Origin of the sequence: Nocardioides pelophilus (assembly GCF_014180685.1) — a bacterium.
In the GTDB taxonomy this organism is placed as follows: domain Bacteria; phylum Actinomycetota; class Actinomycetes; order Propionibacteriales; family Nocardioidaceae; genus Nocardioides; species Nocardioides pelophilus.
This window is the reverse complement of record NZ_JACEHF010000014.1, coordinates 1-46,528: the sequence shown is the minus strand read 5'-3', so window position 1 is coordinate 46,528 and position 46,528 is coordinate 1. Positions and strand designations below refer to the sequence as shown.

51 protein-coding genes are annotated in these 46,528 nt (G+C 71.1%); 28 read left to right on the top strand and 23 right to left on the bottom strand.

What is annotated here, in order from left to right; all coding sequences use genetic code 11:
• Both H0488_RS05095 and H0488_RS05090 read right to left on the bottom strand, forming a co-directional pair.
• The coding region (locus H0488_RS05095) for a serine/threonine-protein kinase (RefSeq protein ID WP_183098203.1) at positions 1-949 on the bottom strand (949 nt) is incomplete at its 3' end.
• Between the two features lie 145 nt (positions 950-1,094).
• The gene (locus H0488_RS05090; RefSeq protein WP_183098202.1) at positions 1,095-2,048 is read right to left on the bottom strand and encodes a Gmad2 immunoglobulin-like domain-containing protein; all 954 of its coding nucleotides are present in this window, start codon (positions 2,046-2,048) and stop codon (positions 1,095-1,097) included.
• A gap of 215 nt (positions 2,049-2,263) precedes the next feature.
• Between H0488_RS05090 and H0488_RS05085 the strand changes: the two genes are divergently transcribed.
• The 3 genes from H0488_RS05085 (at position 2,264) to H0488_RS05075 (ending at position 3,152) form a co-directional block, all read left to right on the top strand.
• Complete coding sequence (locus tag H0488_RS05085) at positions 2,264-2,455, top strand: hypothetical protein (protein WP_183098201.1); 192 nt, start codon at positions 2,264-2,266, stop codon at positions 2,453-2,455.
• A gap of 78 nt (positions 2,456-2,533) precedes the next feature.
• On the top strand, positions 2,534-2,944 hold the full coding sequence (locus H0488_RS05080; protein WP_183098200.1) for a phage holin family protein: 411 nt from the start codon (positions 2,534-2,536) through the stop codon (positions 2,942-2,944).
• Positions 2,934-3,152 carry a DUF3618 domain-containing protein gene (locus H0488_RS05075; protein WP_183098199.1) on the top strand — a complete coding sequence of 73 codons (219 nt, stop codon included), beginning with the start codon at positions 2,934-2,936 and terminating at the stop codon, positions 3,150-3,152. The genes H0488_RS05080 and H0488_RS05075 overlap by 11 nt, the downstream gene beginning before the upstream one ends.
• 24 nt (positions 3,153-3,176) lie before the next feature.
• On the opposite strand, the gene H0488_RS05070 is transcribed toward H0488_RS05075, so the two are convergent.
• Positions 3,177-3,533, bottom strand: a complete 357-nt coding sequence (locus H0488_RS05070; protein ID WP_183098198.1) for a hypothetical protein — start codon at positions 3,531-3,533, stop codon at positions 3,177-3,179.
• 106 nt (positions 3,534-3,639) lie between these two features.
• On the opposite strand from H0488_RS05070, the gene H0488_RS05065 reads away from it, so the two are divergent.
• The gene (locus tag H0488_RS05065; RefSeq protein WP_183098197.1) at positions 3,640-4,791 is read left to right on the top strand and encodes a PP2C family protein-serine/threonine phosphatase; all 1,152 of its coding nucleotides are present in this window, start codon (positions 3,640-3,642) and stop codon (positions 4,789-4,791) included.
• Between the two features lie 23 nt (positions 4,792-4,814).
• Here the strand turns inward: H0488_RS05065 and H0488_RS05060 are convergent, their stop codons facing one another.
• Together H0488_RS05060 and H0488_RS05055 are read right to left on the bottom strand one after the other, a co-directional pair.
• The gene (locus H0488_RS05060) at positions 4,815-5,315 is read right to left on the bottom strand and encodes a hemerythrin domain-containing protein (RefSeq protein WP_183098196.1); all 501 of its coding nucleotides are present in this window, start codon (positions 5,313-5,315) and stop codon (positions 4,815-4,817) included.
• A gap of 107 nt (positions 5,316-5,422) precedes the next feature.
• Entirely contained in the window at positions 5,423-5,914 is a 492-nt protein-coding gene (locus H0488_RS05055) for a cupin domain-containing protein (RefSeq protein ID WP_183098195.1), read from the bottom strand.
• A gap of 63 nt (positions 5,915-5,977) precedes the next feature.
• Between H0488_RS05055 and H0488_RS05050 the strand changes: the two genes are divergently transcribed.
• From H0488_RS05050 to H0488_RS05040, 3 genes are read left to right on the top strand one after another with little or no spacing between them, the layout of a single operon-like run.
• On the top strand, positions 5,978-7,072 hold the full coding sequence (locus H0488_RS05050; protein ID WP_183098194.1) for a TIGR03857 family LLM class F420-dependent oxidoreductase: 1,095 nt from the start codon (positions 5,978-5,980) through the stop codon (positions 7,070-7,072).
• On the top strand, positions 7,069-8,127 hold the full coding sequence (locus H0488_RS05045) for a phosphotransferase family protein (protein WP_220794209.1): 1,059 nt from the start codon (positions 7,069-7,071) through the stop codon (positions 8,125-8,127). The genes H0488_RS05050 and H0488_RS05045 overlap by 4 nt, the downstream gene beginning before the upstream one ends.
• Positions 8,128-8,164: 37 nt before the next feature.
• Positions 8,165-8,626 (top strand): MOSC domain-containing protein, encoded by a 462-nt coding sequence (locus H0488_RS05040; protein WP_220794208.1) that lies wholly within the window; start codon positions 8,165-8,167, stop codon positions 8,624-8,626.
• Here H0488_RS05040 and H0488_RS05035 read toward each other — a convergent pair.
• A complete protein-coding gene (locus H0488_RS05035) occupies positions 8,607-9,353 on the bottom strand; it encodes a dienelactone hydrolase family protein (RefSeq protein ID WP_183098193.1) in 747 nt (248 codons plus the stop codon). The genes H0488_RS05040 and H0488_RS05035 overlap by 20 nt on opposite strands.
• A gap of 38 nt (positions 9,354-9,391) precedes the next feature.
• On the bottom strand, positions 9,392-10,060 hold the full coding sequence (locus tag H0488_RS05030; protein WP_183098192.1) for a hypothetical protein: 669 nt from the start codon (positions 10,058-10,060) through the stop codon (positions 9,392-9,394).
• A 157-nt stretch (positions 10,061-10,217) separates the two neighbouring features.
• Between H0488_RS05030 and H0488_RS05025 the strand changes: the two genes are divergently transcribed.
• The gene (locus H0488_RS05025; protein WP_183098191.1) at positions 10,218-11,318 is read left to right on the top strand and encodes a sensor histidine kinase; all 1,101 of its coding nucleotides are present in this window, start codon (positions 10,218-10,220) and stop codon (positions 11,316-11,318) included.
• Complete coding sequence (locus tag H0488_RS24940; protein ID WP_183098190.1) at positions 11,315-11,968, top strand: response regulator transcription factor; 654 nt, start codon at positions 11,315-11,317, stop codon at positions 11,966-11,968. The genes H0488_RS05025 and H0488_RS24940 overlap by 4 nt, the downstream gene beginning before the upstream one ends.
• Positions 11,969-11,986: 18 nt before the next feature.
• Here H0488_RS24940 and chsH3 read toward each other — a convergent pair whose 3' ends face one another.
• Positions 11,987-12,865 (bottom strand): enoyl-CoA hydratase ChsH3, encoded by an 879-nt coding sequence (chsH3, locus tag H0488_RS05015; RefSeq protein ID WP_183098189.1) that lies wholly within the window; start codon positions 12,863-12,865, stop codon positions 11,987-11,989.
• The gene (gene kstD / locus H0488_RS05010; RefSeq protein WP_183098188.1) at positions 12,865-14,547 is read right to left on the bottom strand and encodes a 3-oxosteroid 1-dehydrogenase; all 1,683 of its coding nucleotides are present in this window, start codon (positions 14,545-14,547) and stop codon (positions 12,865-12,867) included. Before kstD ends, chsH3 begins: the two co-directional genes overlap by 1 nt.
• A 35-nt stretch (positions 14,548-14,582) precedes the next feature.
• Here kstD and H0488_RS05005 point away from each other — a divergent pair, with 35 nt between their 5' ends.
• The 11 genes from H0488_RS05005 (at position 14,583) to H0488_RS04955 (ending at position 24,762) form a co-directional block, all read left to right on the top strand.
• Entirely contained in the window at positions 14,583-15,386 is an 804-nt protein-coding gene (locus tag H0488_RS05005; protein ID WP_312856222.1) for a 2-keto-4-pentenoate hydratase, read from the top strand.
• 2 nt (positions 15,387-15,388) lie between these two features.
• On the top strand, positions 15,389-16,309 hold the full coding sequence (locus tag H0488_RS05000; protein ID WP_183098187.1) for an acetaldehyde dehydrogenase (acetylating): 921 nt from the start codon (positions 15,389-15,391) through the stop codon (positions 16,307-16,309).
• A 1-nt stretch (position 16,310) separates the two neighbouring features.
• Entirely contained in the window at positions 16,311-17,447 is a 1,137-nt protein-coding gene (gene dmpG / locus H0488_RS04995) for a 4-hydroxy-2-oxovalerate aldolase (protein ID WP_183098186.1), read from the top strand.
• A 72-nt stretch (positions 17,448-17,519) separates the two neighbouring features.
• Positions 17,520-18,701 (top strand): 3-hydroxy-9,10-secoandrosta-1,3,5(10)-triene-9,17-dione monooxygenase oxygenase subunit, encoded by a 1,182-nt coding sequence (gene hsaA, locus H0488_RS04990; protein WP_183098185.1) that lies wholly within the window; start codon positions 17,520-17,522, stop codon positions 18,699-18,701.
• The gene (gene hsaD, locus H0488_RS04985; RefSeq protein WP_183098184.1) at positions 18,701-19,636 is read left to right on the top strand and encodes a 4,5:9,10-diseco-3-hydroxy-5,9,17-trioxoandrosta-1(10),2-diene-4-oate hydrolase; all 936 of its coding nucleotides are present in this window, start codon (positions 18,701-18,703) and stop codon (positions 19,634-19,636) included. The genes hsaA and hsaD overlap by 1 nt, the downstream gene beginning before the upstream one ends.
• On the top strand, positions 19,633-20,529 hold the full coding sequence (hsaC, locus tag H0488_RS04980; RefSeq protein WP_183098183.1) for an iron-dependent extradiol dioxygenase HsaC: 897 nt from the start codon (positions 19,633-19,635) through the stop codon (positions 20,527-20,529). The genes hsaD and hsaC overlap by 4 nt, the downstream gene beginning before the upstream one ends.
• Before the next feature lie 19 nt (positions 20,530-20,548).
• A complete protein-coding gene (locus H0488_RS04975; RefSeq protein ID WP_246371467.1) occupies positions 20,549-21,220 on the top strand; it encodes a flavin reductase family protein in 672 nt (223 codons plus the stop codon).
• A 28-nt stretch (positions 21,221-21,248) separates the two neighbouring features.
• Positions 21,249-22,229: a trypsin-like serine peptidase gene (locus H0488_RS04970; RefSeq protein ID WP_183098182.1), complete on the top strand. Its 981-nt coding sequence runs from the start codon at positions 21,249-21,251 to the stop codon at positions 22,227-22,229.
• A gap of 43 nt (positions 22,230-22,272) precedes the next feature.
• Positions 22,273-22,713 carry a TetR/AcrR family transcriptional regulator gene (locus tag H0488_RS04965; RefSeq protein WP_183098181.1) on the top strand — a complete coding sequence of 147 codons (441 nt, stop codon included), beginning with the start codon at positions 22,273-22,275 and terminating at the stop codon, positions 22,711-22,713.
• Positions 22,714-22,959: 246 nt separating this feature from the next.
• Entirely contained in the window at positions 22,960-24,384 is a 1,425-nt protein-coding gene (locus H0488_RS04960) for a hypothetical protein (protein WP_183098180.1), read from the top strand.
• 33 nt (positions 24,385-24,417) lie between these two features.
• Positions 24,418-24,762 (top strand): hypothetical protein, encoded by a 345-nt coding sequence (locus tag H0488_RS04955; RefSeq protein WP_183098179.1) that lies wholly within the window; start codon positions 24,418-24,420, stop codon positions 24,760-24,762.
• A 10-nt stretch (positions 24,763-24,772) separates the two neighbouring features.
• Here the strand turns inward: H0488_RS04955 and H0488_RS24935 are convergent, their stop codons facing one another.
• From H0488_RS24935 to H0488_RS04935, 4 genes are read right to left on the bottom strand one after another with little or no spacing between them, the layout of a single operon-like run.
• Positions 24,773-25,756 carry an acyl-CoA dehydrogenase family protein gene (locus tag H0488_RS24935; RefSeq protein ID WP_183098178.1) on the bottom strand — a complete coding sequence of 328 codons (984 nt, stop codon included), beginning with the start codon at positions 25,754-25,756 and terminating at the stop codon, positions 24,773-24,775.
• A gap of 1 nt (position 25,757) precedes the next feature.
• A complete protein-coding gene (locus H0488_RS04945) occupies positions 25,758-26,699 on the bottom strand; it encodes an acyl-CoA dehydrogenase family protein (protein ID WP_183098177.1) in 942 nt (313 codons plus the stop codon).
• Positions 26,696-27,871 carry an acyl-CoA dehydrogenase family protein gene (locus H0488_RS04940; protein ID WP_183098176.1) on the bottom strand — a complete coding sequence of 392 codons (1,176 nt, stop codon included), beginning with the start codon at positions 27,869-27,871 and terminating at the stop codon, positions 26,696-26,698. The genes H0488_RS04945 and H0488_RS04940 overlap by 4 nt, the downstream gene beginning before the upstream one ends.
• Positions 27,871-29,382 (bottom strand): FadD3 family acyl-CoA ligase, encoded by a 1,512-nt coding sequence (locus H0488_RS04935; RefSeq protein ID WP_312856221.1) that lies wholly within the window; start codon positions 29,380-29,382, stop codon positions 27,871-27,873. Before H0488_RS04935 ends, H0488_RS04940 begins: the two co-directional genes overlap by 1 nt.
• A gap of 40 nt (positions 29,383-29,422) precedes the next feature.
• On the opposite strand from H0488_RS04935, the gene H0488_RS04930 reads away from it, so the two are divergent.
• Genes H0488_RS04930 through H0488_RS04915 form a run of 4 tightly spaced genes read left to right on the top strand, consistent with a single transcriptional unit; the run spans position 29,423 to position 33,307 of the window.
• Entirely contained in the window at positions 29,423-30,673 is a 1,251-nt protein-coding gene (locus H0488_RS04930) for an acyl-CoA dehydrogenase family protein (protein WP_183098175.1), read from the top strand.
• A gap of 9 nt (positions 30,674-30,682) precedes the next feature.
• On the top strand, positions 30,683-31,486 hold the full coding sequence (locus H0488_RS04925; RefSeq protein ID WP_183098174.1) for an SDR family oxidoreductase: 804 nt from the start codon (positions 30,683-30,685) through the stop codon (positions 31,484-31,486).
• Positions 31,464-32,147: a TetR/AcrR family transcriptional regulator gene (locus H0488_RS04920; RefSeq protein ID WP_183098173.1), complete on the top strand. Its 684-nt coding sequence runs from the start codon at positions 31,464-31,466 to the stop codon at positions 32,145-32,147. Before H0488_RS04925 ends, H0488_RS04920 begins: the two co-directional genes overlap by 23 nt.
• Positions 32,144-33,307: an acetyl-CoA C-acetyltransferase gene (locus H0488_RS04915; protein ID WP_183098172.1), complete on the top strand. Its 1,164-nt coding sequence runs from the start codon at positions 32,144-32,146 to the stop codon at positions 33,305-33,307. The genes H0488_RS04920 and H0488_RS04915 overlap by 4 nt, the downstream gene beginning before the upstream one ends.
• A gap of 47 nt (positions 33,308-33,354) precedes the next feature.
• On the opposite strand, the gene H0488_RS04910 is transcribed toward H0488_RS04915, so the two are convergent.
• On the bottom strand, positions 33,355-34,071 hold the full coding sequence (locus H0488_RS04910) for a hypothetical protein (protein WP_183098171.1): 717 nt from the start codon (positions 34,069-34,071) through the stop codon (positions 33,355-33,357).
• A gap of 2 nt (positions 34,072-34,073) precedes the next feature.
• Positions 34,074-34,760 carry a hypothetical protein gene (locus H0488_RS04905; protein WP_183098170.1) on the bottom strand — a complete coding sequence of 229 codons (687 nt, stop codon included), beginning with the start codon at positions 34,758-34,760 and terminating at the stop codon, positions 34,074-34,076.
• A gap of 122 nt (positions 34,761-34,882) precedes the next feature.
• On the opposite strand from H0488_RS04905, the gene H0488_RS04900 reads away from it, so the two are divergent.
• Complete coding sequence (locus H0488_RS04900; protein WP_183098169.1) at positions 34,883-35,695, top strand: hypothetical protein; 813 nt, start codon at positions 34,883-34,885, stop codon at positions 35,693-35,695.
• A 12-nt stretch (positions 35,696-35,707) separates the two neighbouring features.
• Here H0488_RS04900 and H0488_RS04895 read toward each other — a convergent pair whose 3' ends face one another.
• Complete coding sequence (locus H0488_RS04895) at positions 35,708-36,061, bottom strand: hypothetical protein (protein ID WP_183098168.1); 354 nt, start codon at positions 36,059-36,061, stop codon at positions 35,708-35,710.
• A 66-nt stretch (positions 36,062-36,127) separates the two neighbouring features.
• Here H0488_RS04895 and H0488_RS04890 point away from each other — a divergent pair, with 66 nt between their 5' ends.
• A complete protein-coding gene (locus H0488_RS04890; protein WP_183098167.1) occupies positions 36,128-37,114 on the top strand; it encodes a GNAT family N-acetyltransferase in 987 nt (328 codons plus the stop codon).
• A gap of 4 nt (positions 37,115-37,118) precedes the next feature.
• On the opposite strand, the gene H0488_RS04885 is transcribed toward H0488_RS04890, so the two are convergent.
• The 7 genes from H0488_RS04885 to H0488_RS04855 are packed head-to-tail and all read right to left on the bottom strand — an operon-like array spanning position 37,119 to position 44,911.
• Positions 37,119-38,603 (bottom strand): right-handed parallel beta-helix repeat-containing protein, encoded by a 1,485-nt coding sequence (locus H0488_RS04885; protein ID WP_183098166.1) that lies wholly within the window; start codon positions 38,601-38,603, stop codon positions 37,119-37,121.
• A 4-nt stretch (positions 38,604-38,607) separates the two neighbouring features.
• On the bottom strand, positions 38,608-40,014 hold the full coding sequence (locus H0488_RS04880) for a right-handed parallel beta-helix repeat-containing protein (RefSeq protein WP_183098165.1): 1,407 nt from the start codon (positions 40,012-40,014) through the stop codon (positions 38,608-38,610).
• Positions 40,011-41,306, bottom strand: a complete 1,296-nt coding sequence (locus H0488_RS04875) for a right-handed parallel beta-helix repeat-containing protein (RefSeq protein WP_183098164.1) — start codon at positions 41,304-41,306, stop codon at positions 40,011-40,013. The genes H0488_RS04880 and H0488_RS04875 overlap by 4 nt, the downstream gene beginning before the upstream one ends.
• 53 nt (positions 41,307-41,359) lie before the next feature.
• Complete coding sequence (locus H0488_RS04870) at positions 41,360-42,427, bottom strand: NAD(P)H-dependent flavin oxidoreductase (RefSeq protein ID WP_183098163.1); 1,068 nt, start codon at positions 42,425-42,427, stop codon at positions 41,360-41,362.
• Positions 42,424-43,218 (bottom strand): CoA-transferase subunit beta, encoded by a 795-nt coding sequence (locus H0488_RS24930; RefSeq protein WP_183098162.1) that lies wholly within the window; start codon positions 43,216-43,218, stop codon positions 42,424-42,426. The genes H0488_RS04870 and H0488_RS24930 overlap by 4 nt, the downstream gene beginning before the upstream one ends.
• A complete protein-coding gene (locus H0488_RS04860) occupies positions 43,215-44,105 on the bottom strand; it encodes a CoA transferase subunit A (RefSeq protein WP_312856220.1) in 891 nt (296 codons plus the stop codon). Before H0488_RS04860 ends, H0488_RS24930 begins: the two co-directional genes overlap by 4 nt.
• Complete coding sequence (locus tag H0488_RS04855; protein ID WP_183098161.1) at positions 44,102-44,911, bottom strand: enoyl-CoA hydratase family protein; 810 nt, start codon at positions 44,909-44,911, stop codon at positions 44,102-44,104. Before H0488_RS04855 ends, H0488_RS04860 begins: the two co-directional genes overlap by 4 nt.
• A gap of 40 nt (positions 44,912-44,951) precedes the next feature.
• Between H0488_RS04855 and H0488_RS04850 the strand changes: the two genes are divergently transcribed.
• Both H0488_RS04850 and H0488_RS04845 read left to right on the top strand, forming a co-directional pair.
• Entirely contained in the window at positions 44,952-45,737 is a 786-nt protein-coding gene (locus tag H0488_RS04850) for an SDR family oxidoreductase (protein ID WP_183098160.1), read from the top strand.
• Positions 45,734-46,528: SDR family oxidoreductase (locus H0488_RS04845; RefSeq protein ID WP_183098159.1), on the top strand; the 795-nt coding region annotated here is incomplete at its 3' end. The genes H0488_RS04850 and H0488_RS04845, both read left to right, overlap by 4 nt.

The window sequence follows — 46,528 nt, the reverse complement described above, 5'->3', positions numbered from 1 at the left end:
CCGCGGCGCCGACCAGGAGAACCCCTCGGGTCCTCGCCGAGGGTCCCCCGGCCGCGACGGCGGCGACGGCCGGGACCGCCATCGTCCCGGTGGGGTCGAGGTCGACGGGCGCGGCGACGGGCGCGCCGGCGGGCACGCCGACCACAGCCGCCAGCTGGGCAGCGACCTGGTCGGCGCCCGGACGCCCTGCCGGGTCGCTGGCCGTCATCGCGTCGAGCAGCTGGACCCAGCCCGCGCCGAGTGAGACCGGGATGAGCGGTCCGCGATGGATCCGGGCGATCGCCGCCTCGGTCGGGGTGCCGACGAAGGTCCGCTGGCCGGTGAGCGCCTCCAGCAGGACCAGACCGAGGGCGTACACGTCGCTGGCGCCGCTGACCGGCCGGCCGGTGACCTGCTCGGGCGCTAGGTAGGCAGCGGTGCCGATGGTGTGGCCGGTCAGGGTGAGGTCGGACTGCTCGTCCATCAGCCGGGCGACGCCGAAGTCGGCCAGCTTCGCCCCGCCGGTCGGGGTCAGCAACACGTTGGCCGGCTTCACGTCGCGATGCACGATGCCGCTGGCGTGCACGTGTGCCAGTGCGGACGCCAGGTCCGCTCCGACGGCGGCCACCTGGTCGGCCGGCAACGGCCCCTCCGCGAGCCGGCTGGCCAGCGTCGGGCCGGCGACCAGCTCCATCACCAGCCACGGGCGGGGCGACCCGCCGGCCTCGTCGACGCCGGCGTCGAGCAGCGTCACCAGGTGGGGGTCGTTCAGGCTCGCCAACAGCTGCGTCTCCGACTCGAACCGTCGTCGGTCCACGTCGCTCTGGAGCGCCGTCAGCATCACCTTCACCGCGACCTCGCGGCTCAGCAGCCGGTCGAAGCCTCGGTAGACCTCCGCCATCCCACCCCGGCCGATGAGGCCGTGGAGCTCGTAGCGGTCGTTCAGCACGCTGGGTGCTGGATCAGTCATGGCAGGCTCCGCGGGGACGTTCAGGTCGAGCTCGGACCTGCCCCGAGGCCTGCCGTACCCGCTCGACGGACGGGTGAGACGGGGAATTACCCCATCCGACGAGATGCAGACGGTTCTTCTCTCGCGTACGGCGCCGTCGTCGAGGTCACTCGATGGTGATCAGCTTGGTGTCGGTGTCGGCGCCGAAGCCCTCGGCACCACCCGAGGGGTCGTCGGTGCTGGCGCTGAGGAGGTACTGCCCGGGCTCGACGTCGGAGATGTCGAACGACCCGGTGAACGGGAACAGCTTCTCCTCCATCCAACCCTCGGCGGTCACGCCTTCCTGGAAGACGATGGCGTTCCCCTCGTAGCGCTGCAGCTTGACGATCACGTTCGCCTCGAACGAGTTGGCGACGCCGCTCACCTCGAGGGTGTCGCCGGTGACGACGTCACCTTCGGCGGGGGAGTCGAGGTTGACCAACGAGAGCGTGTCGAAGAGGGGTCCGTTCGCCAGCGGCTCGGAGGTGGGTTGTCCGAGCACCTGGTCGCTGTGCGATCCGTCCAGGAGGAACTGCACCGGCTTCCGGCCCTCGCCGACCACGGCCTGGGCAGTGAAGATCAGCTGCTCGAGCGCGACCTGCGCCTGCTCCTCGGACATGTCGGCCGGCAGGTCGTGGATGTCACCGGTGAGGTCGATGGTGATCACCTCGGTCCCGTCGTACGACGCGGCCGCCAGGCCCGCGGCGTCGGGCCAGCCGCTCCGGTAGTCGGGGTCCAGCGGCACCTCGTCGAGGGCCTGGGTGAGCGCGCCGACCAGCGGGTCGGCGGAGGCCACGCGGGTCCACTCGCGGTAGAGCCCGAGGCCACGGGCGGTCTCGCCGACCCAGTAGACAGGCAGCGTGTCCTCGGTGACCGGCGGGGTCGACGTCCCCGAGGTCTCCGACGGGTCGGTCGAGGACGGGTCGTCCGTCGCAGTCGCGCTCGGAGCGGCCGGGTCCCGGTCCGCGTCGGACGACGAGTCGCTGTTGTTGTTGCTGACCACGACCACCCCCGTGATCACGGCGGCAGTGGCGGCGGCGGCACCGATCGTGCCGAGGATCCAGGTTCGGGTGATGGCCATCGGAGACTCCTTAGGGGTGATGCGGGAACGGATCGCCTCGATGCGCGAGCGCGGCTCGATGTCGCTGACGGTATCGAGCAGGAGACGGTTCAGGTCTGCTGGCTCGTTGCTTCTCATCGAAGGTCCTCCACCTGTGACACGCGTGACCGCCGCGATCGGTTTACCGGCCCGTCTCGGTGAGGGATGCCGGGACGACCAACGGGTACGACGCCTCCATGAGTCACACACCGGAGGACGACGACCGGATCGCGAGCCGGGCCGAGCTGCTGCCCGAGGAGACCGAGGCGGGGAGCGACGACCCGACGGCGCAGGCCGAGGCCATCCTCGCGGAGTCGGACGAGCGGGTCGACGACCCCGAGGGCACCCGGCGCGAGAGCACCCAGACGCCCGACCGCTCCGACCCGTGAGTGGAAGCCGGTCAGCGGTTCCGGTTTCACCGTGCGCGAGTGGGTACAGGCCGTCGAACAGATAGCTGGAGGTGGACCATGGCCCGATCGACGAGCAGCACCGATGCCACGGCCGGGGAGCTGCTGGCGCGACTCAGCAACGACGGCTCCCAGCTGATCCGCGACGAGATCGCGCTCGCGAAGGTCGAGCTCGGCGAGCACGCCAAGCGCGTCGGCGTCGGGGCCGGGCTGTTCGGAGCCGCCGGCGTCCTGGCGTGGTTCGGGTTCGGCACGCTGGTGGCGGCGGCAGTGCTCGCACTCGCGCTGGTCCTGCCGGCGTGGGCGGCGGCGCTCATCGTCGCCGCGGTCCTGTTCGCGTCCGCCGGCGTCGCCGCGCTGCATGGCCGCAACCAGGTCGCAGACGGCACGCCGCCGGTGCCGGAGGCCGCCATCCGGAACGTGAAGGCCGACATCGCCGAGGTCCAGGAGGCCCGCCACCGTGAGCATTGAGCACAGCCCGTCGAAGTCCGAGCTCGAGGCAGAGATCCACGAGCTGCGCCGTTCCGTGGGGGACACGGTCGAAGCGCTCAGCTACAAGTTCGACGTCAAGGCACGCGCCAAGGACCGCGCCCGCGCGCTGCCGGCGAGCGTGCCGGTCCTCGCTGCCTCCGTAGTGCTGGTGGGGGTCGGTGTCTGGCTCTGGAGACGGCGCAGCTGACCCGGGGAGCTGCGCGACACCGCGTCACTCGATGCCGGCGGTCCGGTCCAGCAGCTGCAGCAGCTCGTGGGCTGCGAGCTCGACCTTCTTGTGCCGCCACTCGGCCGCACGGTAGACGCACGCGATGAGGCCGGAGCGATGGACCCGCCGGAAGTCGCCGTACACGAACGCGTGCCGAGCCTTGGTCTCGTCGTTGGCGCCGACGGTCAGGCCGAGGTGCCAGGCGGCGTACTCCTCCCACGAGTTGCGCTCGAGGAAGGCGTTGCCGGCCTCCGCGTCCGGCTGCACCTCGCCCCAGTCGCTGTCGAAGACGTACTGCCGGCCCTCGATGAGTGACCGTGCCTTCGCCACTGCCGCGTCGTTCACCTCGTAGCGCGCCATCTCGCCACGGTAGCCCGAGCACGGCGGGGCTGTGAAAGGATGGCGTACCAGGGCCCAAGAAGCCGGCCTCGGGTTCGATCGACCGTGAGGCGGCACTGTAGTGAGCGTGGACCTGGGCCCGGTCCAGCAGATGATCGAGAAGGTCCGTCATGTGATGGGCTCCGACACTGCGACCCTCCTGCTCCTCGACGAGACGGGCAGCGTGCTGGAGCCTGCGGCCTCGGCGGGGCTGGGGCGCCGGTGGCGTGGCGCGCCGCACCTGCGGATCGGCGACGGCTTCGCCGGTCAGGTCGCCGAGCGGCGCGAAGCGGTCTTCGTGGACGAGGTCAACGAGCTCTCGGTGCTCAACCCGATCCTGCGCGACTTCGGCGTGCAGCGGTTGCTCGGCGTCCCGGTCTTCGGCAAGGACGACCTGGTGGGAGTCCTCCACGTCGGCAGCATCGCGAACCGCTCGTTCACTGCCCGAGACGCCGAGCAGCTGGCGCGCTCCGCGGCAGAGATCGGCCTGCGTCTGTCCGAGCGCACCGAGGACGACGCCCACCTCGCGGCACTGGTCCTCCAGCGCAGCCTGCTCCCGGCCTCCCCACCCGCTGTCGCCGGCCTCGACATCGCCGTGCGCTACCTGCCGGCCGAAGGCGACCTCGGCGGCGACTGGTACGACATCTTCACGCTGCCCAACGGCAAGACCGGGTTCGTCCTCGGCGACGTTGAGGGTCACGGACTGCGGTCGGCCGTCGTCATGGGACGGCTGCGCAGCGCGCTGCGCGCCTACGCCCTCGACCACGACGACCCGGCGGAGGTGCTCACCCGGCTCGATCGCAAGCTCTGCCACTTCGAGAACGAGATCTCGGCAACCCTGGTCTACGCCGTCACCGAGCCGCCCTTCGACCACCTGATGTTCTGCAACGCCGGCCACCCGGCACCACTGATCGCCTACGCCGGCCAACCCGTCGCCGAGCCCGTGGCCGTGTCGCAGGGCCTGCTGCTCGGCGTGGACCCGGACCGGCCGCGAAGGAGCGAGAAGGTACTGCTCCCGCCCGGCAGCGCCCTCGCGTTCTTCACCGACGGCCTAGTCGAGCGGCGCGACGTGCTCGGCCCCGTCTCCGACCCGTACGACGACCGGCTCGACCTGGTCCGCCGGGCGTTCTCAGCCGGGGACCACCCCGAGGCGGCCTGCAGCCACATCGTCGCTGCAGGCCTCGGGGACGAGAACGTCGAGGATGACGTCGCCCTGGTCGTCGTACGCCGACCGCTCTGACCGGCGCTCTGGTCAGGTAGCGGTCAGGCCAGGACCGCGTCGACGGTCTTCTTCAGCGCGCTCGGCTGGGAGGGGCGCTTCGGTGCCTTCTTCCGGGCCTCGATCATGTCGGCGCCGATCTCCTGGAGCGCCTTGCGGCCCAGCCCGTCGCGGACCTTGGGGAACCACTCCTGCTCCTCCTCCTCGATGTGGTGGGTCACGTTCTCGATGAGGACCGTGGTCTTGGCGTCGAAGCGTTCGGCCGACGGCTTCATGCCGGCGAGCTCGACGACGAGGAGGTCGGCGACGTGGTGCTCCTCGTAGGACTCGAGCACGTCGTCCTCGAGGTCGGGCAGCAGCTCCCGCACGCGCGGGTACATCACCTCGTTCTCGATGTAGGTGTGCACGGTGAGCAGCTCGATGATCTGGTCGACCAGGTGGCCCTTGCGGGCTGTCGCGTCCTCCCCGGCCTGCTGGAACTCACGGAACAGCCGGCGGATCTCCTTGTGGTCCTGCTTGAGAAGGACGATGGCGTCGCTGGACATGGTGCCTCCTGGCATCGGTACGGGCGCGGTGACCATGCGGTACCCACCAGGCGGGGACACATCCTGTGGCCCTGCTCGGACAGGCGGCGGTGTCGGCGGAGACCGGCTCAGTCGGTCCAGACGTTGTCGTGCTCGGCCATGAACCGGTCGTACTCGTCCGGTGTCCACTCCTCGCCCCTGGCGAGCCGGTCGAGACCTTCGAAGTAGGCCTCGCGCGGCGCGCCCGGCGCGAAGTGCAGCAGCATCGACGCCTCCGCCCCGGACTCGTTGCGGAAGCCGTGCAGGCCGCCCGGCGGCACGTGCAGGAAGTCGCCGGAGGAAGCGGTCACCCAGTCGCGGCCGTCGTAGATCTTCACCTCGCCGGTCAGGATGTAGAACGACTCGGCGATGGTGCGGTGGAAGTGCGCGCCGGGCCCGCTCACCGCCTCGGAGAACTCCCACTTGTAGAGCCCGAACAGGCCACCCGTCGAGGCGCCGGCGGCGAGATAGGTGACCCGGTTGCCGTTGGGGTAGACCAGGTCCGGCTCGGCGTCACCGGGCCGGACGGAGGCGGAGATCTCACCGGTGTCGCCGTCGTAGAGCGGAGGTGGGTAGGACATGTCTTTACCCTAGGTCGCCGGCTCCGCGGGGTGCGACGCCATTTCCCGCGATACCTTCCGTCCGTGACTGCAGCTGTCAGCTATCCCGAGCTCGGTTTCTACGGTCTGGCCGGCCACGCCGCCGATCCCCGGGTGCTGCTCGACGAGGTGCAGCGAGCCGAGCGGATCGGCCTCGGCTCGGTCTTCCTGTCCGAGCGGTTCAACTTCAAGGACGCAGCGGTGCTGTCCGGAGCCGCTGCGGCGGCCACCACGACGCTGGGCATCGCCACCGCGGCGACCAACCACAACACCCGGCACGCCCTGGTCACCGCCACGATGGCGACGACCCTGCACCGGATGTCGCGTGGTCGGTTCGCGCTCGGCCTGGGCCGTGGGTTCGACGCGCTCTTCGACCTGATCGGGCTGCCCCGGATCACCAATGCCCAGCTCCGCGACGCGGTCGCCGTCCAGCGGCGGCTGTGGGCAGGGGAGCGGTTCGACCACGACGGGCCGTCCGGTACCTATCCCTACCTGTTCCTCATGGACGAGGACATCGACGAGGACATCCCGGTCCTGATGGTGGCCCTCGGCCCGAAGGCGCTCGCACTGGCCGGTGGCATCGCCGACGCCGTCGTGCTGCACACGTTCATGACCGACGAAGCCGTGGCGGGCTGCGTGGCCACCGCGCGGGCCGGCGCCGAGGCGGCCGGCCGGGATCCGGCGGCGCTGCGGATCTGGGCCTGCACGGCCGTCGTGGAGGACTCACTCCCCGCCGACCAGGTCCTCAAGAAGACCGTGGGCCGGCTCGCGACGTACCTCCAGGGGTACGGCGACCTCCTCGTCCGCATCAACCACTGGGACCCGGCCGCCCTCCAGCGCTTCCGCGAGGATCCGCTCGTCGCCTCGTTCTCCGGCGCGTTCGACGCGGTCGCGACGACCGACCAGCTCGAGTACCTCGCCGACAAGGTGATCCCCCAGGCCTGGCTCGACTGTGCGATCACCGGGGCCGCGGCGTCGTGCGCCCGGCAGGTCGCGGACTCGTTCGCCGCGACCGGCGTCGACAGCGTGATCCTGCACGGCTCCACTCCGAGCCAGCTCGCCCCCGTGCTGGACGCGTACGCCGCCGCACGCCGGTCCGGGCAGCCGACGCTCCCCGCCAACCCGGGCCGGATGTCGTGACCGCTCCCGCGCCGGTGGCGCTGCCGTCCGGGCTGACGACCTCCTGGCTCAGCGCGGCACTCGGCCGCGAGGTCTCCGACGTCACGGCGACCGCCGTCGGCACCGGTCAGATGGGCGCGTGCTACCGCCTCGAGCTCAGCGGCGACCCCGGTCTGCCGCCCACGGTGCTGGCGAAGCTGCCGACCGCCGATGCCGCGACCCGCAGCTTCCTGCACGGGTCCTACGGGATCGAGGTCGCCTTCTACCGGCTCCTCCTGCCCGGGCTCGAGGTGCGGGCGCCGGCGGCGTACTACGCAGCGATCTCCGAGGACCCCGAGCAGCGCGGCACGTTCACCCTGCTCCTCGAGGACCTGGCGCCGGCCGAGCAGGGTGACCAGATCGCCGGATGCACGCCGGCACAGGCGGCCGCCGCGGTCGAGAACATCGCCGGTCTGCACGCGCCGCGGTGGTCGGACCCCACCCTCCTCGACGTCGACGGACTGACCCTCCCGAGCGAGGAGGACTCGGCCACCCTGGACGCGATCCTCCCGGGCGCCGTCGACGCGGTCGTCGCGCGGCTCGGTGACCTCCTGGACGACGGCGACGTCGAGGTGCTGCGCACGGTGACGCCGTACGCCGGAGCGTGGTCGCTCGCCCGCCTCGACCGGTTCGGGCTCGTGCACGGCGACTACCGGCTCGACAACCTGATGTTCCACCCCGACGGCCGGGTCTGGGCTGTCGACTGGCAGACCCTCTCGTTGGGGCTGCCGATCCGCGACGTGGCGTTCAACCTCTCGACCGGGTTGACCCCGGACCTGCGCCGCCGCCACGAGCGCGACCTGGTCGGGTCCTACCACCGGCGCCTGGTCGCGCTCGGCGTCGAGGGCTACCCGGTCGACGAGTGCTGGGACGACTACTGCTTCGCGATGCTCCAGGGACCGCTGATCGCAGTCCTGGGCTGCGCCTACAGCAGCACGCCCACCGAGCGCGGTGACCGCATGTTCGCGGCGATGATCGCGCGCAGCGCCCAGGCGATCCGCGACCTCGACACTGTTGCGCGGCTCACGGCGCTCTGACCGGTTGGACCGGACCGCCGGCGGGGATACTCGGCGCGTGCCTCCCACCGTCGTCGCGATCCACGTCGCCAAGGGCTCCCGGCTGCCGATGCAGCCGAAGGAGCAGGTCGAGGTCGAGGCCGGGAGGGGCATCGTGGGCGACCGCTACCACGGCACCAAGCACCGGCACGTCACGGTGCAGAGCAGGGAGAGCCTCGACGAGGCGGCCACCGTGTTCGGTCAGGACGTCCCTTCGCACCTGACCCGGCGCAACATCACCATCAGCCACGGCGCCGTACCGCGGGAGCCGGGGGCGCGGCTGCGGATCGGGGACGTCGTCCTCGAAGCGGTGCGGGTCGCCGCGCCGTGCAAGCTGCTCGACGACACCATCGGCCCCGGCGCCCAGGGGGCCCTGCGGCGCCGGGCAGGCACGGTGTTCCGGGTGCTCGAGGGCGGTCCGATCGCGGTCGGCGACCCGGTCGAGATCGGTTCCGGCGCGATCAGCGCAGCTTCTCGCTGAGGAACCTCAGCACCCGGTCGACGCCCTCCTGCTGGCGGTGCAGCGTGACGGTGGAGTGCCGATGGCCCTTGAAGTCGACGCGGATGAAGGCGTCGCCGAGCTCGCGGTCGAGGGTGTCGAAGCGGCTCCCGGTCATCGGGTCGCCGGCGTACTGGAGCCCGAGCACCTCGCACCCGCCCGCCGCGCGCTTCCTGACCGCGGCGAGGTCGGCCGGCGACAGGCCGAGGTCCCGCGCGCGCCCGGGGGTGACCGCGAAGGGCACGGACGGCTGGCACAGCACCGGCGCCGCGACCGCCTCGTCGACCATCATCCCGAGGGCGAAACCGCCGGTGAAGCACATGCCGATCGCCCCGACGCCCGGTCCGCCGACGTCGGCGTGCAGCTCGCGAGCCAGGCTCCGGAGCCAGCCCGAGACAGGGGAGGTGCGACGCGTCGCGAGCGTGACGAACTCTCGGCTGACGCACAGCCTGCTGATCACGGTGGGCACGTTGACGGCACTGATGGGGGCGCCCGGCGTACCGAACAGGTGGGGGAGGACGACGGTGAAGCCCGGGGCGACGACCTCTTCGGCGAACCGGATGAACTGCGGGGTCATCCCGGGCACCTCGTGGATGACGATCACCCCGGGGCCCGAGCCCTTGCGGTAGGTCGGGAAGGTCAGTGACTCCCCGTCGAGGTCGTCAGCGGTGTGCTCGCCGAGGGCCCAGGAGGCCAGGAGGTCCGACATGGCGCGAACCTATCGGCTCGTGGCCCCCTGGGTCCCCGTCACGACGTCGGGTGCCCGGCAACCCGCTCGTACAGCGCGGTGACGGCGGTGATGACGGCGTCCACATCGAACCGGTCGGCCTCTCCGACGGCGAACAGCTCGTGGAGGACCGATCCGTCCACGAACACGATCTCGACGCCGGCGTACTGGGTGCCGCCGTCGGCTCCGTCGAGGGACGCCGCCTTGACACCGGGGATCCCCGGCACCTCCAGCGGTGTGACAGTGATCGCGGGGTCGCCCTCGGTGTTGCTCGTGAAGAGCCGGTCCGCCTCGGCGTCCGCCGCTGCCTCGTCGGTGTACGCGACGGCTACCGAGGCTGCGAAGTCCTGGCCCTTCCCGCTGAAGAACAGGGAGGTGCCGACCTCGAAGCCACTCCGACGCAGGTCTGCGACGTCCTTCTCGTGCGCCTCGGCGAAGGCTTCGAGATCCTCCTCGACGGCCCGGCCCTGCGGCGCGAAACCCGGAAGTGCGTCCGCCGTCAGGACGTGGTCGGTGATCGGCAGCGGCGTCGGGGCGGCCGTCGTTCCCGACGGGTCGACGACGCTCGGGGCGTCGTCCGACCGGGCGGCGGCCGACGCCTTGCTGTCGCCGTCGTCGTCCGCGCAGCCGGACAGGGTCAGCGTGATCGCCGCGGTGAGCGGAACCAGGGTGCGAGCCAGGATGTTCATCGGTGTCTCCGTTCGGTGGGAGTGGATGCCGGGAACGCTAGGAACGGCACGGCTGGGCGCGGCACCGGCGAGGGGAGGTCGCGGTCCTTCTCGAGAAGGTGAGCGACCTTCCTCAGAAGGGGGCGACGGACGGCCGGTGCGGACTAGCGTCAGCGCCGTGAGATTGCGACTGCCCGACCTGTGGCTACCCCTGACGCTCGCGGTCCTCGCCGGCGTCGAGACCGCGGTCGGGTCGGACGCCGACATGGTCCTGCGGACGGTCCTGGCGGTGCTGACCGTGCTCGGCCTCGCCGTACGGCGGCGCCAACCCGCGCTCGCCGCCGCCTGGGTCGCGGTCGGGATGTCGGTGGAGTCGGCCGTCACGGAGTCTCCGGACGAGGTCGGCATCCTCGTCGCCTACATCGTCGCCGCCTTCGCCGTCGGCGGGGCCGCCGACAAGAAGGACACGGTGCTCGGTTGCGCGATGCTCGGCCTCGCGGTCACCGTCTCGATCGCGCTGGACCCGTCCGACTCGCTCTCCAACGTGGTGCAGACCCTGGTCCTCTTCCTCGTCGTCCCGGCGGGTCTCGGCTGGCTGTTCGACCGGCGGGGTCGCGCGCTGACGTCCCTCGAGCAGGCGAACGAGGACCTGCGCAAGGAGGCGGCCGCGGCGGTCGATGCCGAGCGTCGTCGCCTCTCGCACGAGCTGCACGACGTCGTCTCCCACGCCGTCACCCTGATCGCGGTCACCGCCGAGGCGGGTGCGACCGCGGTCCGCGCCGACCCGGACGCAGCCGAGCGACGGTTCGTCGCGATCGCAGAGACCAGCCGCGACGCGCTCGCCGAGCTCCGCGCGCTCCTCGCGCTGCTCGACGCGCCCGCGACCGCGCCGGCGCCGGGCCTCACGACGCTCGCGGCGCTCGTCGGCGGTGCCCGGTCCGCCGGCGCCTCCGTCGAGCTGCGCATGGACGGCGACCTCGCCGGGCTTCCCGGCGACGTCGACCGCACCGCCTACCGGATCGTGCAGGAGGGGCTCACCAACGCGCTGCGTCACAGCCGCGAACCGAGGCTCGTCGTCGAGATCACGCGCGGGCCGGTGGACCTCGACCTCCGGGTCGTCAGCCGCGGCGAGTCGCACCGGTCGACGTACGGCGGCTCACGGCGCGGCCTGGCCGGCCTCGCCGAGCGGGTCAGCGCCCTCGGCGGCCGGTTCGAGGCCGGACGCGACGGGGACGGAGCCTTCGTCCTCACCGCCCGGATGCCGGTGGGGGCGTCGTGATCCGCGTGGTGGTCGTGGAGGACGAGACCCTCGTCCGGGAGGGCCTGGTCGCGATCGTCTCCGCGGCGGACGACCTCGAGGTGGGGGGGTCGGCGGCCGACGGCGAGGAGGCCCTGCGGTGCGTGGCCTCCACGTCGCCGAACGTCGTGCTCATGGACCTGCGGATGCCGGTCCTCGACGGCATCGACGCCACCACCCGGTTGGTGGCGCGTGGCGACGCTGCACGGGTCCTCGTGCTCACCACGGTGGAGACCGACGAGGCGGTGCTGGACGCGTTCCGCGCGGGTGCCAGCGGGTTCGTCCTCAAGAGCTCTCCGCGGGTCGAGCTCTGGCACGCCATCCGCACGGTCGCCGACGGCGGCACGTTGCTGGCGCCCACCATCGCGCGCCGTCTCGTCGAGCAGCGGCTTCGTGCCCCCGGCGGTCAGGCGCGGCGTCAGCTGCACCTGACCGAGCGACAGGTCGACGTCGTACGGCTCGTCGCGCAGGGACTGTCGAACGCCGAGGTCGCGGAGCGGCTGCACCTCGCGGAGACGACCGTGAAGGGCTACGTCAGCGAGGCGCTGAACCGCAACGGTCTGCGGGACCGCACACAGCTGGTCGTCGCGGCCTACGAGTCCGGACTCGTCGTCCCGGGTGGCGAGGAGTGACGACGGGCCCTCTTCCGCTCAGGCGACCGTCAGCACGCAGTCGGCGAGGACCGGCGACCCGTCACGGTCGCCGCCCGCGATGGTCGCCGAGGCGATGATCCGGTCGGCCTCGCGCCAGCCGGCCACCCGGATCGTCTCGCCGGGGAAGACGACGCCCGCGAACCGGGCGGTGAAGCCGCGCACCTGCATCGCGTCGCCGCCGAGCAGCCCGTCGGTGAGCTCGCGGAGCACGATGCCGTAGGAGCACAGCCCGTGCAGGATCGGCGCCGGGAAGCCGGCCGTCTTGGCGAAGTCGGGGTCGGCGTGCAGCGGGTTGCGGTCGCCGCAGAGGCGGTAGAGCAGCGCCTGCTGCGGGGTCACGGCGTACGACGTCAGCAGGTCCGCCTCGCGCTCGGGGACCACCACGGGCTCGGCCGAGCCACGGTCGCCGCCCCAGCCGCCCTCGCCGCGGACGAAGATCGACGACGTGGTGCGCCACAGCTCCTCGCCCGACTCGGAGCGGGCCACGCCCTCCTGCCAGATGACGGCGGCCTTGCCCTTGTCCCAGACGTCGGTGAGCGTGGTCGAGACGGTCGCCGTGCCGGAGGTCGGCAGCGGACCGGAGACGGAGATCGACTGCGACCCGTGCACCACCTGGGCCAGGTTGATGTCGCAGCCCGGCAGGTCGAGCGGCGGCGGGTCGGTCGCGTGGAAGGTCGGCACCACCACGCCGAAGGACGGCAGCACCTGGAGGGCCGGTCCGTCGAGGGTGTAGCGGAGTGCGTCGGGCGAGAGGTTGTCGCCCTCGCGGGACCCGGCGCCGATGCCGAGGTGGTAGAGCAGCACGTCGCTCTCGGTCCACGAGAAGGTGGTGGAGCCGAGGTCGGCCCCGATCGCGACGGACGGGTCGATGGGCATCAGTTCTCCTCGAGGTCTTCGACGGCAAGGTAGCCGAACACGAGCGCCGGGCCGATGGTCGCGCCCGGGCCGGCGTACGTGTAGCCCATGACGGCGGACGACACGTTGCCCGCCGCGTACAGGCCGGGGATCACCGAGCCGTCGGGACGCACCACCCGGGCGCGCTCGTCGGTGAGCAGGCCGCCCTTGGTGCCGAGGTCGCCCGGCACGATCTTGACGGCGTAGAACGGCGCCCGGTCGATGACGTGCAGCGACGGGTTCGGCTTGACGGTCGGGTCGGAGTAGTACTTGTCGTACGCCGACTCGCCGCGGTGGAAGTCCTCGTCGACGCCCTTGGCAGCGAAGCCGTTGAACCGCTCGACGGTGGCCGTCAGCGCGTCGGCCGGCACGTCGATCTCGGCGGCCAGCTCCTCGAGGGTGGCGGCCTTCTTGATGGTGCCGTTCTTGTACCAGCGGCCGGGGAAGGGCTGGCGTGGGCTGAGCCCCGCGAACAGGTAGCGGTTGCGGTAGCGCTGGTCGATGATCATCCAGCTCGGCACGTGGCCGACGCCGGTCTGCTCGCCCTTGTACATCTCCTGGACGGCCTCGACGTAGGGGAGCGCCTCGTTCATGTAGCGCTGCCCGGCCTGGTTGACCATGATCGACCCCGGAAGGTTGCGCTCGGCCAGGCAGAACCACGGGCCGTTGGGCAGGGGGATCGTCGGGCCCCACCAGGCGTCGTCCATCACGTCGGTGGCCGCGCCGGCGGCGATGCCGGCCTCGAGTCCGGCGCCGGTGTTGAAGGCCGAGCCCGTCGACCATTCCTCGGACGTCGGCTGCGGGAGGAACTTGGCGCGCAGCTCCGGGTTGCGCTCGAACCCGCCGCTGCCGAGGATCACGCCCCGCCGGGCCCGGACCTGGTGTCGCTCGCCGTCGTGCTCGACGACGACGCCGACGACGCGGCCGTCCTCCAGGAGGAGGTCGGTCAGCGCGTGCTCGTAGAACACGGGGACGTCGGCGTCGATGAGGCCCTTGCGGAGGCCGATCGCGATGGCGTTGCCCATGGCGAACATCTTGCGGCCGAGCATCATGCTCACCAGCCGCCGGAAGAGCACCAGGATCATCGTGAGCGGACCCTTGGCGGTGCGCAGGCCGAGGCTGATCTTGCGGTACATCGCCTGCGTGACGATCAGGTTGGCCGGCGCCTTGGTGTACGGCGGGTGCAGCCGCTTCAGCTCGTCACCGAGGAAGCGGGCGTCCAGCGGCACCGGCTCGACGGTGCGGCCGCGCGCCCGGCCGCCCGGGGCCTCCGGGTGGTAGTCGGCGTACTGCGGCACCCAGGTGAACCGGACCGGCGTGTTGGCCTTGATGAAGTCCATCACCTCGGCGCCCCGGTCGATGTACGTGTCGCGGCGGACCTTGGAGACGACCTCGCCGACGATGGAGTCGAGGTACAGCTTGGAGTTCGCGAGGTCGTCGGCCTCTCCGGCCGCCTCGAGCGCGTAGTTGCCCGGGATCCAGACGCCGCCGCCGCTGCGGGCGGTCGAACCGCCGAAGTAGGCGCTCTTCTCGACCAGGATCGTGTCGAGGCCGCGGCGCCCGGCCGCGAGCGCAGCGCTCATGCCGGCGCCACCGGCGCCCACGACCACTACGTCGACCTCAGTTGGAAGCCCCGCCGGAGCGTCCGTCGTACCACCCGTCATGGCACAAAACTGTAACAGGTTCTAGTATCTACCTCGTGACCTCTCACGACGCGATCTCGGCAGCGGTGGAGCGCCTGGCCGAAGCGCAGCAGACCCGGGTGCCGTGCGCTGCTGTGCGTGACCTCATCGGCACCGACGACCTGCCGGCCGCCTACGCGGTCCAGCAGGGACTGGTGCAGGGCCGGCTCGCTGCCGGGGCCACCGTCGTCGGCCGCAAGATCGGCGCCACGTCGGAGGCCGTGCAGCGCCAGCTCGGGGTCGACCAGCCCGACTTCGGCTACCTCCTGAGCGACATGGACGTCAGCCACGGCGCCCAGGGGACGCCGGTCTCGATGCGGACCCTCCTCCAGCCGCGGGTCGAGGCCGAGGTCGCCTTCGTGCTCGCCCAGGACATCGACCTCGACGAGGACGACATCACGCTCGAGGCGGTGCGGGCCGCGGTCGACGTCGCGCTGCCCGCGCTCGAGATCGTCGACTCGCGGATCGCCGCGTGGGACATCGGCTTCACCGACACGGTCGCCGACAACGCGTCCAGCGGGCTGTACGTCGTCGGCCGCGACGGGCGGAAGCTGGACGAGCTCGAACCCCGCGACGTGGTGATGTCGCTGACCATCAACGGCGAGGAGCGGTCGGCCGGCACCGGCGCCGCGTGCCTCGGCGACCCGCTCGAGGCGCTGCGATGGCTGGCCGTCCAGGCGCGCCGCTTCGGCGACCCGCTGCGCGCGGGTCACCTGATCCTGTCCGGGGCCCTGGGCCCGTTCGTGCCGTTCGCTCCGGGTGACCGGGTGGCGGCGTCCATCAGTGGCTTCGAGCCGCTGGTCGTGGAGTTCGAGGAGTGAACATGGTTTCGACAGGCTCAACCAGCGGCCGGGTCACCGCCGCCATCGTCGGCCCCGGCAACATCGGCACCGACCTGATGTACAAGCTGCTCCGCAGTGACGTGATCGAGCCGCGCTGGATGATCGGGGTCGACCCCGCCAGCGAAGGCCTCAAGCTCGCCGCCGACCAGGGCCTGATCTCCACGCACGAGGGCGTCGACTGGCTGCTCAAGCAGGACGAGCTGCCCGACCTCCTGTTCGAGGCCACCTCGGCCTACGTCCACAAGGAGTACGCCCCGCGCTACGCCGAGGCCGGCATCCGCGCGATCGACCTGACGCCCGCCTCCGTCGGCCCGGCCGTGATCCCGCCGGTCAACGGCGAGGAGCACGTCTCCGCGATGAACGTCAACATGATCACCTGCGGCGGCCAGGCCACCATCCCGATGGTGGCGGCGGTCTCCCGGGTCACCCCGGTGTCGTACGCCGAGATCGTCGCCTCGGTCTCCAGCGTCAGCGCCGGCCCGGGCACCCGCGCCAACATCGACGAGTTCACCCGCACGACCGCGGCCGGCGTGGAGTCGATCGGTGGCGCCGAGCGCGGGAAGGCGATCATCATCCTCAACCCGGCCGAGCCGCCGATGATCATGCGCGACACGATCTTCTGCGCTGTCGACCCCGACGCCGACACCGACGCGATCGCAACGTCGATCCACGAGATGGAGCGGGCCGTCCAGGAGTACGTCCCGGGCTACCGTCTGCTCCAGGAGCCGCAGTTCGACGGGCCCTCCGATTTCACGAAGGGGATGCGCCGGGTCTCGATCTTCGTCGAGGTCGAGGGCGCGGGCGACTACCTGCCGCCGTACTCCGGGAACCTCGACATCATGACCGCAGCTGCGACCCAGGTCGGTCAGCACATCGCCCGCTCGATCCTTGGGAGCAACTGACATGACTGCCTTCGACAGCTCCGACATCAACGCCCTCGAGCGCACCTGGTCGGGCACCCACGGTGACGAGCCGTTCGGCAAGCTCGACCTGCGCCTGACCGACACCTGCCTGCGCGACGGGTCGCACCACAAGCGGCACCAGTTCACCGCGCAGGAGGTGCACGACATTGTCGCGGCCCTCGACGAGTCCGGCATCCCGGTCATCGAGGTGACCCACGGCGACGGTCTCGGTGGCAGCAGCTTCAACTACGGTTTCTCCCGCACGCCGGAGCAGGAGCTGATCAAGATCGCGGCCGAGACCGCGAAGCGGGCGAAGATCGCGTTCCTGATGCTGCCGGGCCTCGGCACCAAGGACGACATCCGCGCCGCTCAGGACAACGGCGGCCAGATCTGCCGGATCGCCACCCACTGCACCGAGGCCGACGTCTCCATCCAGCACTTCGGGCTGGCCCGTGAACTGGGTCTGGAGACCGTCGGCTTCCTGATGATGAGCCACACCCAGCCGCCGGAAGTGCTGGCGAAGCAGGCGCGGATCATGGTCGACGCCGGCTGCCAGTGCGTCTACGTCGTCGACTCCGCGGGCGCCTTGATCATGGAGCAGACCGCCGACCGGGTCTCCGCGGTGGTCGCCGAGATCGGCTCGCAGGCCGACGTCGGCTTCCACGGCCACGAGAACCTCGGCCTCGGCGTCGCCAACACCGTCATCGCGGCCCGCGCGGGAGCGACCCAGATCGACGGCTCCGTCCGCCGGTTCGGCGCCGGCGCCGGCAACACGCCGCTGGAGGCGTTCATCGGGGTGTGCGACAAGCTCGGCTGGACCACCGGCGTCGACTTCCTCAAGATCGTCGACGCGTCCGAGGACGTCATCAAGCCGGCCATGCCGGAGGAGTGCCAGCTCGATCGGATGACGCTGATGATGGGCTACGCCGGCGTCTACTCCTCGTTCCTGAAGCACGCCGGCAACGCGGCCGAGCGGTACGGCGTCTCCGGTGCCCAGATCCTGCTGGAGGCCGGCCACCGCAAGCTGATCGGCGGCCAGGAGGACCAGCTCATCGACATCGCGCTGATGCTCAAGGCCAAGGGTCTCGAGACGGTCGCCAGCGCGACCTCCTCGACCACCGAGGCCGCCAACGCCTGACGCAGGTCCTTTGCAGAAACTAGAACGTGTTCTAGTATTGACGACATCGCACTTCCGACAGGAGCTCCCCAGATGAACCGAACCCCCGAGGTCCAGGCAGTCCTGGACGGCGTCCGCGACCTGCTGCCGACTTTTCGCGAGCGCGCCGACGAGGGCGACCGGCTCCGCGTCGTGCCGGAAGCGTCGATCAAGGAGCTGGAGGAGACCGGCTTCTTCCGGCTGCTCCAGCCGAAGCGGTACGGCGGCTTCGAGGCCGACCCGGTGGACTTCTACACCGCCGTGCGCGACATCGCCTCGGCCGACGGGTCGACCGGCTGGGTCGCCAGCGTCGTCGGTGTGCACCCGTGGCAGGTGGCGCTCTTCGACGACGAGGCACAGCAGGCCGTGTGGGGTGACGACCAGAGCGTGCGGTTGAGCTCGTCGTACGCCCCGACCGGCAGGGCGGTGCTCACCGAGGGCGGCTTCAAGCTCTCCGGCAAGTGGAGCTTCTCCTCGGGCAGCGACCACTGCACCTGGGTGCTGCTCGGTGGTCTGGTCTTCAACGAGGAGGGCCAGGTCGTCGACTTCCGCACGTTCATGGTCCCGCGGGAGAAGTACGAGATCGTCGACGTCTGGAACGTCGTCGGCCTGCGCGGCACCGGCTCCAACGACATCGTGGTCGAGGAGACCTTCATCCCCGAGGCGTTCACGCTCTCGATGGGGGAGACCGGCCAGTGCAAGGGCCCCGGCCAGGCGGTCAACGACAGCGACCTCTACAAGCTGCCGTTCCACTCGATCTTCACCAGCACCATCGCCACCCCGATCATCGGGATGGCCAAGGGCGCGTACGCCGAGCACGTCGAGATGCAGCAGAAGCGGGTGCGTGCGGCGTACCTCGGTGAGAAGGCCTCGCTCGACCCCTTCGCCGCGGTCCGCATCGCGCGGTCGTCCTCGGAGATCGACGCTGCCTGGGCGCTGCTCATGAACAACATCCGCGAGGAGCAGGACCTCGTCGCCCGCGGCGAGACGATCCCGCTGGAGCTGCGGCTCCGCGTCCGGCGCGACCAGGTGCTCGGCACCACCCGCGCCATCGAGGCGATCGACTCGCTGTTCGAGGCGTCGGGTGGCCGGGCGCTGTCCGAGGGCACCTACCTCCAGCGGGCGTGGCGCGACGCCCACGCCGGCCGGGTGCACGCGGCCAACGACCCGGAGCGGGCGCTCCAGATGTACGGCGCCCAGCAGTTCGGTCACAAGGTCGATCCCGGGATGTACTGATGTCCTCCGCCAAGGCTCCGCTCGACAAGGAGAGTGTCCGCCGGTCGGCGAAGGCCGGCGACATCACCCTCAACTACTACGAGGCGGGCCCTGCAGATCCGTCGCGCGCCGACGTCGGCGGCGGACTTCCCTTCGTGCTGCTGCACGGCGGCGGTCCCGGTGCGTCGGCGTGGAGCAACTTCGGCTCCGCGTTGCCGCGGTTCGCAGAGAACTTCCGCACCCTCCTCGTCGACCAGCCCGGCTTCGGCCAGTCCGACAAGCCGCCGGTCACCGCCAACTACTTCCGGCACTCGGCGGACTACTTGGTCAAGCTGCTCGACGAGCTGCAGATCGAGAAGGCGCACCTCCTCGGCAACTCCCTCGGCGGAGGAACGGCCACCCGCTTCGCGCTGTCCTACCCGGACCGCGTCGGTCGGCTCGTCCTCATGGGTCCCGGCGGCCTGTCGCTGAACCTCTTCCACGCCGACCCGACCGAGGGCGTCCAGCGGCTGATGGACTTCAGCATGGATCCCACGCGCGAGCGGCTGCGGGCCTTCATCTCCAGCATGGTGGTCGACCAGAGCCTGGTCACCGACGAGCTGGTGGAGGAGCGGTTCGCCGACGCGACCGCCCCCGGCTCCCTGGAGGCGATGCGCTCGATGGGCGCGTCGTTCTGGAACCCGGAGTGGGCCGAGGACGGCATGCTCTGGCGCGAGGTGCACGCGATCCGCAAGCACACGCTGCTCACGTGGGGACGTGAGGACCGGGTCAACCCGCTCGACGGCGCGCTGGTCGCGCTCAAGCAGATCCCGCGCGCCCAGCTGCACGTGTTCCCCAACTGCGGCCACTGGGCTCAGATCGAGGCGGCGGAGGAGTTCGCGAAGGTCTGCACGACCTTCCTCGCGGGTCACGTCGAGAGGGTTTCGACAAGCTCAACCACCGGAGGTCCCCGATGATCGACATCAAGTCCATGGGCTACGTCCGGGTCGCCAGCACCGACCTGGACGCCTGGAAGACCTTCGCCGGCAAGGTCCTCGGACTGGCCGAGGGCCGCGGGCCGAACCCGGACCACCAGTACTGGCGGATCGACGAGGTCTCCGCCCGCCTGGTCGTCTTCCCGTCCGACGTCGACCAGCTCTCCTGCACCGGCTGGGAGGTCTCCGACCACCAGGCTCTGCAGGCGGCTCGCGAGCACCTGCAGAAGGCCGGCGTCGAGTTCGAGGAGGGCACGAAGGACGAGCTCGACGAGCGCAGGGTCCAGGAGCTGGTGCGGTTCCGCGACCCGTGGGACAACGTCTTCGAGCTCTTCCACGGCATCACCTACGAGTCGCGACCGATCGTGACGCCGTACGCCGCGAAGTTCGTCACCGCCGATCAGGGCATGGGCCACATCGTCGTACCGGTGCTCGACGACGTCGAGGCGCTGCGCTTCTACACCGAGGTGCTCGGCTTCCGCCTGCGCGACTCGATGAGCATGCCGGGTGAGTTCGTCGGCAAGGAGCCCGGCAGCAAGGTCTGGCTGCGGTTCCTCGGCGTGAACCCGCGGCACCACTCGCTGGCGTTCCTGCCGATGCCCAACCCGGCCAAGTGCGTGCACATCATGCTCGAGGTCGACGAGCTCGACCACGTCGGACGCGCGCTCGAGCGGGTCCGCAAGCACGGCGCCAAGCTGTCGGCCACCCTCGGCCGCCACATGAACGACGAGATGGTCTCGTTCTACGTGAAGTCGCCCGGCGGCTTCGACGTCGAGTTCGGCACGGAGGGCCTGCGCGTCGACGACCACAAGTGGGTCGCCCGCGAGTCGACGGCCGTCTCGTACTGGGGCCATGACTTCGGCGCCGGAAGCTGAGATCGCTACGGTGGCCAGCATGCCCACGGAGTCGTCACCCCCCTCGTCCGGCAGGGTGCCCGACGGTGAGATCCCCGAGGGCATGAGTCCGGACGCGCGGGACACCTGGCCGCACCCCGCGCTGATCGACTCCTGGCTCGGCGACGCCGAGATCGACTTCGAGTTCCGCCCCGGCGAGGACGTCGCGGTCCACGACGACCCCGAGGCCCGGGCCGCCGCCCGCCGGTTCCGCGACGTGCTCGGCACCTTCGCCTCCGGGATCACGGTGATCACCACGATCAGCAACGGTGAGCCGATCGGCATGACCTGTCAGTCCTTCTCGAGCGTCTCGCTCGACCCGCCGCTGGTGCTGTTCGTGCCGGCGAAGTCGTCCCGGGCGTGGCCGCTGATCCAGCGCAGCGGCCGGTTCTGCGTCAACGTGCTCGCCGCCGACCAGGAGCACGTGTCGGCCCAGATGGCCACCAAGGGCGCCGACAAGTTCGCCGGCATCGCCTGGAGCCCGGCCGAGGCCACCGGTTCGCCGGTGATCGACGGCTCCCTGGCCCACCTGGACTGCACGATCCACAAGGTCCACGAGAGCGGCGACCACTACGTCGTGATCGGGCGCGTCGAGCACCTGGAGACGTCGGGCGAGGACGCCGAGGGCCCGTTGCTGTACTTCCGCGGAAGCTACCGGACGACCGACTCCTGAGGACCCCCTGCGGGTAAGGTTCACGCGCATGGGGGTCTTTCGTTCTTTTTCCGCGCTCACCATCGGCGCGCTGGTCTCGGTCACTCTGGCGGGCGTGGTGCCGACCCCGCCCGACGCCGGCCCCGGCCGGCCGGGCACGGTCGCCGCGGCCGACCCGGGACGCGTCGTCGCCGCTCCCGAGCCGCTGCGCACCGCCCGGGAGGTCCGCCGCTACTGGACCCGCGCCCGGATGGCGGCCGCGGTGCCCATCGAGGAGCTCGTCCCGAGCCTGAGCGCCTCCACGTCCGGCGCCGGCGCCGACGCGCCGCGCCGTACGCCGGAGCGGGCGGGCGTGAGGACGCCGCGGACCACGGGCAAGCTCTTCTTCAACGTCGACGGAGGGGCTGCGGTCTGCTCGGCCGCGGCGATCAAGACCGAGAAGCGCAACCAGGTGATCACCGCCGGTCACTGCGTCCACACCGGGCCGAACCCCGGCGGCATCCTGCTTCCTCCTGATCCGCACTTCTACAGCGACTGGCTGTTCGTGCCGCGCTACCGCAACGGGGCGGCGCCGTTCGGACGCTGGGTGGCCAACGGGGCCTGGGCGTTCACCGGCTGGATCGAGAACGAGTCCTTCAAGTTCGACCAGGCGATCATCTCGTTCAAGAAGCGCAACGGCCGGCGGCTGGTGGACCAGGTCGGGGGCAACGAGGTCGTCTGGGGCAAGGACCAGCGTCAGTGGGGCACCCGGATCTGGGGCTGGCCCGCGGAGTTCCCGTACGACGGCGAGACGCCGCAGCGTTGCGACGGACGCACGGTCCCGTTCGAGAACAGCGCCGACGCCGCGATGAACAACTGCGACATGAACGGTGGTGCGAGCGGGGGTCCGTGGCTCCTGCCGCGCGGTCGGACGGCCAACACCGGCCGGATCTGGGCAGTGACCTCGCGGCGGGTGATCGGCGAGCCGATCCTGCTGGCGAGGCCGCTCCCACGTGAGATCCGTCGCATGATCCGCTCAGCGAACCGCTGACGTTCGCCGCGCGACGGCGCGGGCTGGCACGATCGCTCCTGCTATGCGCAGCCTGGACCCGACCGAAGACTTCGCCATCCAGCTGGTGCGCCGGTTCCTCGTCCTGTGCGAGCACCCGCGCACCCGCTCCCGGATGCTGCGGATCGTCGCGCGCTCCTCACAGTCCGGTGACGAGGCGCCGCGCATCCTGCGCTGGTTGAACCGCGCCCTGCTCCTGCCCCGCATGCGCCGCGGCGGCCGTCCGATGTCGGCGATGAAGTGGGAGCTGATCGCCTCCCAGCTCTTCGGGATGGCGACGATGCGCTACCTCCACGAGCTGGAACCGATCGCCTCCGCCGACCGCGCCGACGTGGTGCGAATGGCCGCCCCCGGCATCCTCGCCGTCCTCCAGGGACCCGACGACGTCTTCAGCGCGCTGGTGATCGACGAGTCCGAGGACCTGTCCGATCTCGGCGAGCTGCCTGGGACCGGCAAGGGCAGATAGGTACGCCCGCTGGTTGAGGTGCGAGCGAAGCGCGCTGGCCGCTGGTAGAGGTGCGAGCGAAGCGAGCCTCGAAACCAAGGCCCGGTGGTCGAGGAGGTCGCCCTGGCTTCCCCGGTGGTCGAGGAGGTCGCCCTGGCGACCGTCTCGAGACCCCGTAACCCAACGGAGGCCGGTGCGAGGCCGCCCTTATCCCCAGGACACAACGCGATGCCGACATTCGAACGGATGTGCGAGTACAATTGGGGCATGGAGTACGACGACCTGACCGACCTCGATCCCGCCGCGACCCTTGCGGCGGTGGAGGAGCGGGTGCGGGCGCGGCGCGCCGGTGAGGTGGCCGACATGCTGCTCGCGCTTCATTGGTGCGACCTGCACTCCGCGGACCCGCAGGCACTGCCGGGGGCGGTGCCGGCGAGGCGGGGCGGAGACCGGCTGCTGCGGATCGGCGGCGACGGGACGCCCGAGGTGGCGGAGCTGTGTTTCGCCGAGCTCGCGATCGCGCGCGGCGCCGGCGTGGTCGCGACCGAGAACGAGGTGGCGGCAGTCCTCGACCTCAGACACCGGATGCCGCTGCTCTGGGGTGCCGTGCGGCGGCTCGAGGTCGAGGCGTGGGTGGCCCGCAAGATCGCCAAGGACGCCCGTCGGCTCGACCGGGACCGGGTCGGGATCGTCGATGCGGCCGTCACCGCCGCCGTCCACGAATCCCCGGGGCGGCTGATCGCGATCGCGGAGGCCAAGATCATCGAGGCCGACCCTGAGCTCCACCGGGCCCGCCTCGAGGAGGATGCCCAGCGCACGGGCGTGTGGCTGTCGAAGGTCCGCCCCGGACAGATCGTCGACGAAGTCACGGGCGAGCCGGCCACCCGACGGATCAGCGCCAAGGTCCCGACGGGCGCGGCGATCAGGTGCGACGAGAACGTCGACGACCTCGCCGAGGTGATCTTCGACAACACCCCGCCCGACGCCGCCGGCAACCGGCCCACCCACGCCGAGTGCCGCCTCGCCGCGTTCGAGATGCTGACCACCGACCCGCACCGCGCGGTCGCGTTCCTCGACGAGCTCGCGGCCGGACAGCCGGCCGACGACGTCGCGCCATCACCGAAGCGCCCGCGCCGACCGGCCAAGATCGTGCTCCACCTCACCGACCGGGTCCTGTGCGGTCAGGACCAGGGTGTGGCCCGGGTCGAGGGACTCGGGCCGATGCTGCTGGAGCAGCTCGGCGAGCTGCTCGACGGTCGCGACCTGGTCGTCCAGCCGGTGATCGACCTCGACGTGACGAAGTCGGTCAACGGTTACGAGCACCCGACCGCGGTCAAGCAGCGCACCCTGCTGCGCACCCTCGGTGACGTGTTCCCGCATTCCACGAACCGGGGTGTGGTCCGGCTCGACCACGACCACGCGACGCCGTACGACCCGGGTGGCCCACCCGGCCAGACGGGCGACCACAACGACGCGCCCCTGACCCGCAAGCACCATCGGGCCAAGACCCACCGGGGTTACGACGTCCGCCAGCTCTCCCTGGGTGCCTATCGGTGGGTCACACCGCACGGCCTGGCGCGGATGGTGACCCCGAGCGGCACCCGCAAGATCGAGATCCTGCGAGCCAAGGACGGCAGCGTGGCGGGCGAGATCTATCCCGGCACCGGCCTGGACTACCGCCCGCGCACCTGACCCGACTCGCGGGGGTGGGGCAGAATGTCGCCGGTGACGGACCTGGCGGCGGTCGAGGCGCGACTCCAGGCGGTGGTCGACCGCTATCGTCCCGATCTTGTCGACGGGACCATCTACGGCATCCCGTCGCTGTGCTGGCCGGGCGCCAAGGGCCACGACTACTTCGTGGCTCTCAAGCGCGGCAAGAAGCACGTCGGCCTGTACCTGATCATCGCCGACCGCTACCCCGACGATCTCGCGACCGCCTCGCCCGCGCTGCTGGCACGCCGCTCCGGACGGGCGACCTTCGCGTTCCCCGCCCTGGACGACGAGCTCGCCACCGACCTCGAGGCTCTGCTCGACCGGCTGTTCCTGAGGTACCGCGCCGAGCACGAGTGATGCGCGGGCGTCAGAGCGAGATCGCGGCCCGGTGCTGGTGGGGAGCGCCGAACAGCTGCCCGAGCGCGTGCGCACGCTTGAAGACCAGGTGCGCGTCGTGCTCCCAGGTGATCGCGATGCCGCCGTGCAGCTGGACGCACTCGCCGGCGAGGTGGGCTGCCGCCTCGAGGCAGTACGACGCCGCGGCGCGGGTCAGCTCGTCGGCGTCAGCGCCGCCGGTGGCCAGGGCGTAGGAGGCCGCCCAGGACGCGGAGCGCCCGATCTCGAGCCGGGCCAGCATGTCGGCCATCCGGTGCTTGAGGGCCTGGAAGGACCCGATCGGACGCCCGAACTGGACCCGCTCCTTGCTGTAGTCGACGGTCATCCGCAGTGCCCGGTCGCAGAGGCCGACCGCGAGCGCGGCCGCGGCGGCGGCGCCGACGAGCTCGGCGCGGGCGCGGGCGGCGGCGCCGTCACCGATCACGGTGGTCGTCGCGCCCGACCGGTCGAGCCGGGCGAGCCGGATCGTCTGGTCCATCGACTCCGCCCAGGTGGCGGTCGCGCCGGTGACCTCGACCAGGTCGTCGCCGTCGACGGCGAGCAGGATCGTGGCCTGGTCGCCGTCGAGCACCGGACCGTCCGTCAGCGCGATGGTGGCGACCTCCCCGGCGGCGATGCGGGGGAGCAGCCGCTCCCTGGCCTCCTCCGACCCACCGGCGAGCAGCGCCTCCGCCGCGATCACCGACGCCAGCAGCGGCGTCGGCGCGAGCGAGCGGCCGAGCTCCTCGAGCACGACCGCGGTCTCGAAGAAGGTCGCCCCGGCGCCGTCGTACTCCTCCGGGATCGAGAGTGCGGCGACTCCGACCTGCTCGCAGAGGGTGGACCACAGCGCGGCGTCATAGCCCTGCTCGGAGGCGGCCGCCGCCCGGACCGCGGCCGAGTCCGCCTGCTTGGTGAGCACGGCGCGGATGGTGGCGGCGAGCTCGGTCTGCTCCTCGCTGAGCGCGAACTCCACCTCAGGCCCCCGTCAGCGACTCGAGGATCCGCGCCCGGTGGAACGCCGGCGTGCCCCACGCGGTCACCAGCGCCCGGATCTTGGTGATCCAGATGCTGAGGTCGAACTCCTGGGTGTAGCCGATCGCGCCGTGCACCTGCAGCCCGGTGCGGGCCGCGAGGTACGCCGCGTCCGCGCACATCACCTTCGCCGCCGACACCGCGCGCGGGGTCGGGCCGAGGGCAGCGCCGTAGACGAGCGGCCGGGCGAAGTCGAGGGCGATCCGTACGTCCGCGAGCTGGTGCTTGATCGCCTGGTAGGAGCCGATCTCGCGCCCGAACTGCCGGCGCTGCTTCGCGTAGGTCACCGAGTCCGCCAGCACCCGCTCGCCGAGGCCGAGCAGCTGCGCAGCCGTGGCGAGCGCCGCCAGGTCGAACGCCTCGGCTGATCGGTCGGCGGTGTCGTAGACCCCTCCGGGCTCGACCTGGAACAGCCGTCGGGTGAGGTCCACCGACCCGAGGCGCTCGCCCACGGTGCCGGTGCGCACGCCGTCGCTCCCGGCGACGTAGACGTGGTCGGCGATGTCGGCATCGAGGGCGTACGGCGCGTGCGGTGGTACGGCGACCGTCCCGACCGCTCCGCCGGCCAGCGACTCGCGCGCGCTGCCGGCGAGCTCGGTCGCGAGGTAGGCGGCGGTCTCGACCCACGGGCCGGGCACGGCGTGCCGACCGAGGGCCTCGAACGCGACCACCAGCTCGACGGGCGAGGCGCCCATGCCACCGGCTTCCTCCGGGACCACCAGCGCGGTGACGCCCTGCTCGGCGAGCCGGGTCCACAGCTTCAGGCCGGGACCGTGGTCGCCGTCGGCCCACGCGCGGGCGACGGCCACGGTGTCGGCGGCGGACAGCAGGCCGTCGAGCGCGTCGCCGAACGCGCGCTGCTCGTCGGTGAGCTCGAACCTCATCGCTGGGCTCCCTTCGGCTCGCGCGGCAGGCCGAGGATTCTCTCCGCGACGATGTTGCGTTGGATCTCGTTGGTGCCGGCGTAGATCGGCCCGGACAGGGAGAACGTGTAGCCGTCCAGCCAGGTGGACTCGACCTCGGCCTCGGCGCCCAGCAGGTCGAGCGCGGTCTCGTGGAGCGCGATGTCGAGCTCGCTCCACCAGACCTTGTTGACCGAACCGGCGGCTCCCATCTCGCCACCGTCGGCGAGCCGGCTGACCGTGCCCCAGGTGAAGAGCCGGTAGGCCTCGGCCTTGATCCAGGCGTCGACCACGCGGTCCGCAGCCGCTGGTGGAGGTGCGAGCTTGCGAGCCTCGAAACCGAGGCGATCCTTGTAGAGACCGACCAGCCGGTCGGCCGCCGCGCAGAAGCGGCCGGGGGAGCGGAGCGAGAGCCCGCGCTCGTTGCCGGCCGTGCTCATGGCGACCCGCCAGCCGTCGCCCGGCGCACCGAGCACGTCGGCATCGGGGACGAACACCTCGTCGAAGAAGACCTCGGCGAAGCCGGCTTCGCCGTCGAGCTGGGCGATCGGGCGGACCGTGACGCCGTCGGCGTCGAGGGGGAACAGGAAGTAGGTCAGCCCGTTGTGCCGGGCCGCCTCCGGGTCGGACCGGAACAGCCCGAAGCCCCAGTGGGCGTAGGTCGCGCGCGACGACCACGTCTTCTGGCCGTTGAGCACCCAGCCGCCCCGTGCCTCGTCGCGACGCGCGGTCGACTTGAGCGAGGCCAGGTCGGAGCCCGCCTCGGGCTCGGACCAGCACTGCGCCCAGATCTTCTCGCCGGTGGCCATGGTGGGCAGGAACCGGTCCTGCTGCTCCTTGGTGCCGTGCTCGAAGATGATCGGCGCGAGCAGGAAGATCCCGTTCTGGGAGACCCGTCCGGGCGCGCCGGCGCGGTAGTACTCCTCCTCGAAGATCACCCACTCCACCAGCGACGCCTCGCGCCCGTGGTAGTCCCGCGGCCAGGACACGACGGCCCAGCGCGCGTCGGCCAGCTTCGCCTCCCACTCCTGGTGGAGGGCCCAGCCCTCGGCGGTGTCCATCGACGGCAGCGGCTCGGCCGGCACGTTGGCGGCCAGCCAGTCGCGCGCCTCGTCGCGGAACGCCCGCTCGGACTCACTCAGTTCGAGATCCACTAGTTCCTGTCCCTCAGCTCGTTCTTGAGCACCTTGCCCCCGAGGTTGCGGGGGAGTACGTCGATCACCTCGACCAGTCGAGGCACCTTGAAGTTGGCCAGCCGCTCCTTCGCGAAGGCGATCACCTCGTCGGCGTCGGCAGTCCCGACGACGTACGCCTTGCCGATCTCGCCCATCCGCTCGTCGGGCACGCCGACGACGGCGACGTCCTGGATGCCGTCCATCCGCATCAGCACCTGCTCGACCTCCGCGGGGTACACGTTGAAGCCGCCGGTGATGTACATGTCCTTGAGCCGGTCGGTGATCCGCAGGTTGCCGGCCTCGTCGAGCACGCCGATGTCGCCGGTGTGCAGCCAGCCGTCGGCGTCGATCGCCTCGGCCGTGGCCGCCGGGTCGTCGAGGTAGCCGAGCATCACGTAGTCGCCCCGCACGAGCAGCTCGCCGGTCTCCTCGTCGATCCGGGTCTCCATGCCGGGGATCGCGCGGCCGCAGGTGGTCGCCACGGTCTCGGCGGAGTCGCCCTCGCGGCACATGGTGACGACGACGGCCTCGGTCATCCCGAACGCGGTCACCACGTGGTCGATGGCCAGCCCCTCCGGCGCCGCCGTGCGCATCCGCTCGATCAGCACCACGGGTACGACGGCCGCGCCGGTCACCGCGAGCCGCAGCGACGACAGGTCGCGCTCGGACCTGCCCGGCGCGGCGAGCAGCGACTGGTAGATCGTCGGCGCCCCGGGCAGCAGGGTGATCCGCTCGGACTCGATCAGCGCCATCGTCTGGTCGACGTCGAAGGTCGCGACGGGGTAGAGCGCGGCGCCGGTGAGCAGGCCGACGAGGATGCCGATCTTGTAGCCGAAGGAGTGGAAGAACGGGTTGACGACGAGGTAGCGGTCGTCGGCGCTCACCCCGCCGAGCTCGGCCCACGCCCGGGCGACCCCGATGCTCTGCCGGTGCGCGCTCATCGCGCCCTTGGGGAGGCCGGTGGTGCCGGAGGTGAAGAGGATGTCGGCGACGTCGTCGGGGGAGACCGCGTCGGCGCGGGCCTCGACCTCCTCCGGCGTGGCCTCGCGGACGTGACGCTCCTCGCCGCGGTGGTCGAGCGAGAGCTTCGACAGCTCTCCGAGCACCCGCACGGTCGCGATCTCGCTGGCGGCGCGCAGCTCCGCGAGCTGGTTGCGTCCGAGGAACCCGTCGGCGACCAGCACCATGGTGGCGCCGGTGCGGTCGACGAGCTCGGCGACCTCGTGGCCGGTGTAGCGGGAGTTGACGGGGATCAGGGTGCCGCCGGCGTAGGTCGTCGCGAGGGCCGCGATCACCCACTCGATGCTGTTGGGACCCCACACCACGACGCGTTCACCCGGCCCGAGGCCGTGGCCGACGTAGCGGCGGGCGAGCTCGCGCACCCGGTCGAGCAGGCCGGCGTAGGTCAGGGTCCGTTCGCCCTCCACGTAGGCCGGGCGGTCGCCGTACTTCTCCGCGGCAGCGCGCAGGATCGCCGGAATCGTGTCCACCAGGACAGCCTACCAAGCATTTGCTTGGTATGGTGATGGCGTGGACCTGACCGAGAGCGCAGAGGACGCCGCCTTCCGCGAGGAGGTGCGGACCTGGCTGGCCGAGCACCTGGTCGGCGAGTGGCGCGACCTGATGGGCTTCGGCGGTCCCGGGCGCGACCACGAGGCGTTCGAGGGGCGCCTGGCGTGGAACCGGCTGCTCGCCGAGCACGGCTGGACCTGCGTCGGCTGGCCGGAGGAGTACGGCGGCCGCGGGCTCTCCCTGTGGCAGCAGGTGATCTTCCACGAGGAGTACGCGCGCGCCGACGCCCCGCACGACGTCAACCACCTCGGCGAGACGCTGCTCGGCCCGACGCTGATCGCGTTCGGCAGCGACGCGCAGAAGGAGCGGTTCCTCCCGAAGATCCGGGCGGTCGAGGAGCTGTGGGCCCAGGGCTACTCCGAGCCGAACGCCGGCTCCGACCTGGCCAACGTGCAGACCAAGGCGCGTCTCGACGAGGGCGCCGGCGAGTGGGTCATCGACGGGCAGAAGGTCTGGACCTCCAACGCCCACCTGAGCGACTGGTGCTTCGTGGTCTGCCGCACCGAGCCGGGATCGGCCCGCCACCACGGGCTGTCCTTCCTGCTGGTCCCGCTGCGCCAGGACGGTGTGGAGATCCGGCCGATCGAGCAGCTGACCAGCGGCTCGGAGTTCAACGAGGTCTTCTTCACCGGTGCCCGCACCGCCGCCGACCTGGTCGTCGGCGAGCCCGGCAAGGGCTGGGGTGTCGCGATGGGTCTGCTCGGCTTCGAGCGGGGCGTCTCGACGCTCGGCCAGACCGTCGGCTTCGCCCGCGAGCTGGAGGGCGTGGTCGCCCGCGCCCGCGCCAACGGCAGCATCGACGACCCGGTCGTGCGCGACCGGTTGGCCCGGCTCAAGGTCGAGCTGAGCGCCATCCGCAGCTTCGCGCTCCGCGCGCTGGCGCTGGTCGAGGGCGGTCAGGACTCCGCTGCAGGCGGCGGCGCCGGCTCCATCTTCAAGCTGGCGTGGGCCAACTGGCACCGGCAGCTCGGCGAGGTGGCGATGGATGTCGCCGGTGCGTCCGGCCTGCTGACGCGCGGCACCTCAGCGTCATCGTTGGGAACCTACGACCTGGACGAGCACCAGCGGCTCTTCCTCTTCTCCCGCTCCGACACGATCTACGGCGGCAGCGACGAGGTCCAGAAGAACATCCTCGCCGAGCGGGTGCTGGGTCTCCCGCGCGAACCCCGTTTCGAGACGGTCGCTGCGCGACCTCCTCAACGACCGTAAGGAGCCTGAATGACAACCACGCGCATCGAGCAGCCGACGCCGGACTACGTGCCGGGCCACGGCCTGCTGCGCGACCAGGTGGTCGTCGTGACCGCGGCCGCCGGCGCCGGGATCGGCGCGGCCGTCGTACGACGCGCGCTGGAGGAAGGCGCCAAGGCGGTGGTCTTCAGCGACACGCACGCGCGGCGGCTCGCCGAGGCCGAGGAGGCCCTCGCCGCGGAGTTCGGCGCCGACCGGGTGCGCCAGCTGGTCTGCGACGTCACCGACGAGGCCCAGGTGACGGCACTGCTCGACGCGGCCGACGAGCTCGGCGGGGTCGACGTGATGGTCAACAACGCCGGCCTCGGCGGCACCGCCAGCGTGCTGGAGATGACCGACGACCAGTGGTCGAAGGTCCTCGACATCACCCTGACCGGCACCTTCCGTTGCGTCCGCGCTGCGGGTCAGCGGATGGTCGCCGCGGGCAAGAAGGGCGTGATCGTCAACAACGCGTCGGTGATCGGCTGGCGCGCCCAGGAGGGCCAGGCCCACTACGCCGCCGCCAAGGCCGGCGTGATGGCGCTGACCCGCTGCTCCGCCATCGACCTGGCGCCGCACGGGATCCGGGTCAACGCGGTCTCCCCGAGCCTCGCGATGCATCCGTTCCTGGAGAAGGTGACCTCGCCCGAGCTGCTCGTGGAGCTCAAGCAGCGCGAGGCGTTCGGGCGCGCGGCCGAGCCGTGGGAGGTCGCCAACGTGATGGTGTTCCTCGCGAGCGGCTACTCGTCGTACCTGACCGGTGAGGTGATCAGTGTCAGCAGCCAGCACGCCTGAGACCTCGGCCACCAGCAGCCGCCGCGACCAGCTGCTCGCGATCGCGGCACAGCTGTTCGCCGAGAAGGGCTTCAAGAACACGACGGTCCGCGACATCGCCGACGCCGCCGGCATCCTGTCCGGCAGCCTCTACCACCACTTCGACTCCAAGGAGTCGATGGTCGACGAGATCCTGTCGACCTTCCAGGAGGGCCTCTTCGCGCAGTACGACGAGATCCTGGCCAGTGCCGACGACGCCCGCACCAAGCTCGAGCGGGCGGTGCGGGTCTCGTTCGAGGCGATCCACCAGCACCCGCACGAGGTGGCGATCTACCAGAACGAGGCCGACTACCTCGGCACGTTCGACCGGTTCGGCTACCTCGCCGACCGCAACACCCAGTCCCGCCAGGTGTGGGTCACCCTGATCGAGGAGGGCGTGCGCACCGGCGTACTCCGCTCCGACCTCGACGTGACCCTCACCTACCGCTTCATCCGCGACACCGTGTGGGTCGCCGTCCGCTGGTACCGGCCCCCCACGCCGGGCAGCGGTGGACACACCCACACCGACGTCGCCGACCAGTACGTCCGCATCCTCCTCGATGGGATCTCGGCCACCGGCGGTCGAGGAGGTCGCTCAGCGACCGTCACGAGACCCCGCAACCCGAAAGCGAGCCGCACATGAGCACCGCCTACATCGTCGACGCCGTCCGGACGCCGGTCGGCAAGCGCGGAGGCGCGCTCGCCGGCGTGCACTCCGCCGATCTCGCCGCCCACACCATCAACGCGCTGATGGACCGCACCGGCGTCGACCCGGGGGCGGTCGACGACGTGATCCTCGGCTGCTGCGACACCATCGGCTCACAGGCCGGTGACGTCGCCCGGACGGCGTGGCTCGTCGCCGGGCTCCCGGACCACGTGCCCGGCGTGACGATCGACCGCCAGTGCGGTTCGTCGCAGCAGGCGGTGCACTTCGCCGCCCAGGGCGTCATGTCCGGCACCCAGGACCTCGTGGTCGCCGGCGGCGTGCAGAACATGAGCGCGATCCCGATCTCCGCGGCGATGCTCGTCGGTCAGCAGTACGGCTTCTCCACCCCGTTCGCGGAGTCGCCCGGCTGGCTGAAGCGGTACGGCGACCAGGAGGTCAGCCAGTTCCGCTCCGCCGAGATGATCGCGGAGAAGTGGGACCTGTCGCGCGAGGACATGGAGCGCTTCGCCCTCGCGTCCCACGAGCGGGCGCGCACCGCGATCGCCGAGGGTCGGTTCGCGGGCGAGATCGTGCCCTTCGTCCTGGACGACGGCACCGAGCTCACGACCGACCAGTGCCCGCGCGAGACCTCGCTGGAGAAGATGGCCGGTCTCGAGCCCCTCGCCCCGGGCGGCCGGATCACCGCCGCCGTTGCCTCGCAGATCTGTGACGCGTCCTCCGCGGTGCTGATCGCCTCCGAGGCCGCGGTCGCGGCGCACGGACTGACCCCGCGGGCCCGGATCCACCACCTCTCGGTGCGCGGCGACGACCCGGTCTGGATGCTGACCGGGCCGATCAACGCGACCAAGCACGCGCTGGAGAGGTCCGGCATGAGCATCGACGACATCGACCTCTTCGAGTGCAACGAGGCGTTCGCGTCCGTCGTACTCGCGTGGATGAAGGAGACCGGCGCCCCGCACGAGAAGGTCAACGTCAACGGCGGCGGCATCGCCCTCGGTCACCCGATCGGCGCCACCGGCACCCGGTTGATGACGACCCTGCTCAACGAGCTCGAGCGCACGGGCGGCCGTTTCGGCCTGCAGACGATGTGCGAGGGCGGCGGCCAGGCCAACGTCACCATCATCGAGCGCCTCTGACCGGTGGTCGAGGAGGTCGCTCTGGCGACCGTCTCGAGACCACCCGTTCACCTGTCGGAGAGGGCGACGACCGAGATGTCGACGCCTGCGGAGGCGTGGCCGTCCTCGCCGTTGAGGGCCTCGCCCGAGGCGACGAGGGCGCACTCGACTCCGACCGCCTGGCGGCCGGTCGGATACACGTGGGACACGGCGGTCAGCGTCGCATCCTGGCCGGCACCTTCGGGCGCATAGCCGAACGGCGTCAGCTCGCCCTCGTCGTCGTACTTGAAGTAGGTCTCGGACGCCTCGATGGGAGCTCCGTTCACCTTCAAGCGGCAGGGACCTGTGACGTCGTCTGCGAAGAGCCCGGTTCCTGTTTGCACGTCGGCGATGATGAGCAGCCGTCCGGGCTTGGCGAGGTCCACGGTGAGGCGGCCGCAGTCGACGAAGGTCGCCGACTCGCCACAGCTGCCCGAGCCGGTGCGGCCGGAGCCCGCCTGGCTCGCCACCGGGACGATCTCGAGGCTGGACTCGCTGACCTGGCCGGTGCCGAGGGCGTCGGGAGCGATGTCGATCGACGACAGGTTGCGGACGTCCCGACCGGTGAGCGAGCCGTCGGCCACATCGGCAGTGGAGACCTGGCCGTCGACGATGTCGTCGCTGAAGACCGTGTCCGTCCCGTCCAGGGCGTAGGCGCTCCCAGCGGTCAGCACCAGGAACATCGTGAGGAAGGCTGCCCACTGGTCGCGGAAGTGGCGAGCGATGCGCAGCAGTGACTCGCTCATGATCACTGCCCCGAGAGCGTGACGGCCGAGATGCGCGCCAACGGGTAGGTGGTCGCGCCGGTCTGGTCGTAGCAGTCGATGGCGACTGCACGGGTGCCGGCGGGGAGCACGTTCGTCACGGCGGTCATCGTGAAGTGGTTGCGACCCTCCTCGACGTCCTCCTCGTCCCACTTGACGTACGTCCGGGATGCCTCGATCACCTGCGTGCCGTCGTGCAGCCGGCATCCGCCGTCGCCCCACTCGTTGGCGGACTCGACCATGGCGGTCACCTGCCCGATGACCAGGATCCGACCGGGCCGGTTGAGGGTCAGGACGACGGTCGAGCAGCGCAGCCAGTTGGTCGACTCGGGATTGCAGGCGCCCTCGTAGCCGTAGCGTCCGGTGCCACCCTGTGCGGCCAGCGGCACGGTGGACAGGGATGACTCCCTGATCCCGGCGCCGGTGACCGAGTCGGCGGCGAAGTCCTGGGCGATCAGCGAGCCGTTGAGGATGTCGATGCCGCGCAAGGCGCGGACGGTGTCATCGTCGGCGACGTCGGCGCTGCTGACCGTGCCGTCGACGATGTCGTCGCTGAAGACCGTGTTCGAACCGGCGAGCGCGTACGCCGTACCGCTGGTGAGCACGAGGAACAGGGCGAGCAGGCCGGCCCATTGCCGGGCGAACGATCTGCCGAGGTTGGTGAGCATCATTTCCTCCGGAGGGCTGACGGTGATGCCCTCAGCGTTCGCCGCGCAGCTCGCCGTGCCTAGTACAGCTATGCGACCTAGCCGGTCTAGATTCTGGACCTCATGGCCTCCTGGGATGATCGGGTGTGCCCTGGTCGACGACTACTGACATCGACGCGTTCACGTCGGCAGCGGGGGAGTTCCTGGCCTCGCGGCCGGTCGAGCACAACCCGCTGCTGACCGAGGCCGACCACCTCAGCCGGCGTCCGCAGCCCGACGCGGACCAGGCGTACGGGTGGTGGACCGACGACGCGGGTCTGGTCGCCGGAGCGTTCCTCCGGGCGCCCCGGCACGCACCGGTCCTGAGCCCGATGTCGGAGGAGGCGGTCGGCGAGCTGGTCGGCGTCCTGACCGTCGACGACGGCGTCGGCTGCGACGTGACGACGGTGGACGCGGTCCAGGCCGCCTGGGCGAGCGTCGGCACGTCGCTCGTTCCGCGCCACCGGCTCGTCGTCCACCGCCTCGACGCCTTCCGCCCGCCGGCCCCCGCGCCCGGTCGGCCCCGGGTGGCGGAAGAGCCGGACGAGCCGCTGCTCGACCAGTGGTTCGACGAGCTGATGGCGGCCAACCCCGGCGATCCGAGCGACCGGGCGTTCGTCGTCACCGACCCGCTCGCCGACGGTCGGATCAGCCTGTGGGAGGTCGACGGGGAGCCGGTGGCGATGGCCGGCCGGACCCGCGTCCGTGCGGGCATGACCCGGGTCGGCGCGGTCTACGCACCGTCCGGTGACGCCCGTCTCGAGGGTGCGGTGCTCGCCGCGGCCACCGCGGCGGCGGCCGACGTCGCCGACGACGTGCTCGTGCTGGCTGCGAGTGGCGACCGGGAGGGGGTCGCTCGGCTCGCCGCGCTCGGCTACCGGTCGGTGCGCGAGCGGATCATGCTCGCGCCCGCGCCCTGAGTGGCCGCTGCGTCAGCGAAGGATGACCCACCAGAGCCCGGCCGCGACCGGAATCAGGCTGGTGAGCAGCCACCAGGTGAGCAGCGGCTTCTTGTTGATCGCGCGGACAGCCCCGATCCCGACGGCGTAGAACGCGCCGCCGAGCAGGATCAGCCCGATCTGTGCGCCGCGCTTGTCGTCGCTCACGGCATCGGCAGCCAGGATCAGGCCGGCGGTGAGGTGGATCAGGGTGGTGACGATGAGCACCGAGGCCACCCGGCGCTGGACCCGGTGGAGCCGCTCGAGGTCCTTCGGGTCGGCGACCTTGCGCGGCGCGTTGGGGTCCATCAGGTGCCGGCGACGAGGCGTCGACTGCTGCTCACTCACCCTGGCAATGTACCGAGCGGATAATCCGGTGGCGCCGGGACCTCGGGGGCCGCGACCATGGACGTTATGGACATCACACGGTTCGGCCCCGACGACGCGGCCGCACTGCAGGAGTGGGTCGATCTGGCCAACGCCGTGCAGCACGTCGACTCGCCCTGGGAGCTCGACGCCACGCCACTCCGGGCCGAGGCCAGGTTCCGTTACGGCTGGGACGGCGAGCCGCCCACGCCGTACCTCGCCCGCGTCGACGGCGTCGTCGTCGGTTCCGGCAACATCTCGGTCAGCTCCTACGACAACCTCCACCTGGCGTGGCTCGGCCTGATGGTCCACCCCGACCACCGGCGCCGCGGTTACGGCAGCGCGATCCTCACCTTCCTCGAGGACGAGGCCCGGCGGATGGGCCGCACCAGCGCCGGCATCGGCGGCTGGGAGTGCGACGCGACCAGTGGCTTCGCGGCGCGGCACGGCTACGAGAAGAAGCACCAGGCCATCAACCGGCGGCAGTACGTCGCCGACATCGACCAGGCGGAGCTCGACAAGCGGTACGACGAGGCGCTCCCGTACGCCGCCGACTACGTGCTCGAGCGGCGGCGCCTCCCCACTCCGGACGCCGAGCTCGACGAGATCGCCGAGATGGCCTCCGCGATCAACGACGCGCCCACCGACGACCTCGAGATCGAGGACGAGGTGTTCAACGCCGAGCGGATGAAGGCCTACGAGGACGCCTGCGCGTTCCGCCGCGAGCGGGCCTACCGGGTGGTCGCGCGGCACCTGCCGTCCGGCCAGCTCGCCGGGCAGACGGTGGTGGTCGTGGAGTCGGAGCGGCCGAAGTACGGCGACCAGCACGACACCTCGGTCGTCGCCGCCCATCGCGGCCACCGGCTCGGCCTGCTCCTCAAGACCGACATGCTCCGGTGGCTCGCCGAGGAGGAGCCCCAGCTCGAGCAGATCGACACCTTCAACGCGGAGTCGAACGACCAGATGATCGGCGTCAACGAGGCCCTCGGCTACCGGGTCATGGGTCGCGAGCTGGCCTTCCAGAAGGCGTTGTAGACCTCTACTCGCGCTGGAAGAAGGGTCCCAGCGTGTTGTCGCGGAGGTCGTTCGACTCACCGAGGTGGTTCGACGTGGCGCCGACCCCGGAGAACATGACGCCGCGTGCCCCGTTGGAGGCGATCACGTTCGCGTCGTCCTCGGTGTCGCCCCCGACGTAGTTGTTCTTGCCGTGCCGCACGAAGACGCCGTGGCGACCGTTGCCGCAAGGCTGGCCGGATGCGGTGATGCCGATCCGGTTGCGGAGGACGCGGTTGCCGCTGGGCACCAGGTTGGGATCGGAGTCGTCCTCGGGGCCGAGGATGAGGACGCCGTCCTGGGTGTTGGCGCTGATCACGTTGTCGACGATCAGGTTGTCCTGGGTGTGGTTGACCAGGATGCCGCGCAGCAGGTTGCCGACCGCACCCTCTCCGGTGACGTCGACGCCGATCAGGTTCCCTTCGACGACGTTGCTGTGAGCCTCGCCGACGCCGGTCCAGGGGTAGCCCTCGCGCACCGAGCCGTCCAGGTTGATCCCTGCACGAGCGCCTCCGGAGATCACGTTCCCCTCGCCGGGTCCGAGCCCGCCGATCCTGGCGTGCGCCGTGTTGTAGATCAGGACACCCGACCGGCCGTTGGGGAGGGCGCGACACCCTGAGGCGTCGACGCCCACGTAGTTGCCGAGGATGCGGGCACCGTGCGCGTCGGGGGCGATGATCTCGACGCCGTACAGGTTGTTGCCCGAGATGACGTTCCTCTCGCCGGGAGTCGTGCCGCCGATCCGGACGTCAGGCGAGCTGTGCACGACGACGCCGTCGCGGTTGTTCGGGAGGGCACGGGAGCCGGTCGCGTCGGTGCCCACCAGGTTGCCGACGACAACGGCCCCGGCAGATCCGACGCCGCCGATCTCGATGCCGTACCGGCCGTTGCCCGACACGATGTTGCCGGCACCCGGTTGCGCGCCCCCGATCGTGGCGGCGCCGGACTCGTAGAGCTTGATCCCACTTCCGCGGTTGGGGACTGCCACCTCTCCGTCCGCGTCGGTGCCGAGCCGACAACCCTCCACCCGAAGTCGGTCGCTCGTCTGGACCAGGATCCCGTGTCCTCCGTTGCCGGACACCATGAGGCCGATCAGCTCGACCTCGTCACTGTGTCGAACGAGCACCCCGTTCTCCGTCCAGCCGGTGATCGCCAGGCCGCGGACGGTGAGAGGGCCGCCGCTGATCTCCAGTCCCTGGCCCTGACCGGCCGCCAGGCCACTCAGCTCGACCACCGGCCGCCGGTCCGAGCCGGGTTGGCTCCAGCCGTCGACGAGGCCGGGGAAGCGGATCGGCGGGAGGGGTGACTCCGGGCGGAGCGTGACCGGTCCGGAGCCGATCGCGAGCTCGACCACCGCCGGTGCGCCCGCCTCGTTGGCGGCGAGGATCGCCTCCCGGAGGGATCCCGGTCCGCTGTCGAACGGAGTCGTGACGGTGAAGACGGTTGCCGCGCTCAGGTCCACGGCGGACATGATGTCAGCCGCGTGGCTGGTGGAACGGCCCCTGGCCGTTGTCGTGCAGAGCCTCGTGCGGTCCCAGGTTGTTGCTTCGTGCGCCCGTTCCCGAGAACATCACCCCTCGTCCGCCGTTGTGGGCGATGGTGTTGGCCTCCTCGGCGTCGACACCGCCGACGAAGTTGCCGCGGGCATGCCGGACCAGGACGCCGTGGCGGCCGTTGCCACAGGGCCTGCCGGATGCCGTGACGCCGATCCGGTTGCGGAGGACGCGATTGCCGCTCGGCACCAGGAGCGGGTCGGAGTCGTCCTCGGGGCCGAGGACGAGGACGCCGTCCTCGCCGTTCGCGCTGATCACGTTGTCGATGATCGTGTTGTCCTGGGCGAAGTTGACCAGGACGCCACGCAGCTGGTTGCCCAGTGGGTGCTCGCCGGTCTTGTCGACGCCGATCAGGTTCCCCTGGACGACGTTGCCGGTGGCGTATCCCTTGCCCGTGTAGTCGTACCCCTCGAGGACGGTGACCGACCCGTCGAGGTTGACGCCGCCGCGGGCGCCTCCCGAGATGACGTTGCCCTCCCGTGGCGACGCGCCGCCGATGCGCACGTCCGGCGTGTTGTAGACGACGACCCCCGACCTTCCGTTGGGCACGGCCACGGTCCCGGTCAGGTCGGTGCCCACGTGGTTGCCGACGACGACAGCACCGCGGGCGAGTGGACCGCCGATCTCGATCCCGTAGAGGCGGTTGCCGGAGATCACGTTCGCGGCGCCGTCGCCGATCCCACCGAGCAGGGCGCCGTGTGCCTGCTCGACCTTGACGCCGCTGCGTCCGTTGGGAACGGCCACGCTCCCGGTCCGGTCGGTCCCCACGAAGCTGCCCTCGAGGCGCAGGTGGCGCGCACCCTCCTCGAGCCAGAGGCCGTGCCCGCGGTTGCCGGACGTGATGACCGCGGCGGGGCCCGCGCCGCCGACCAGGCAGCGATCGGCCCGGACAGCGTGGATGCCGGAACCGCCGTTGCCGGCCGCGGTCGCGCCGTCGAGCCGTACGCCGACGTAGAGGCCGACGAGGCTCACCTCGTCGGCGTCGTGCACGAAGATGCCCTCCTCCGTCCAGCTGGTCAGGGCGAGCCCGCGCACGGTGACGCCACTCGCGACGATCTCCAGGCCCGCGCAGCCGGGGGAAGCGCCGCCGTCGATCTCGACCAGCGGCCGCCCTTCGAATCCCGGCTGCGTCCAGCCGTCGACGACTCCGTTGAAGGCGATCGGCGGGAGGGGTGCGTCAGGACGGACGGTGACGGGGCCGACGCCGATGGCGAACCTGATGTGCGCCTCGTGGCCGAGTGCGTTGGCCCGTTCGATCGCATCGCGGAACGAACCGTGACCGCCGCCGGCGGCCGACGTCACCGTGATCACCTCCGGTCGCGTCGTCATGGTGCCGGCTGGTGGAACGAGCCGAGCTGGTTCCCTTCGATCGTGTTGTGAGAGCCCAGGACGTTGGTGCGCGCGCCCACGCCGTAGAACATCACGCCTCGCCATCCGTTGTTGCTGATGACGTTGGCGTCCGCTTCCGAATCACCGCCGATGCGGTTCCTGGCGCCGTACATGACGAGGACGCCGTTGCGGGCGTTGCCGACTGCCGCGCCGGATGGAGTGGCTCCGATGAGGTTGCCGAGGATCCGGTTGTCCGACGGCACCACGTTCGGGTCGGAGTCGTCGTCGGGCCCGAGCACGAGCACGCCCTCCTGTCCGTTCCCGCTGATCACGTTGCCGACGACGGAGTTCTCCTGGGCGTGGTTGATCAGGACTCCCCGCAGGCCGTTGCCGAGGGGACCCTCTCCCGACAGGTCGACGCCGATCAAGTTGCCCTCGACGGAGTTGTCGTGGCAGTGGCCCAGCCCGACGTACGGGTAGTCCTCGGGTTCGATGTACATGCCGTCGAGGGTGATGCCTGCCCGTCCGTTGCCGGAGATCACGTTGCCGTCGCCGACGACGGGACCTCCGATCGTGGCCCCGAAGCTGTTGAACACCAAGATCCCGGTCCGCTGGTTCGGCACGGCCGCGAAGCCGGAAGCGTCGCAGCCGACGAGGTTGCCGAGGACGACCGCGCCGGCGGCCTTCGGGCCGACGATCTCGAGTCCGTACTGGACGTTGCCGGACAAAACGTTGCGCTCGGACGTCGATGACCCGCCGACGCGGCACCGCTTCGCCTGGATGGCGCGTATCCCACTGCGCTGATTGGGCCTCGCCGAGGATCCGGTCGCGTCGGTCCCGATCAGGCACCCGACGATACGAGCGTCGTCGGCATCCTCCTCGACGAGCACGCCGTACCGGCCGTTCGACGACGCACGCACGCCCTCGACCGTGCAGTGCCGGCCGCGCACGCGAATGCCGTCCTCGGACCAGCCGGTCACGGTGAGGCCGCGGACGGTCAGCCCGTCCGACGCGATGTCGAGGCCCCCACCTCCGCCAGCGCGCGAGCCGTCGAGCTCGATCAACGGCGACCCATCGAATCCCGGCTGGCTCCAGCCGTCGATCACGCCGGCGAAGGCGACGGGAGGCAGCGGCGAGATGAGTCGGATGGTCGACGGTCCCGAGTCGATCGCGAACTCCACCCGCGACTCACCGCCCGCGCCGTTCGCCTGCTCGATCGCTTCGCGCAGCGAGCCCGACCCGCCGTCGGCGGCACTGGTGACGGTGAGCACCCGGGCTGACGCGTTCGGCACAGGGCCATCCTGGGGCATGCGCCACGCCGCCGGCGGAGGCGCCCCCGTGTCGGTCAGAGGACGTACGACGATGCGCGCCGCAGCTCGTCGGCGGCGCGGGTCACGATCCGGTCGATCAGCTCCTCGCACGAGGGCAGGTCGTCGATCACTCCGACCACCTGGCCGCTGGCGAGCACGCCGGCCGAGGTGTCGCCCTCGACCAGGCCGGCCTTGAGCATGGTGGGCGTGTTCGCGGCCAGGGCCATCTGACCGAGGGTGCGGCCCTGCTGCTTCTTCATCGCGCGACCGTCCTTGGCCAGCGCGCGCCAGGACATGCCGGAGTCGCGCTTGAACTCGAGGGTGCGGCGCAGGGTCGGCCCCATCCGCCGCACGGCGCTGGTCTCCTCGAGCTCCTCGACGAGAGCGGTGCGGAGCATCCGGTGCGGCATGCCGTCGACCTTGGCGGTCACGACCGTGTCGGTCAGCCCGCGCTCCAGGTAGAGCTGCTTGACCGCGTCGGGGACGGCCGAGTCGGAGGTCAGCAGGAAGCGGGTGCCCATGCCGACGCCCGCTGCGCCGTACGACAGCGCGGCGGCCAGGCCGCGGCCGTCGTAGAAGCCGCCGGCAGCGATGACGGGGATGTCGACCGCGTCCAGCACGGTCGGCAGGAGGAGGGTGGTGGGCACCGGTCCGGTGTGGCCGCCGCCCTCACCGCCCTGCACCATCACCGCGTCGGCGCCCCAGCCGGCGACCTTCACCGCGTGCTTCGCGGCGCCGATCGACGGCATCACGACGATGTCGTGCTCCTTGAGCTTCGCGATCAGCTCCGGCTTGGGGGCGAGGGCGAACGAGGCGACCTTGACGCCGTACTCGATCAGCAGCTGGCAGCGGGCCGGCGCGTCGGCGGCGTCGGCGCGGAGGTTGACGCCGAACGGCTGGTCGGTGCGGCCCTTGACCTCGACGATCGCCTTCTCGAGCTCCTCGTGGGTCATCGTGGCCGAGGCCAGGATGCCGAGGCCGCCCGCGTTCGCGGTCGCCGAGACCAGCCGCGGCCCGGAGACCCAGCCCATGCCGGTCTGCACGACCGGGTGCCGCACGCCGACCAGGTCGGTGAACGGGGTCCGGATCTGCTGCTCGATCACTTGCTCGCTCCTGCGTCGACGGGCGGGACCTCGCGGTCGCGCAGGCTCTTCGGGTCGAGCACGTTGCGGATGATCATCAGCTCGGACTCGGTGGGCTCACGGGTGACCGGCACGTCGGCGGGGATCTCCAGGGCGAAGCCGGTGTTCTCGACGACCTCCTCGACGCGCACGCCCGGGTGGACGCTGAGCAGCCGGACCGTGTCGCCGGCGCCCTTGACGTCGAAGACGCCGAGGTTGGAGACGACCCGGTGGATGTCGTTGTACTTCGACGCACCCGGCCCGGCGGCCTTCGCTCGGGCGGGGCCGACGCCGGAGACGATGTCGACCTCCTCCACGAAGACCCGGGTGCTGTGCTTCGGCACCCAGTACGACGTGCGGTTGTTGACCGTGTTGCCCGGTGCGCCGCGGGAGCCCAGGAGCTGGCGCTTCGGCTGCGCGAAGTCGCCGATCGCGGAGATGTTCTGGTTGCCGTGCCTGTCGACCTGGGTGGCGCCCATCATCACGTGCCGCTTGCCGTAGGCGACGACGTCGAAGACGCGTCGGAAGGGGATCCAGCCCTCGACGACGTCGGCCTTCGCGAACAGCGGGGGGACACCTCCCAGGAAGAGCGACTCGCCGTCGGAGATGACGAGGTCCGGGTTGGAGGTGAGCTTGGCGAGCCGGACGCCCAGCATCGGCAGCATGCCCATCGGGCTGGCGAAGATCTCGCCGTCGTCCTTGAACGCGTCGGCGATGGCGGCGGCGCAGACCTCTGCGCGGCTCGCGGTGGTCGAGCTCGTCGAATCCGTCACTTGCTCTGCTCCTCTGCGAACGCAGCGACCGCTGCCTGGTAGGCGTCCTCGTCACCGGACAGGAAGCGCTCCTCGAACGCGGCCCAGTCCTCCTCGGGCCCGCCCGCGGCGGCGGCGTACGCCTTCTGGAACTTCTCGTCGCGCTCGTAGTCCGGCGTGCAGACGGTGAAGTGGGCGCCGTTCGGCGTCTCGACGACGCCGTCGACCATCATCCGGCTGATCAGCAGCCGCTGGACCGGGGTGTCGACGGTCAGGCCGGCGGTGTCGATGATCTGCTCGCAGCTGACGAACGCCTTGTCGGCCGCCTGCACGAACAGGTCGTCGAAGTACGGGTCCGGTCCGAGGTAGGTGGCGTTGCCGTGCACGTCGGCCCGGTTCATGTGCACGAGAGCCACGTCGAGCCTCAGCGCTGGTACGGCGGTCAGCTCCTCGAAGTCGCCGTTCTCGTCGGCATAGGGACTCGCGACGGTCTTGATCCACGGGTTGTTGACCAGGACGTCGGAGCCGAGGCCCGCGCGCATCGGCAGGAACGGCAGCCGCTGGGCGGCGGCGTACAGGCCCGTCTGGAACATGCCCTCGTCCAGCTCGACGATCTCCGGGATCGCCTTGCTCTGCCGGGCACGCTGGAAGTTGGGCTCCAGCGGGATCGAGTCGAGGGAGACGAACGCGTAGACGAGCTTGCGGATCTTGCCGGCCCGGGCCAGGAGGCCGACGTCGGCACCGCCCCAGGAGACGATGGTCAGGTCCTTCAGGTCCGAGCGCAGGATGGCGCGGACCAGGGCCATCGGCTTGCGCCGCGGACCCCAGCCGCCGATCCCGATCGTCATCCCGTCGGAGAGCTGGGCGACGACCTCGTCGATCGTCATCTGCTTGTCGCGCGGCTTCACTGGTTCTCCTCGGTGGTTGAGGTGCGAGCGCCAGCGAGCCTCGAAACCCCTGCCTTGTCGGTGCCTGCGAAGTCGTCGCGGAGCTCGTCGGAGACCCCGGCGAGGTTCAGCTCGAAGGTGAACCCCTGCTCGAACCGGTAGCTCTTGTTCACGTCGACCGGCTCGATGCCGTTGAGGGCCTCCTTGGCCGCGCGGATGACCCGCGTGTCCTTGGCCGCGATGTCGGCCGCCACCTCCAGAGCGACGTCGAGCAGCTGCTCACGCGGCGCGAGTCGGTAGACCGAGCCGAACCGGTGCAGCTCGGTGGCCGGGATCGTCGCGGCGGTGAAGTAGAGCGCCCGCATCATCTGCTGGGGGACCAGCCGGGCCATGTGGGTGGCCGCGCCGAGCGCGCCCTGCTTGACCTCGGGCACCCCGAAGTAGGCGTCGTCGCTGGCCACCACGATGTCGGCGTTGCCGACCAGGCCGACGCCGCCTCCCACGCAGAAGCCGTTGACCGCGGCGATCACCGGGACCGCGCACTCGTAGACGGCCTTGAACGCCGCGTAGCAGCCCTTGTTGGCCCCGATGAGCGCATCGAAGCCCTCGGTGTGCTGCATCTCCTTGATGTCGACGCCGGCGTTGAAGCCCTTGCCCTCCGCCCGGAGGACCACGACCTTCGTGTCGAGGTCGGCGCTGGCCTCGTCGAGGGCGGCCGCCACGTCGAACCAGCCCTGGACGGTGAGCGCGTTGACCGGGGGAGCGTTCATGGTGACGACGCGGATCCCGCTGTGGGCGCCGTCGCGCAGCTCGCTGGTGACTGTCATGGGCACACCCTACCAAGCAAATGCTTGGTAGGGTGTCGGCATGGCACTCTCGATCGACCTGGCCGGCCGGGTCGCCCTCGTCACCGGTGGCGCCCGCGGCATCGGGCGCGGCATCACCGAGGTCCTCCTCGACGCCGGTGCGACCGTGGTGACCTGTGGCCGGTCCGAGGCCGAGCCCCCTGCGGGCGCGACGCACCGGCAGTGCGACGTCCGCGAGGCCGAGTCCGTCGATGCGTTGGTGGCCGGGATCGTCGCCGACCACGGCCGCCTGGACATCGTCGTCAACAACGCCGGCGGCGCTCCCTACGCGTCGGCGGCCGACGCCTCGCCGCGCTTCCACGACAAGATCGTGGGCCTCAACCTGATGGCCCCGCTGCTCGTCAGCCAGGCCGCCAACCGGGTGATGCAGCATCAGGAGACCGGCGGCACGATCGTCAACATCTCCTCGGTGTCGGCCGACCGACCCTCGCCCGGCACTGCGGCGTACGGCGCCGCGAAGGCCGGTCTCGACGCGCTGACCGGATCGCTCGCGCAGGAGTGGGGACCGCGGGTGCGCGTCAACGCGGTCGACGTGGGGCTGGTGCGCACGGCCGACACCGCCGACCACTACGGCGGCGACGCCACCGTCGCCGCGATCGAGCGGACCATCCCGCTCGGGCGGATGGCCGACCTCGCCGAGATCGGCCGGGTCGTGGCGTTCCTGGCGAGCGACCTCGCGTCGTACGTCTCCGGCGCGAGCGTCGCCTGCCACGGCGGCGGGGAGCAGCCGGTCTTCCTGTACATCGCCCAGAGCGGGCAGAGCAACCGAGAAGGAGAACGACTGTGAGTCGTCTGTTGGAGGGGCGCATCGCCATCGTGACCGGCGCGGGCCGGGGGATCGGCCGCGCGCACGCGCTCGAGCTGGCCCGGCACGGCGCCAAGGTGGTCGTCAACGACTACGGCGTCTCGATCGCCGGGGAGGACACGGGCGAGTCGCCGGCGCAGCAGGTCGTCGCCGAGATCGAGGCGATGGGTGGCGAGGCGGTCGTCAACGGCGCCGACGTCGCGGACTTCGAGGCGGCGGCAGCCATGGTGCAGCAGGCGATCGACACCTTCGGCGGGCTCGACATCCTGGTCAACAACGCCGGGTTCGTGCGCGACCGGATGCTCGTCAACACCTCCGAGGAGGAGTGGGACGCGGTGATCCGGGTGCACCTCAAGGGCCACTTCGCGCCGCTGCGTCACGCCGGCGCCTACTGGCGGGCCGAGGCGAAGGAGGGCCGCCAGCGGGTCGCTCGGGTGGTGAACACCTCGTCCGGGGCCGGCTTGCAGGGCTCGATCGGGCAGGCGACGTACTCCGCCGCCAAGGCGGGCATCGCCGGACTCACCCTGGTCGCGGCGGCCGAGATGGGCCGCTACGGCGTGACCGTCAACGCCATCGCGCCGGTCGCGAAGACCCGGATGACCGAGGGCGCGTTCGACACGTCGGCGATGGCCCTGCCCGAGGACAACTCGCCGATCGTGGCGTGGCTCGCGTCCGAGGAGGCCGGCGACGTGACCGGACGGGTCATCGAGATCGACGGCAGCAAGGTGACGGTCGAGACCGGCTGGGCGCACGGTCCGGCCCAGGATCTCGGA

What these genes read in the sequence shown, in the direction of transcription:
- H0488_RS05090 (WP_183098202.1), bottom strand. Translation starts at nt 2,048, where the DNA reads ATGGCCATCACCCGAACCTGGATCCTCGGCACGATCGGTGCCGCCGCC.
- H0488_RS05085 (WP_183098201.1), top strand. Translation starts at nt 2,264, where the DNA reads ATGAGTCACACACCGGAGGACGACGACCGGATCGCGAGCCGGGCCGAG.
- H0488_RS05080 (WP_183098200.1), top strand. Translation starts at nt 2,534, where the DNA reads ATGGCCCGATCGACGAGCAGCACCGATGCCACGGCCGGGGAGCTGCTG.
- H0488_RS05070 (WP_183098198.1), bottom strand. Translation starts at nt 3,533, where the DNA reads ATGGCGCGCTACGAGGTGAACGACGCGGCAGTGGCGAAGGCACGGTCA.
- H0488_RS05060 (WP_183098196.1), bottom strand. Translation starts at nt 5,315, where the DNA reads ATGTCCAGCGACGCCATCGTCCTTCTCAAGCAGGACCACAAGGAGATC.
- H0488_RS05055 (WP_183098195.1), bottom strand. Translation starts at nt 5,914, where the DNA reads ATGTCCTACCCACCTCCGCTCTACGACGGCGACACCGGTGAGATCTCC.
- H0488_RS05035 (WP_183098193.1), bottom strand. Translation starts at nt 9,353, where the DNA reads ATGTCGGACCTCCTGGCCTCCTGGGCCCTCGGCGAGCACACCGCTGAC.
- H0488_RS05030 (WP_183098192.1), bottom strand. Translation starts at nt 10,060, where the DNA reads ATGAACATCCTGGCTCGCACCCTGGTTCCGCTCACCGCGGCGATCACG.
- chsH3 (WP_183098189.1), bottom strand. Translation starts at nt 12,865, where the DNA reads ATGCCCATCGACCCGTCCGTCGCGATCGGGGCCGACCTCGGCTCCACC.
- kstD (WP_183098188.1), bottom strand. Translation starts at nt 14,547, where the DNA reads ATGACGGGTGGTACGACGGACGCTCCGGCGGGGCTTCCAACTGAGGTC.
- H0488_RS05000 (WP_183098187.1), top strand. Translation starts at nt 15,389, where the DNA reads ATGGTTTCGACAGGCTCAACCAGCGGCCGGGTCACCGCCGCCATCGTC.
- dmpG (WP_183098186.1), top strand. Translation starts at nt 16,311, where the DNA reads ATGACTGCCTTCGACAGCTCCGACATCAACGCCCTCGAGCGCACCTGG.
- hsaA (WP_183098185.1), top strand. Translation starts at nt 17,520, where the DNA reads ATGAACCGAACCCCCGAGGTCCAGGCAGTCCTGGACGGCGTCCGCGAC.
- hsaD (WP_183098184.1), top strand. Translation starts at nt 18,701, where the DNA reads ATGTCCTCCGCCAAGGCTCCGCTCGACAAGGAGAGTGTCCGCCGGTCG.
- hsaC (WP_183098183.1), top strand. Translation starts at nt 19,633, where the DNA reads ATGATCGACATCAAGTCCATGGGCTACGTCCGGGTCGCCAGCACCGAC.
- H0488_RS04975 (WP_246371467.1), top strand. Translation starts at nt 20,549, where the DNA reads ATGCCCACGGAGTCGTCACCCCCCTCGTCCGGCAGGGTGCCCGACGGT.
- H0488_RS04970 (WP_183098182.1), top strand. Translation starts at nt 21,249, where the DNA reads ATGGGGGTCTTTCGTTCTTTTTCCGCGCTCACCATCGGCGCGCTGGTC.
- H0488_RS04965 (WP_183098181.1), top strand. Translation starts at nt 22,273, where the DNA reads ATGCGCAGCCTGGACCCGACCGAAGACTTCGCCATCCAGCTGGTGCGC.
- H0488_RS04960 (WP_183098180.1), top strand. Translation starts at nt 22,960, where the DNA reads ATGGAGTACGACGACCTGACCGACCTCGATCCCGCCGCGACCCTTGCG.
- H0488_RS04945 (WP_183098177.1), bottom strand. Translation starts at nt 26,699, where the DNA reads ATGAGGTTCGAGCTCACCGACGAGCAGCGCGCGTTCGGCGACGCGCTC.
- H0488_RS04925 (WP_183098174.1), top strand. Translation starts at nt 30,683, where the DNA reads ATGACAACCACGCGCATCGAGCAGCCGACGCCGGACTACGTGCCGGGC.
- H0488_RS04915 (WP_183098172.1), top strand. Translation starts at nt 32,144, where the DNA reads ATGAGCACCGCCTACATCGTCGACGCCGTCCGGACGCCGGTCGGCAAG.
- H0488_RS04910 (WP_183098171.1), bottom strand. Translation starts at nt 34,071, where the DNA reads ATGAGCGAGTCACTGCTGCGCATCGCTCGCCACTTCCGCGACCAGTGG.
- H0488_RS04905 (WP_183098170.1), bottom strand. Translation starts at nt 34,760, where the DNA reads ATGATGCTCACCAACCTCGGCAGATCGTTCGCCCGGCAATGGGCCGGC.
- H0488_RS04890 (WP_183098167.1), top strand. Translation starts at nt 36,128, where the DNA reads ATGGACATCACACGGTTCGGCCCCGACGACGCGGCCGCACTGCAGGAG.
- H0488_RS04885 (WP_183098166.1), bottom strand. Translation starts at nt 38,603, where the DNA reads ATGTCCGCCGTGGACCTGAGCGCGGCAACCGTCTTCACCGTCACGACT.
- H0488_RS04880 (WP_183098165.1), bottom strand. Translation starts at nt 40,014, where the DNA reads ATGACGACGCGACCGGAGGTGATCACGGTGACGTCGGCCGCCGGCGGC.
- H0488_RS04855 (WP_183098161.1), bottom strand. Translation starts at nt 44,911, where the DNA reads ATGACAGTCACCAGCGAGCTGCGCGACGGCGCCCACAGCGGGATCCGC.
- H0488_RS04850 (WP_183098160.1), top strand. Translation starts at nt 44,952, where the DNA reads ATGGCACTCTCGATCGACCTGGCCGGCCGGGTCGCCCTCGTCACCGGT.